Here is a 55174-nt window from a genome sequence, read left to right as displayed (position 1 = left end):
GACGATGACGGCGGACGGGCGGCGGCTGCGTTACGAGCTGACAACCTGATCGCTGTGACGACGTTCCCCACGAGGAGCCGGTTTGCCCCGCGCACGTGATCTCCGCCCCCGCCATCAGCAGATCGCGGCAGATCTGCGCGACCTCATCATGCGCGGCGACCTGGCGCCCGGCGCCCAGCTGCCGTCGACCTCGCAACTCGTCGCGCGGTACAGCGCGGCGAACGCGACCATCCAGCACGCGCTGAAGTCGTTGAAGGACGAGGGGTTCCTGGACAGTCGCGTCGGCAAAGGCGTGTACGTGCGCGACCGGCAGCCTCTCGTGGTCGACGCTGCCGCGTACATCGCGCCGGAACCTGACCGGTACCGGTACCAACTGCTCGACGTCACCACCGCCGCACCGCCCGCGGATGTCGCCGCCGGACTGCGGCTCGTCCCCGGCGCGACCGCCGTCGTCCGCACCAGAGTCCTCTTCCACGACGACCAGCCCGTGGAGCTCTCGGCGTCGTACTACCCCGCCGACATCGCCGTCGGCAGCAGACTGGCCAAAACGGCCAAGATCCGTGGTGGTGCTCCCGAAGCGCTCGCCGAACTCGGCTATCCGCAACGTACTTTCGTCGACCGCATCTCGGCCCGCCCGCCGACCGTGGAAGAGGCCGAGGCTCTCGATCTTCCCGACGGCACACCCGTGATGCGGCAACTTCGCGTCGTCTACAGCGACAACGAGCGTCCCGTGGAGGCCTCGGTCCTCATCAAGGGCGCCCATCTCTACGAGCTCCTCTATCGGCAATCTGTGGCAGGCGAGTGAACTTCGCTGACTAATGCGTCCGATCGCGCGATCATCAGCGCATGGAGTACGACCGCTACTGCGACCTGACCATGCGGGGCGGCACGACCAGTGGTGTCGTCTACCCGCTCGCGGTCGCCTCGCTCGCCCGCCACTACGAGTTCAAGCAGATCGGCGGCGCGTCCGCCGGGGCGATCGCCGCGGGCTTCACGGCGGCGGCCGAACGCGGGCGCGACAGGGGCGGGTTCGACAAGCTCGCCGGGCTGATCGACTGGTTCACCTCGGGTTCCGGTGCGGAGCGGTGGCGGATGGCGCAGCTGTTCCAGCCCGCCGAGAAGACGCGCGCGCTGTACCGGATCGTGGTGGCGTCCATGCAGAAGCGCGAGACGACCGGGCGCAGTGCGATCACGTGCCTGTTCTTCGCGTTGCTGGGCGCGGTCGGGTTGCGGGCGAAGGCCGTGCTCGGGCTGATGGCGTTGCTGTGGCTCGGCGGGCCGGTGCTGTACTCGGCGTGGCTCGCGCCGTCGGTCTACCCCGGCTGGCTCGCCGTGGTGGTGGGCGTGGTCGCGCTGGCGTGCCTGGTGATCGTGGTGTGGCCGTTGCGGTCGAGCCTGCCCTGGCCCGCGGCGGTGTTCGCGCTCGTGCCGTTGGTGCTCGGGCTGGCGTTCTCCCGGCACCACGCGACGGCGGCGATCGTCGTGCTGGTGTGGCTGGTGCTGACGCTGGCGGCGGTGAGCGCGCTGATCGTCACGTACGGGTACGCGATGCAGCGGTTCCTCAAGGACAACGCGCGGTCCATCCACTTCGGACTCGTGCCCGGCACCGGCGACTACCGGCCGTCGTGGCTCGACCGGAGGGCGGGCGTGCCGGCCTCGACCGGGGTGCCGCCGCTGGCCGACTGGATCGCCGACCAGCTCGACGACCTCGCGGGCACCGACGAGGCGGTGACGTTCGGCGACCTCGGGGACATCAACCTCGTGCTGATGACGACCGACCTGTCCGAGGGCCGGCCGTACCGGTTGCCGTTCAAGGAGAAGTGGCAGTACTGCGAGGAGTGCCTCGGCTACGTGCTGCCGTCCAGGGTCGTCGAGCAGCTGAACGGGGCACCAGAGGCGGAGAAGTGCCCGCTGCACGAGGGCATGCCGTTGCGCGCGTTGCCCGATCGCGACCGGCTGCCGGTCGTGCTCGCGGTGCGGATGTCGCTGTCGTTCCCCGGCCTGATCGCCGCCGTGCCGCTGTGCCGCGACGGCCGCGTGCACTGGTTCTCCGACGGCGGCATCACCAGCAACTTCCCGATCCACTTCTTCGACGCGCTGCTGCCGCGCTGGCCCACGTTCGGCCTGAGCCTGCAGCCCTACCCCGCGGGCGACACCGACGAGGTGTGGCTGCCGGAACAGGACGCCTCGACCTCGGGCACGCACTACGCGGCCCTGAACTCGATGCCGCGCTTCCTGGTGTCCATCCTGAACACGTTCCTCGACTGGCGCGACACCATGCAGTCGGCGCTCCCCGGCTACCGGGGCCGCATCGCGCACGTCCGCCAGTCCGACGACGAGGGCGGCTCGAACCTGTTCATGCCGCCCGAGACGATCAAGCGACTGGCGTTGCGCGGCCAGAAGGCGGGCGACCTGCTGCGCGAACGGTTCGAGCAGCAGCAGAACACCGACCGCTACCGCTGGATCCGGCTGCGCATGGCGTTGCGCGAGTACCAGGAGCTGGGCGCGCAGGCCGCCGGCCGCGACGCCCTGTACGAGGACCTGCTCGCGCGGTTCCGGATCCCGGCCGAGCTGCACGACTGGTTCCGCACGCCGCCGGCCGACGGCGACCCGTTCCGCGCCGACATCGAGGTGGCGCTCGACCACGTCGGACGGCTGCAGGACGACGGGCCGTTCGACGGCGTGCCCCCGGTGGACCCGGATTTGCGGCTGACACCGCCCGAGTAGCCGCGCTAGCCTGGTCCCGTGACGCGATTTGGCCACCCCCGACCTGCGTGGGTGGCGCGCGCCTGAAATTCCCGTCGGTCGGGGGACTCCGCACCCCACACCGACCAGAACGGGAATCCTCGTGTACCGCACCGAAGAACTCCTGCACGCCCTGAACGTCCGCGACCTCACCGATCCCGCGCAGGGCCCGCACGCGCTCCAACTCCTCGTCGACGACCTGACGAACGTCCTGCACAACCCGCTGATCGTCCGCCACCACCCGGTGGTTCCCGTGGAGCACAACTACGAACTCCTCGGCTACCCGGCGGACGCCGTCACCAGGGATGCCCGCTACACCAGGTACGTCAGCGAGACGTGCATGCTGCGCAGCCACACCTCGGCGATGATCCCGCCCGCGCTCAGGCACGCCACCCCGGACGTCACGCTGGTCTGCCCCGGCGTCGTCTACCGCCGCGACACCGTCGACCGCCTGCACACCGGCACCCCGCACCAGCTCGACGTCTGGCGAGTCAGCACCGAAGAGGAACCGCTCGACGAGCTCATCCACCGGGTCGTCACGACTCTGTTGCCCGGCAAGCGTTATCGCACGGTCGACGCCGAACACCCGTACACCACGCACGGCAAGCAGATCGACGTGGAGCACGACGGCGAACGGGTGGAGATCGGTGAGTGCGGGCGGGCCGCGCGGCACGTCCTCAAGCACCACCCGCACGGCCTCGCCATGGGCCTCGGCCTGGACCGGATCCTCATGCTGCGCAAGGAGATCCCGGACATCCGCCTGCTGCGCAACGAGGACCCGCGGATCGCGGTCCAGATGCTGGACCTGGCCCCGTACCGGCCGATCTCGAAGCACCCGGCCGCGATCAGGGACGTCTCGATCATGGCCGACGAGCACGACGACGTCGAAACCCTCGGCGACCGCATCCGCGCGCTCGTGCCCGAGGACGTCGTCGAGGAGATCGAGATCCTCGGCGAGACGAGGACCGAGCAACTGCCCGGCCACGTCCGCGAGCGGCTGAACGCGTTGCCGGGTCAGAAGAACGTGCTCATCCGCGTGACGATGAGGGCGCCGGAGCGCACCCTCACCGACCGCGAGACCAACGAGATCAGGGACAGGCTGCTTCAGGGCTTGCGGGCGACGGCGCCGTAGATGCCCACGTGGGCGTCGTCGAAGGAGTCCGGGCGCCAGTCGTTGACCGCGACGACGCCCGGCTCCAGCACCTCCATGCCGTCGAAGAACTTGGTGACCTCGGCGTGCGTGCGCATCTTGAGCTGGTTGTCGGAGCTGCTGTAGATCTTGGCGATCTGCTCGGCCTCCGCGCGTTCCTCGTCGTTCAACGTGTCCCAGGTGGCGTGCGTGATCGCGAGGTGCGAACCGGAGGGCAGTGCGTTCATGTACTCGGCGACGGCCTCGTACGGGCTGTCGGTGTCCTGGATGAAGTGCAGCGCGGCGATGATCAGCACGCCGACCGGGCGGCTGAAGTCGAGGATCTCGCGGGCGCCGGCGAGCACCGTCTTGGTGGCGCGCAGGTCGGCCAGCAGCGCGGACGCGTTGGGGTTGTCGGCCAGCAGCGCGTTGCTGTGGGAGACCGCGACCGGTTCGAAGTCGACGTAGACCACGCGGGCGTTCGGGTCGTCGTGCTGGGCGATCTCGTGGACGTTGCCCACGGTCGGGATGCCCGAACCGAGGTCGAGGAACTGGCCCACGCCCTGCGTCAGCAGGTGGCGGACGACCCGGCGCAGGAACGAGCGGTTCGCCTGCGCGCTCTGGGCGACGCCGGGGAAGATCTGCTCCACCTGCTTGGCCGCGGCGCGGTCGGCTTCGAAGTTGTGCGAGCCGCCCAGGTAGTAGTCGTACATCCGCGCGACGCTCGGGCGCGTGACGTCGACGGTCGACGGGACCCACTTCAGCTCTTCCTTCACGCCCGCATCCTCCGTTGTCGCCGCACGGGTGTCCACCGCCACACATCCGAACCGGATCGGTTCCGGACACGTGCTAGGAACCATGCACTCCAGCACCGCTGAACGCCACGCGAGGTTCCGCCATCTCAGGGAACGCTCGCCGGTGCACTTCGACGCCGATATCGGTGGCTGGTGCATCACCCGTTACGACGACGTACTCACAGTGCTCGACCTGGAGTCCGGTGCCCCGGAACCGCTACCCAGACGGACCATCGCGCACGCCGTGAAGCTCGCCCGGCCGGTGATCACGCTGAGCGCGCTCGAGGTGCTCGACGCCGACGACGCCACGTTCGCGCGGTCCGTCGGGGCCGCGGCGGCCGAGGCGTTCACGCTCGCGCACGGCGTGGAGGAGTTCGCCGCGACGGCCCTCGCGACCACCCAGGCGTTCCTCTCCAACGCCTTGCACGCCCTCCAAGACCACCCCGATCAGGCGACGCTGCTGCGGAACTCCCCCGAACTCGCGAAGGACGCCGTCGAGGAGCTGCTGCGGTTCGACACCCCGATCCCGGTCGCTCCCGCCCGCCGGACGTCCCGCGCGGTCGTGCTGAGCGGGCGTACGGTCGAAGCGGGAGAGACGCTGCTGCCGTTCGTCGCGGCGGCCAACCGGTGCTCGGTGAAATTTCCCGGCGGCGACCGTCTCGACCTGCGGCGCAGGCCCGTGGGCGTGCTGTCGTCGTGCCCCACGAGCACCGCGCTCGCCCGCGTCACCGGCGAGATCGCGCTGGTCAGGCGCCTGAAAGCCACTGCTCGCTGAGAGCGAACACCCCAGGGGGAACACCGGCAGACTCCAGTTGGTTGAGCGGTACAGACTCAACTTTGGAGGATGACGAGATGGGCGAAACGCTGGCCCTGCCGGTACTGCCGCTGGACGACGTCGTGGTGCTGCCCGGCATGGTGGTGCCGATCCGCATCTCCGGTGCGGAAGCGAGCTCCGAGGCCCGCGCGGCGGTGGACGCCGCCACGACCGCAGCAAATCATCAAGTGCTCCTCGTCCCACGGCTGGACGGGAAGTACGCGGCAGTGGGCACCCTGGCCGAGATCGAGCAGGTGGGCCGCCTGCCCGGTGGCGAACGCGCCGCCGTCGTGCGCGGCACCAAGCGCGTGCGCATCGGCACGGGCACCACGGGGCCGGGCGCGGCGCTGTGGGTGAACGCGACCGTCGCGGACGACTCCGTGATCACCGACCGGACCCGCGAGCTTGCTCGTGAGTACCGCGCGATCGTCACGAACATCCTGCAGACGCGGGGTGCGTGGCAGATGGTCGACTCGGTGCAGCAGATCACCGACCCGTCCGCGCTCGCGGACCTCGCGGGCTACGCCCCGTACCTCGACGACCAGCAGAAGATCTGGCTGCTGGAGACGTCCGACGTCACCACCCGGCTGGAGAAGCTGGTCGAGTGGGGCCAGGCGCACCTGACCGAGCTCGACGTCAACGAGACGATCGCGAAGGACGTCAAGGAAGGCGTCGAGAAGCAGCAGCGGGAGTTCCTGCTGCGCCAGCAGATGGCCGCGATCCGCAAGGAGCTGGCCGAGCTCGACGGCAAGCCCGCGACCGAGCAGGAGGACTACCGCGCCCGAGTCGAGGCGGCGGACCTGCCGGAGAAGGTCGCGAAGGCCGCTCTCGCCGAGGTCGACAAGCTGGAGCGCACCTCCGAGCAGTCGCCCGAGGTGGGCTGGATCCGGACGTGGCTCGACACCGTCCTCGAGATGCCGTGGAACTCCCGGACCGAGGACTCCTACGACATCAAGGCGGCGCGCGAGGTCCTCGACGCCGACCACGCTGGCCTGGACGACGTGAAGCAGCGCATCACGGAGTACCTGGCCGTGCGCAAGCGTCGTGCCGACCGCGGCATGGGCGTGGTGGGCGGACGTCGTTCCGGCGCCGTGCTCGCGCTGACGGGCCCTCCCGGCGTCGGCAAGACGTCGCTCGGCGAGTCCGTGGCCCGCGCGATGGGCCGCAAGTTCGTCCGTGTCGCCCTGGGCGGCGTGCGCGACGAGGCCGAGATCCGCGGTCACCGCCGCACGTACGTCGGCGCGTTGCCGGGCCGGATCGTCCGCGCGATCAGCGAGGCCGGTTCGATGAACCCGGTCGTGCTGCTCGACGAGATCGACAAGGTCGGCTCCGACTACCGCGGCGACCCGACGGCGGCGTTGCTCGAGGTGCTGGACCCGGCGCAGAACCACACGTTCCGCGACCACTACCTGGAGGTCGAGCTCGACCTCTCGGACGTCGTGTTCCTCGCGACCGCGAACGTCCTGGAGTCGATCCCGGCGCCGTTGCTCGACCGCATGGAGCTCGTCCAACTCGACGGCTACACCGAGGACGAGAAGGTCACGATCGCGTCCGACCACCTGCTGCCGCGCCAGCTCGACCGCGCCGGCCTCACCCCTGAGGACGTCACGTTCGACCAGCCCGCGCTGCACCAGCTCGCGAGCGAGTACACCCGGGAAGCCGGTGTGCGCCAACTGGAACGGGCCCTGTCGCGCGTCTTGCGCAAGGTGACCGCGAAGGTGGCGCTGGGCGAGTCGGAACTGCCCGTCGTGGTCGACCAGCCGTCGCTGAAGGGCTACCTCGGCAGCCCGAAGAACACCCCGGAGTCGGCGGAACGCACGTCGGTCCCCGGTGTGGCAACGGGCCTGGCCGTCACGGGCGTCGGTGGCGACGTGCTGTTCATCGAGGCTTCGCTGGCCCCGAAGGACACCGGCTCGACCGGCGTCACGCTCACCGGCCAGCTCGGCGACGTGATGAAGGAGTCCGCGCAGATCGCGTTGTCCTACCTGCGGTCGCACGACGAGAAGGCCGCGGCGCTGGCCGATCGGGGCGTGCACATCCACGTCCCGGCAGGCGCGGTGCCGAAGGACGGACCGTCGGCGGGCGTCACGATGACGACGGCGCTGGCGTCGCTGCTCTCGGGCCGCCCGGTGCGTTCCGACGTGGCGATGACGGGCGAGATCGCGCTGACCGGCCGGGTCCTGCCTATCGGTGGCGTGAAGCAGAAGCTGCTGGCCGCTCACCGTGCGGGCATCACGACCGTGTTGCTGCCCCAGCGCAACGAGCCGGACCTGGACGACGTGCCGGAGTCGGTGCGTGAGCAGCTGACGGTGCACTTCGTCTCGGACGTGGCCCAGGTGCTGGAGCACGCACTCTCGAAGGAGACCGTCGCGACCGTTGCGGCGTAACGGTTTCCTGATCCAGACCCCTCGTGGGGGCAGTAGCGGCGACTGCTGCCCCCACGAGGCTTTTCGTTTACAGGCCCACGTCGATGACGAGCCGGTTCGGGTTCGTCAGCGTGAAGACCCGGTGCCACGAGTAGGGATTGCTGTAGCCGACCGCGACCCCGAGCGTGGCCTCGAAGTCGCACGTGAGCGCGACTCCCCGGACGTGGCTCAAGCCGGGCGTCGCGAAGTTCTGCGACCCCGTGTACGTCAGGTTCCCGTTGTCGTCGTGCGCGGCCGCACCGATCAACGTGACCGACAGGATCTCGTTCACCCCAGGGGCCGCGATGGCGATCGGGTTCCCCGACGCGCAGTGCGACACGCTGGTGACCTCGCTGACCCGGTGCTCGGTCGGCAGTCCGGACAGGTCGAGCACCACGCGGCTGAAGCCGTTGTGCTGCCCGGTCCGGATGTTCGACAGCGTGGGCGTGCCCTGCGCCGACGCCACCGGCGCCACCGTGAACACGGCCAGCACCGCCACGAGCAGAGCGACAAGACGTCTGTTCATCTTCGGCCCCCTCTCAGGGCTCTTGCGACACCTGGAAGACGTGTGACCTGAACCACAGTTGCTTCGCTAGTACGAGTAGATGTCGATGACGACCCGGTCCGGGTTGGTCAGCGTGAACACCTTGTGCCACGAGTTCGCGTCGTCGTACCCGACCGCGATGCCGAGCGTCGCCTCGAAGTCACACGTGATCGCGACGCCCTTGACGTTGGTGAGCCCCTGCGGCACGAAGTTGCGCGGTCCCGGGTACGTCGGGTTGAAGTTCTCGTCGTACGAGGCCGCGCCGAAGAACATCGTCTCCAGGATCTCGTTGCCGCCCACCGGAACGGGGTTGCCGGACCCGCAGTTCGAGACCTCGCCGGTCTCCCGCGACAGCGAGTTGCCCGGCAGGCCGTTCAGGTCGAGCACGATCCGCTCGAAGTTCTCGTGCTTGCCGGTCCGGATGTTCGTCAGCTCCGCGTGCCCGCTCGCCGACGCCACCGGCACCGCCGTGAACACCGCGGCCACCGCGAGCAGCACCGCACCCAGTCGCTTCTTCACGCGTCTCCCCTGTCAGCTGTTGTCGAAGTCGATGACCACGCGGCTCGGGTTGTCCAGGAACGAGACCGAGTACGCCCGTCCCGTGGCCTCGTAGCCGATCCCGAAGCTCAGGTGCGCCTCGAAGTCGCACGTGTTCGAGACGCTGCGGACCTTCTTGAGCCCAGGCGTGTCGAACCTGCGCGGCCCGGTGTAGTCGTGCGCGTTGGCCGGCTGCATCGTGACCTCGACGAACTCGTCGCCCTTGGCGTCGACGTCCTTGCCGGACGCGCAGTGGACCAGCTGCGAGGTCCGCCCGTGCGTGACGCTCGGCCGCGGCCCGTCGAACTCGAACACGACCCGGTCGAACGTGGCGTGCTGTCCGGTCCGGACGGCCGTCAGCTCGTTCCCCTCGGCCGCCACCGCCGGTCCGGCACCCGCCGCCATCCCCGCGACGACGAGCACTGCTGCTGCAACTCGCTTCATCTCTCCCCCTCTTGCCCAGAAGGCGCCCGCCCACAGCACGCGGAACCCCCGCCCTCCGGTTGCCTCACCCCAGGAAGTCCTCCAGCGGCACCGGCGTCAGCCCGTCCTGCTTCGCCCGGTTGAGGAACGCCGTGAAGTCCTCGACGAACGTCGTCCGGAAGTGCATCAGCACGATGTCGCCCTTGGTGAGCTTGTCCCCCTGCTGGAACTGCACCCGCCCGTCGTTGACGGCGGCGGTCCAGTTGACCAGTGCCTTGAACCCGCAACTGGCCGCGGCGTGCCGGGTCGTCGCGTCGTAGTTCCCGAACGGCGGCCGGAACAACGTCGGCCGCTTCCCGTAGTCCCCCGCCAGGAAGTCCGCGTTGCCGCAGATCTCGTTCTTCTGGAACTCGAACCCCTTGCCCTGCAGGTTCGGGTGGTTGCTCGTGTGGCTGTGCACCGTCACCGGCAACTGCTTGAAGTAGTCCTTGTGCCCCTCGGCGTACTTCGTGTTGAGGAACACCGAAGGCCACACCCCGGCCTCCATCATCAGCTCACGGGCCTTCGGGTGCTGCACGGCACCGTCGTCGATCGTGATGAACACGTACGGCTTGTCCGTCTCGATTCGCGTCACGACGGGCACCATCCCGTCGACGATCGCGGGCGCCTTCGCCTGCACCGTCCCGTACGTGTAGGGCGGCTCGAACATGCGCTTTGGCCGCTCCCGCGTCGTGGTCGTGACCGGCGGGTTCGACGTGGTCAACACCGGCGAACCACTCTGCGCGCCAGGCGCGTCCGCACACGACACCACCCCGGCAACCAGCAAAAAGGCAGCAAAAAGCCGCAACCTGGACATCACAATTCCCCCTCCCCCCGGAGGACGTCGCGCGGCCCCCGGTGGTTGCACGGGGATAGGGTCGAACTGATCACAAGAGGAGGACTCCATGAGCCTTGAGCGCCCAGTCGCACCCGATCCCTACCTGCTGCTCCCCGAGGTGGGCACCTTCACCGTCACCTCGACGGACGTGCGTGACGGCGAACAGCTCCCCGACGCCCAGGTCTTCGAAGGCGGCAACACCTCACCCCAGCTCTCCTGGTCCGGCTTCCCGGCGGAAACCCGCAGCTTCACCGTCACCTGCTACGACCCCGACGCCCCCACCCCCTCGGGCTTCTGGCACTGGGTGGCCGTCAACCTCCCGGTCACCACCACCCAATTGGACACCGGAGCAGGCGCCTCCGATGACACACTTCCGGGTGACGCCTTCCACGTCCGCTCCGACTACAGCACCCGAGCGTTCGGCGGCGCGGCCCCGCCCAAGGGCGACCAGCCACACCGCTACTTCTTCGTGGTGCACGCGGTGGACGTGGAGAAGCTGGACGTGGACGAGAACGCCTCGGCCGCGGTGGTGAGCTTCAACCTGGCCTTCCACACGCTGGCGCGGGCGATCATCACCCCGACCTACCAGCACTGAGGCACGCGAGCCGTACTCACGCCTCCCGAACGAGCGGTCCCGGCGGTGGGGTCCTGGTCACGAGTCGCGCCACAGCTCTTGCTCTCGGCTCGGCTTGTGGTGGGACCCCACCGCCGACGAAAGCCGACCGCCAACCGACCCCAGCCCCCGTAAGCCCCACGTAATCCCCGCCACGGAACACAGCCACCCCCGAAATGGTTGGATCCACACGTGAGGCACTTCGACCTGGTCATCATCGGCACCGGCTCCGGCAACAGCATCCCGACGGAAGCCATGGCAGGCTGGCAGATCGCCATCCTGGAAAAGGGCACCTTCGGCGGCACGTGCCTGAACGTGGGCTGCATCCCCACCAAGATGTTCGTCCACACCGCGGACCAGGCCGCAGCCCCGGCCAACGCCGAGAAGCTGGGCGTGGACGCCCACACGGACGCGGTCCACTGGCCGGAGATCAGGGACCGGATCTTCAACCGGATCGACCCGATCGCCGAAGGCGGCCGCAACTGGCGCGCCAACGAGAACGCGAACGTCACGGTCTTCGAGGGCACCGCCCACTTCGTCGACGCCCACACCATCGACACGGGCACCGGTGAGACGATCACCGCGGACCGGGTCGTCATCGCCGCCGGCAGCCGCCCCACCGTCCCGGACATCGCGGACCTGGACACCACGGGCTTCCACACCAGCGACACGATCATGCGCCTGGACGAGCTCCCGGAGAGCCTGATCATCGTCGGCAGCGGGTTCATCGCCTCGGAGTTCGCGCACGTCTTCAGCAGCTTCGGCGTCGAGGTCACGATGATCGCGCGCTCGAACCTGTTGCTGCGCCACGAGGACCTCGACATCGCCGAGCGCTTCACCGAGATCGCGAAGAACAAGTGGAACGTCCTGCTCAACCGCAAGACGACGCGCGCCGAGAAGACCGAGACCGGGGTCAAGCTCCACCTCGAAGGCCCGAACGGCGAGGAAACCGTTGAGGCGCACCAGCTCCTGATCGCGGTCGGCAGGCAGCCGAACACCGACCTGCTCCACGTCGACAACGCCGGTCTCGACACCCACGCGGACGGCCGCATCAAGGTGGACGAGTTCCAGCGCACGAGCCGGCCGCACATCTTCGCGCTGGGCGACATCAGCTCCGAGTACCAGCTCAAGCACGTCGCCAACCACGAGGCCAAGGTCGTGCGGCACAACCTGGAGCACCCGGACGACCTGGTCAAGTCCGACCACCGGTTCGTGCCGGCCGCCGTGTTCTCGAACCCGCAGATCGCGAGCGTCGGGCTCACCGAGGAGCAGGCCAAGGAGAAGGGCATCCGGTACGTCACCGCGAGCCAGGCCTACGCGTCCATCGCGTACGGCTGGGCCATGGAGGACACCACCGGGTTCGCGAAGCTACTCGCCGACCCTGCCACCGGTCAGCTCCTGGGGGCGCACATCATCGGGCCGCAGGCGTCGACGGTGATCCAGCCGTTGATCCAGGCGATGAGCTTCGGCCTGGACGCGAAGACCATGGCGCGCGGGCAGTACTGGATCCACCCGGCGATGCCGGAACTGGTCGAGAACGCGCTGCTGGCCCTGCCGCTGGACTGAAGGCCTGGAACGACAGGGACTTCCGCCGCTGCACAAAGTCCGAAGAACCGACCACGATGCAGCGATGACAGACAGAGTCCTCGTCGCCTACACCTCGCAGATCGCCGCCACGGACGAGATCGCCCAGATCATCGGCACCGAACTCGCGGGCTGCGGCTTGAGAGTCACCGTGCTCTCCATCGCCGCCGCCCAGACGCTCGACGGGTTCGGTGCCGTGGTCATGGGCGACGCGGCCGCCCGCGACGCGCAGCGGTTCGTCAAGCGGCACAAGGTTCCGCTCAAGAGCACGCCCCTGTGGCTGTTCCACCGCGGCACGCCGCCGGTGCCGCACGACGTCACGCGCATGATCCGCAGACTGGGTGCGAGCGGGCCGATCAGCTTCGGCGGTGCGGCCCCCGACTGGGACCGCGCCAAGGCCTGGGCCCGCTACCTCGCCGACCAGCTGACCGTCCTGCACCGCGGTTTCGCGTCGAACTAGGCCTGCTGGATCCGGACCGTGTTGCCGGCCGGGTCGCGGAACACGCAGTCCCGCACACCCCACGGCTGGTCGGTCGGCTCCTGCACGACGTCCGCGCCCCCGGCCTGGAGTTCGTCGAACGCCTTGTCGACGTCCGGACAAGCCAGGTTGATGAACGCGTACGAGCCGTTCGAGATCATCTCGGAGATCACGGTGCGCTGAGCGTCCGTCAACCCGTCCGCCATCGCCGGTGGTTCCAGCACGACGGACGACACGGCACCGGCGGGCGCGACCGTGATCCACCGCATGGCGCCCTTGCCGACGTCCGCGCGGACCTCCCAGCCGAGCAGGTCGCGGTAGAACGCCAGCGAGGCGTCGGGATCGGTGTGCGGCAGGAACGTGGCGTGAATCGTGATGTCCATGCCGACAACGCTAGGACCAGCGAGAACGCCCTGCTTCTCGATTCCTGACTAGATGTACCGCGGACGCCCGGCGACGACACCCAGCACGGTCAGCGCCGCCAGCAGCACCAGCTGCACCGTCAACGACACCGTCCACGTCCCGGTGGCCTCCCGCAGCACCCCGAACGCGAACGGTCCGGAGGCCGCGATCAGGTACCCGAGGCTCTGCGCCATCGCCGACAGCCGAGCGGTGTCCGAAGTGGACTTGGTGCGCAGCGACATGATCAACAGTGCGAGCGGGAACATGCCCATCCCGAACCCGATCAGCACCACCCACAGCCCGGGAGCGGCGGCAGGCGCCACGAGCATCCCCAGCATGCCCGCGAACGACAGCACGCCCAGCACCAGCACCATCGGCCCCTGGCTGGAGAACCGGGCGGCGATCGGCGGCACGAGCAGGCTGACCGGCACGCTCAGCAGCATCGAGACGGCGAGCAGCATCCCGGCGGTGTTCCGGTCCACGCCGGAGTCGACGAGCATCGCCGGCAACCAGCCCATGACGGTGTAGGCGAACAGCGACTGCAGGCCGAAGAACACGGTGATCACCCACGCGAGCGGGCTGCGCAGCAACGAGCGCTTCTCCGCAGGCGCGGCCGACCGCACCACCGAGGCAGCAGATCCGTGCCGGGCTCCGGCGAACCAGACGACGACAGCCCCGAGCGACAGCAACGCCCAGGCGCCGACCGCGAGCCGCCACGACCCCGTCCACTCCTCCAGCCGAGGCGTCAACGCGGCCGCCAGCGCGGCGCCGGCGGACAAGGTGCCCGTGTAGACACCGGTGATCAGCCCTACGCGGGAAGGGAACGACGCCTTCACCACGACCGGGATCAGCACGTTGGACACCGCGATGCCCGCACACGCGATGAAGGTGCCGCCCAGCACGACCCACGGACCGTCGATCACGCGCAGCACCAAGCCGAGCGTGAGCACCCCCAGTGAAAGTCCGATCGCGCGGGCCATGCCGAGGCGGCGACCCAGCCAAGGTGCGGCGAACGCCGCGAAGCCGAAACAAAGCACCGGAACGGCCGTCAGCGCACTGGTCCATGCGGCCGAAACCCCAAGGGCGGCGCGGACATCACCGAGCACCGAGGCCAGACTGGTCACCGCCGGACGGAGATTCGCGGCAGCGAGGGCGACCCCGATCGCGAGCAACGCGGACCCGACCAGCGGAACGTGACGATTCAGGACGACCGTCACCCTGCGACCCGGATCGGTGGCAGTCTGTGCGGCAAGAGTCGTCTGCTTCATCGTCACGCGCTTCACTATCGCAGACGTAGGATGTTCGGATGAAAGGACGACGCTGTGCCGTTGGCCACTACCCGACGGGCGGGCCTGGTCGACCAGGTGATCGAGCAGATGCGGGGCGCGATCACGACTGGTGAATGGCCCGTCGGGCAGCGCATCCCGCCCGAGCCCGAGCTGGTCACCGCGCTCGGGGTGGGCAGGAACACGGTCCGCGAGGCCGTGCGCGCGCTCTCCCACGCCGGACTGCTGGAGGTGCGGCAGGGCGACGGCACGTTCGTCCGCGCGACCAGCGAACTCTCCGGCGCGGTCCGCCGCATGTGCGGAACGGAGCTCAAGGAGGTCCTCCAGGTGCGCCGCACTCTCGAGATGGAGGGCGCCCGGCTGGCCGCCAAGCACCGCACCGAGGCCGAGCTCGCCCGCCTCACCGAAGTGCTGGCCAAGCGCGACGCGGCCATGGAGAACGAGCAGTGGGCCGAGGTGATCGAGCACGACACGGCGTTCCACGTGCTGCTCGTCCAGTGCTCGCACAACGCGCTCCTAGCGGAGCTCTACCAGGGCTTGACCGAGGCCGTCAAAGCTTCGGTGGCGGCCTCTGTCGACACCAGCCAGCCTGGTCAGGACCAGGTGTCGCACACCGGGCTGTTGCACGCGGTCCGCGACGGTGACCAGGAGAAGGCGGCGATAGAGGCAGGCGGTTTCTTCGAGGAGCTGATCGAGAAGTTCTGCTGAACAACGCGGACGAAGGCTGTCCGCACGAGCTCATAGCGTGGGGGCCATGGAGATCACGCCGTTCCGCATCGAGATCCCGCAGGCCGAGGTCGAGGACCTGCGCGCCCGCCTCGCGAACGCGCGGTGGCCCGAGGAGGACCTGCCGGGCGTCGGCTGGTCCTACGGCATCCCGCGCAGCTACCTGCGCCCGTTGGCCGAGTACTGGCGAGACGGGTTCGACTGGCGGGCGCAGGAAGAACGGCTGAACTCCTACCCGCAGTTCACGACGGAGATCAGCGGGCAGCGCATCCACTTCCTGCACGTCCGCTCGCAGAACCCGGACGCCACGCCGTTGCTGCTGATCCACGGCTGGCCGGGCTCGTTCGTCGAGTTCCTCAACGTCATCGAGCCGCTCTCCGAGGACTTCCACCTCGTGATCCCGTCGATCCCCGGCTTCGGCTTCTCCGGCCCGACGAAGAAGCCCGGCTGGAACGTCCTGCGCGTCTCGTGGGCGTTCGCGAAGCTCATGGAGGGCCTCGGCTACGACCGCTACGGCACGCAGGGCGGCGACTGGGGTTCGGGCATCGCGCAGGAGATCGGCCGGGTGTTCCCGGAACAGGTCATCGGTGTGCACGTGAACATGCTCCAGACGTTCCGGCCGCAGGGCGTGAACGACCTGAGCGACGAGGAGCTGCGCGCGCTGGAGTCGCTCGACCACTACCAGAAGGAACTCTCCGGCTACATGCACCTGCAACGCAGCCGGCCGCGCACGCTCTCCTACGCGCTCACCGACAGCCCCGTCGGGCAGCTCGCGTGGATCGCGGAGAAGTTCCACGACTGGACCGACAACGAGGGCGCACCCGAGGACGCGGTGGACCGCGACCAGATGCTGACCAACGTGTCGATCTACTGGTTCACCGGCACGGCGGGCTCGTCGGCGGCGCTGTACAAGGAGCAGTCGGCGAACTGGGGCAACCAGCAGCCGTCGACGGTGCCGACCGGCGTCGCGGTCTTCCCGCACGACCTGAGCCTGCCGGTGCGGTCGCTCGCGGAGAAGATGATCCCGACGATCGTGCACTGGACCGAGTTCGACCGCGGCGGTCACTTCGCCGCGATGGAGGAGCCGGACCTGCTGGTCCAAGACATCAGGAAGTTCTTCAAATCGCTGTGAGCACAACACTCTCGAACCGCACCCTCAACCGCACGCTGCTCGCGCGGCAGTTGCTGCTGGAGCGGACGTCCATGCCGATCGTGGACGCCGTCGAGCACCTCGGCGGCCTCCAGGCCCAGGCCCCCATCCCGCCGTACCTCGCCCTCTGGACGCGGCTCAAGCCGTACAAGGTCGACGCGCTGAGCAAGCTCATCATCGACCGCTCGCTGGTGCGGATGACGTTGTGGCGCGGCACCCTGCACCTCATCTCCGCCAACGACGTGTACTTGATGCGCACGGCGTTGCAGCCGGAGCTGAACAAGTGGGCGAAGATCGTGATGCCGCCCGCGACCCGCGTCGAGATCGACCTGGAGAAACTCGCGCGCATCACCCGCGAGTACATCGACGCCGAACCGCGCACGGTCGCGGAGATCGGCGCACACCTCGAGGAGCACTTCCCCGAGGCCAAGGCGCGCGAGATGTCCACGCAGGCGCAGATGCTGGTGCCGATGATCCAGGTGCCGCCGCGCGGGATCTGGGGCGTGGGCGGCGTGCCGCAGAACGTCGCGATGGCGTCGTGGCTCGGCCGCGAACTGCCCTCGGAAGCGGCCGTTCCCGAGCTGATCAAGCGGTACCTGCGGGCGTTCGGGCCGGCGACGCTCGCGGACATGCAGGCGTGGTCGCGGCTCATCGGGCTCAAGGCGCACGCGGCCGGCCTGGACCTCGTCGAATACCGGAACGAGGCCGGGAAGGTGCTGCTGGACGTGCCGGACGGCCTGATCGTGTCCGAGGACGTGCCGGCGCCCGCACGGCTGCTGCCCGCGTTCGACAACGTGCTGCTCGGGCACGCGGACCGGCAGCGGATCATGAGCGAGGACGCCCGGTCGCGGTGGGGCGCGGTGCGCAACGGCGTGTTCCCGCCGACGTTCCTCGTGGACGGGTTCCTGCGCGGCACCTGGAACGTCGTGGAGAACAAGGACGCGGCGACGCTCACGATCGAGCCCTACGTGAAGACCACGAAGAAGGACATGGCCGGGGTGATCCGCGAGGCCAAGGCGGTGCTGAAGGTGATGGCACCGAGGAAGCCGCACGTCATCGTGGCTCCTTAGCCTCGCCGATCAGCGCTTCCTGATCACGTCCAGCGTCGCGGTGATGGCGGGCCTGCGCGAGGCCTGGGTCCGCCACACCGCGTACAGCCGGCGGGTCGGCGTGGGCCGCAGCGGCACGATCCGGACGTTGCCCGGCACCTCTCCCCTGCCGAGCCGCGGGATCAGCGCGACACCGATTCCCTTGGCCAGCAAGGCCATCTGCGTGTGGTACTCGCTGATCCGGTACGCCACCACGGGTTCGATGCCCGCGCCGTGGAACGTCCGCTCCAGCCAGTCGAAGCAGATCGACCCCTCGACCTGGCAGATCCACCGCTCGCCGGCGAGGTCGATCGGTTCGAGGAACTCCTTGCGCGACAACGGGTTCGACTCGGGCACCAGCACCTCGGCCACGTCCTCGCCGATGAACTCGCGGGACAGCGACTCCGGCACGGGCAACGGCGTGTTGGCCCAGTCGTGCACGATCGCCAGGTCGAGCTCGCCGCGCGCGACGGCCTCGGTGGCGTAGGGCGGGTCGATCTCCGTGAGCCGCACGTCCAGCGCCGGGTGCTGCTCGCCGAGGCTCACCAGGACCTCGGGCAGCAGGCCGCGCGAGGCCGTGGCGAACGCGCCGATGCAGAGCCGGCCGATCGCGGCGCCGCGCTGTTCCTCCAGCGCGACCTCGGCCTCCTCGACGAGCTTCAGCACCTGGTCCGCGGTCTCGGCGAGCAGCCGGGCGGCGTCGGTGAGGCGGACACCCCTGCCGTTGCGTTCCAGCAGCGTGGTGCGGGTCTCGCGTTCGAGCTTGGCGATCTGCTGCGAGACCGCGGACGGCGTGTAGCCGAGCACCTCGGCGGCGGCGCCGACCGTGCCGTGGGTCGCGATGGCGTGCAGTGCCTTCAGCCTGCCGAGATCGAGCATGTAGTGATGCTAAACCCATCACCTTAGAAAGCGGAACTGGTGCTAAACAGTTAGCACGCGCAAGCTTGACCGCATGAGTCCACGTCACGTCCTGCTCGCTGTGCTGGTGGCCGCCATCTGGGGCTTCAACTTCGTGGTGCTCAAGGTCGGCCTCGACGAGTTCCCGCCGATCCTGTTCTCCGCGCTGCGGTTCCTCGCGGCCGCCGTGCCCGCGATCTTCTTCGTCGGCCGGCCTTCGGTGCCGTGGCGCTGGATCATCGCGGTCGGGCTGGTGCTCGGCGTGGCCAAGTTCAGCTTTCTCTTCGTCGGCCTCAAGGTCGGCATGCCCGCCGGTCTGGGTTCGCTGGTGCTGCAGAGCCAGGTGATCTTCACGACCGCGATCGCGGCGGTCGTGCTGCACGAGCGGCCGAAGTCCGTGCAGGTCGGCGGCATCGCGCTGGCGATCGCGGGCATCGGGCTGATCGCGTGGGACTACGGGATCTCGTCACCGCTGCTCGGCTTCGCGCTGGTGATCATCGCGGCGGCCTGCTGGGGCGTGTCGAACGTGCTGATGCGCTACGCCAGGCCGACCGACACGCTGCGGTTCATGGTGTGGGTGAGCGCCGTGGCGGTGGTGCCGCTGTTCGCGCTGTCGGCGTTGACCGAGGACATGAGCGCGCTCGGCCGCCTCGACCTCTCCGGCGCGGCCGCCGTCGGGTACGTCGCGTGGATCTCGACGCTGCTCGGGTTCGGCATCTGGGGCTTCCTGCTGCGTCAGTACGAGTCGTCGGTCGTGGCGCCGTTCTCGTTGCTGGTGCCGGTGTTCGGGATGTTCTCGGCCTGGGCGATCCTCGGCGAGCAGATGAGCGCGGTGCAGCTCGGGGCCGGTGCGCTGGTGCTGGCCGGGCTCGCTATTCCGCAGCTGCTGGGGCGCCGGGCGGCACGAACGGCAGTCCTGCCGGAGCCCCTCGTTCCAGCAGGTCGATGACGGCCCTGGTGTCCAGGTGATCGGCGACCAGGTCGCCCAGCAGGTCCAGCTGGGCCTCGCGGGCGGCCTGGAAGCTCACGTCCGGCGCGGGCTCGAAGTCCCGGCCCGCCACGGCCGCGGCCCAGCTGACGAACCTGCGGCGGAACGCGTCGTTCTCCAGCAGACCGTGCCAGTGCGTGCCGACGACCCGGTCGGTCTGCGCGCCCTCGTCGCCGATCACCGGGCGTTCGGTGCTGCGGACGACCTGGCCGTGGTGGATCTCGTAACCGGTGACGGGCTCACCCCAGGCCTCACCGGACGGGGTGGCGAGGGTTTTCCGGTCCTGGAAGCGGATGTCGACGTCGAGCAGGCCGAGACCTTCGACGGTGCCGTGCTTCGACTCCACGTCGTCTTCGATCCGCTTGGCCAGCATCTGGAAACCACCGCAGATGCCGAGGACCGGGCCGTCGAAGCGCTGGATCGCTTGCGCCAGGCCGGTTTCGCGCAGCCACGCGAGGTCGTCGACGGTCGCCTTCGAGCCGGGGAGCACGACCACGTCGGCGTCGGCGAGGCGGGACGGCTCCGTCACGAACCGCACGGACACACCGGGTTCGCAGGCGAGGGCCTCGACGTCGGTGGCGTTCGAGATGCGCGGCAACCGGACCACCGCGACCCGCAGCCAGTCCTTCACCGGCGGCTGCGGCCTGCCGACGACGCCGTCCGCGTTGTAGGACAACGAGTCCTCGGCGTCGAGCCACAGCTCCTCGCGCCACGGCAGCACACCGAGCACCGGCCGTCCGGTCAGGGCTCGGATCTGCCGGAGGCCCGGTTCGAGCAGCCTTGCGTCGCCGCGGAACTTGTTGACGACGAAGCCGGAGATCAACGCCTGGTCGGCCGCGTCGAGCACCGCGACCGTGCCGAAGAGGTGCGCGAACACCCCGCCCCGGTCGATGTCGCCGACGACCAGCGTCGGCAGGTCCGCCCGCGTCGCGAGGCCCATGTTCGCGATGTCGTTGGGCCGCAGGTTGATCTCGGCCGGGGAGCCCGCGCCCTCGCAGATCACGACCTCGTGGTCTCGCCGCAGCCCGTCCAAAGTGGACAGGACCGTCTCGAGCAGCGCCTGCTTGCGTTCCCGGTAGCTCATCGCCGACACGGTGCCGACCGCCTGACCGAGCACCACGACCTGGGACGTGCGGTCGCTGCCGGGCTTGAGCAGCACCGGGTTGAACCGGACGCTCGGCTCCTTGAACGCCGCCCGCGCCTGCAACGCCTGCGCACGCCCGATCTCGCCGCCGTCGAGTGTGACGAACGAGTTGTTCGACATGTTCTGCGCCTTGAACGGCACGACGTCGACGCCCTGGCGTGCCAGGAAGCGGCACAGACCGGCGACCAGGACGCTCTTGCCCGCGTCCGAGGTCGTCCCACAGATCAACATCGCGCCCCGCATGGACGCCAATGCTGCCATCATCACCTCCATGGTCTCCGTCGTGCTCATGCACAGCCCGTTCCTCGGCCCTTCGAGCATGCGCCCGCTCGCCGACGAACTGGCCTCCGACGGGATGGCCGTCCTGCTGGCCGACCTGCAGATGACGATCAACGAGGCACCGGTGCACCAGCGGCTGATCGGCGCGTTCGCCGACGCCCTGGAGGACTCCGGGGTCGACGGGCCGCTCGTGCTCGTCGGGCACAGCGGCGCGGGCCCGTTGCTGCCGGCCTTCGCGGACGCGCTGGAACTCGACGTGGCCGGCCTGGTGTTCCTGGACTCCGACCTGCCCACTCCCGGTCGCGCCTGGCGCGAGACCGTCGACCCCGCGCTGGCCCGTCAGGTCAAGGCGTCGGTGCGCGACGGCCGGCTGCCGCGCTGGGACCGCTGGTTCGACTCGGACCCGTTGCGGCTCGTGCCCGCCGGACTGCGCGAGGAGATGCGCGACGAGGCACCCGAGGTGCCGTGGGAGTTCATGAAGGAGCAGCGCCCGAGCGTCGAGTGGTCCGGGGCGTGCGGGTACGTCCTGCTGTCGCCGGTCTACGAGGACGCGGCTTCGAAGGCGGAAGAGTTGGGCTGGCCGGTCGAGCGCGTCGAGTCGCACCACCTGGCGGCCGCGACGTCGCCCTCGACGGTCGCGGCCGCACTGCGATCGGTGATCAGCAGACTGTGAGGATCTCCGAGCCCGTCTCGGTCACGACGATGGTGTGCTCGAACTGCGCGGTCCAGCTCTTGTCCCTGGTGGTGACGGTCCAGCCGTCGTCCCACATCTCGCCCTCGTAGTCCCCGAGCGTGATCATCGGCTCGATCGTGAACGTCATGCCGGGCTCCAGCACGGTCTTCACCGACGGCTCGTCGTAGTGCAGCACCACGAGCCCGCTGTGGAACGTGCGGCCGATGCCGTGACCCGTGAAGTCGCGCACCACGCCGTACCCGAACCGCTTGGCGTACGCCTCGATGACGCGGCCGACGACGTTGAGCTCACGGCCGGGCTTCACGGCCTTGATGGCGCGCATGGTCGCCTCGTGGGTGCGCTCGACGAGGAGCTTGGCGTCCTCGGAGACGGTGCCCGCGAAGAACGTCGCGTTCGTGTCGCCGTGCACGCCGCCGATGAACGCCGTCACGTCGATGTTCACGATGTCGCCGTCCTCGACGACCGTGCTGTCCGGGATGCCGTGGCAGATGACCTCGTTCAGCGAGGTGCAGCACGACTTCGGGAAGCCCCGGTAGCCGAGCGTCGACGGGTACGCGCCGTTGTCGCACAGGAACTCGTGCGCCACGGCGTCGATCTCGTCCGTCGTCACGCCGGGGGCGACGACCTTGCCGGCCTCCTGCAACGCCTGGGCGGCGAGGCGGCCGGCGACGCGCATGGCCTCGATGACCTCGGGTGGCTGCACCCACGGGTCGGTGCTCTTCTGCGGCGCGGGCTTGTCCACGTACTCGGGACGCACGATGCGCGAGGGCACCTGACGACGCGGGGATTGCACACCGGGTTGCAGTGGAGCACGAACAGCCATGCGCTCCAGATTAGCCTTGCAGGCGTTCCCCGCCCTGAACCTGGTCCTCCGCCCGCGGCTCCGGCAGCCTCGGCGCGGGCAGCAGCACGCCCGCCCGGATCAGGCGCTCGCGCATCGTCAGCTCTGTGGTCTTGCTCATCACGGCACCGCCTTGAGGAACCTCGCCGCCACCTCCACGGCTGGAGTCGAAGTTTCTCCGCTGAGCACCAAGGTCGCGAACGCGAGATCGCCCCGGTAGCCCATGAACCACCCGTGTGAGTGCACGCCGTCGCCGAACTGTGCGGTACCAGTCTTGCCGCGCACGTCTCCGTACGGCTTGAGTTGCGGTGCAGTGCCCGACTCGACGACCTCGCGCATCATGGCGCGCACCGGTTCCAGCGACGCCGCGGGCGGCGCGGTGGGCTGTTTGTCCGCTTTGGTCTCCTTGCCGCGCACCAGTTGCGGCGTCGGCATGGAGCCCTTGGCGATGGACGCCGACACCAGTGCCATGCCGAACGGCGACGCCAGCACCTTGCCCTGGCCGAACGCGTCCTCCGCCCGTTCCACCACGTCGGTCGCGGGCGGCACGGAGCCGGTGATCGTGGTGAGGCCCGGGACGTCGAAGTCGACGCCGAGGCCGAGCGACAGGGCGGTGTTCGTCAGCAGGTCCGCGGGCATGTCGACGGCGAGCTGGGCGAAGGTCGTGTTGCAGGAGAACGCGAACGCCGAGTGCAGCGGGATGGTGCCCTTGTCGAACTCGCTGGAGTTCGGCACGATCCGGCGGCCGTCGATGGTGGTCTTGCCGGGGCACGGCAGCGGGGTGTCGGCGGTGACCTTGCCGGACCCGATCGCGGCGAGCGCCGAGACGGCCTTCATCGTGGAACCCGGCGGGAAGCGGCCCGTCAGCGCGAGAGCGCCCTGGGCGTCGGCCGGGTCGTTCTGCGCCACGGCCAGGATGTCGCCGGTCGACGGCTGGATCGCCACCAGGATCGTGGGGGCGGTCATGGGTTCGACGGCGTCCTCGGCGGCGGCCTGGACGATGCGGGACAGGGCGACGTTGACGGCCTTCGCGGGTTCGGCGGCCTTCGAGTGCAGTTCCTCGACCTCGGTGCCCTGCGCGTCGACGGTGCTGACGCGGAAGCCCGCGTTGCCCGCGATGTCGTTCTCCATCAGCTTGCGGACCGCGGGCAGCACCTGGGAGCCGAACGTCCGGCTCGGCGCGAGCAACGACGTCTGCGCGCTGAACCGGACGCCGGGCAGTTCGTAGATCTTCGGCTTCACCGACTGGTAGTCGGCGTCGCGCAACGCGGCCACCTGGTAGGCCTGGCCCTCCGGCGTCTTGCCCACGCCGTCGGTGATGGTCTGCTGGGTGATGGCCTGGTCGAGCGGGTTCAGCGCGTCCGCGAGGGCCTTGGTGACCGCCGGGAGGTCACCGGCCTCCTTCGCGACCAGCAGCACCGACACGACGCGTTCGGGGGCCAGCAACGGCGTGCCGTCGCGGTCCAGCACCGGCGCGGGGTCGGGCGTGAGTTCGGTGAGCTTGACGTTCTGCTGCGGCGCGAGCTTCGGGTGCGCCACCGACGACGCCCAGTGCACCTTCCACGTGTCGCCCTCCTGGCGCACGTCGAACTTGGTCGGGTAGGTCCAGTGGCGGTTCTTGCCGAGGTCCCAGTCGAGCGTGACCGAGGCCTCCGACGCGAGTTCGCCGTTCTTGCGGATCTGGTCGACCTTGCTGCTCAGCCCCTCCGGCTTGAGCGCGCCCCTGAACTTCTCCAGGGTGTCCTTGGCCTCGTTCGGGTTGTCGGTCATCCCGGCGGCACCGGCCACGTCACCGGACGCGAGCTTCGCCAGGAAGTCGTTGGTGATCTCCGGAGCCCCGGGTTCCGACTTGAACAGCCCACAGCCGCTCACCGTCACCAGCAGAACCGTGATCGTCGCGAGAAGGCGCACTCGCGCGAGTATGCCCGTTCAGAAGAGGACAGTGGCGTATTGCCCGACTTGTTCGAAACCGATTCGGCGGTAGGCGGCCTGCGCCACGTGGTTGTAGCCGTTGACGTAGAGGCTCGCGGTCCTGTTCAGCACCCTGGTGAGCCGATCGGCCACCGCCGCCGTGCCCGCCGTGCCGATGCCCTCGCCCCGCCGGTCCGGCCGCACCCAGACACCCTGGATCTGCCCGACCTTGGACGACATGGCGCCGATCTCGGCCTTGAACACGACCTCGCCGTGCTCGAACCGCGCGAACGCCCGGCCCGCGGCGATGAGCTCGGTGACCCTCGCCCGGTAACCCGCGCCGCCGTCCTCGGCGCACGGGTCGATGCCGACCTCCTCGATGAACATCGAGATGGCGGCGGGCAGGTAGCGCCCGATCTCGCTGGGCCGCACCTGGCGCACCAGCGGGTCCGGGGTGATCTTCGGCGTGCCCGAGATGGCCATCAACGGCTGGTCGCCGCGCACCTCGCGGGCCGGCCCCCAGTCCGGTTGGAGCTCGTCCCACAACGTCAGGACCTGCTCGGCCGGGCCGACGAGGCTCGAGCACATGCGGCCTCTCCTGCGCGCCCGGTCGGCGAACATGCGCATGGCCGCGGCACTGCCCTTGAGGGGGATCAGGTTCGGCCCGGAGAAGCAGAGACCCTCGATCCGGCCCCGGATCGGCTTGGAGTCGGAGCCCCACATCTCGCCGCCGAGGCGCCACGGGTCGAGGCCGGCGACCTCGACCCTGGCCGCGACCATGCACGCCGCCACGGGGTCGGCGTCGAACACCCCGCGCACGTCGATCAGGTCGCGTTCGTCGAGAACGCGCGCTCCGGCCAGCCTCAGCACGTCACCTAGCGTGCCAGATGAAACGTCCTCGTGACATCAGCCAACAGTGCCTACTGTCAGTGACGACACACCCAGGCCGAACGCACGCGGGGACCTTTCGTTCGGTCCAAGCGAACGAAAGGTCCCCGCGTGCGGCAGAACTAGCCGACGGTGACGGCCGGGGACTCGCCCTCGACCGGTTCCATCTCCTCGGCGAGGCGCATGGCCTCCTCGATCAGCGTCTCCACGATCGCGTGCTCCGGCACGGTCTTGATGACCTTGCCCTTCACGAAGATCTGGCCCTTGCCGTTGCCGGACGCGACACCCAGGTCGGCCTCGCGGGCCTCGCCGGGGCCGTTCACGACGCAGCCCATGACGGCGACGCGCAGCGGCACCTCCATGCCCTCCAGACCGGCCGTGACCTGCTCGGCGAGCGTGTACACGTCGACCTGGGCGCGGCCGCACGACGGGCAGGAGACGATCTCCAGCTTGCGCGGGCGCAGGTTGAGCGACTGGAGGATCTGGTGGCCGACCTTGATCTCCTCGACCGGCGGCGCGGACAGCGACACCCGGATGGTGTCGCCGATGCCCTGACGCAGCAGGGCGCCGAACGCCACGGCCGACTTGATGGTGCCCTGGAAGGCGGGGCCGGCCTCGGTGACGCCCAGGTGCAGCGGGTAGTCGCACTGCTCGGCCAGCAGTTCGTACGCGCGCACCATGACGACCGGGTCGTTGTGCTTGACGGAGATCTTGATGTCGTGGAAGTCGTGCTCGGCGAAGAGCGACGCCTCCCACATCGCCGACTCGGCCAGCGCCTCGGGCGTGGCCTTGCCGTACTTGGCGAGCAGGCGCGGGTCGAGCGAACCGGCGTTGACCCCGATCCGGATCGGGGTGCCGTGGTCCTTCGCGGCGGCCGCGATCTCCTTCACCTGGTCGTCGAACTTGCGGATGTTGCCGGGGTTGACCCGGACAGCGGCACAACCAGCCTCGATGGCGGCGAAGACGTACTTCGGCTGGAAGTGGATGTCGGCGATGACCGGGATCTGGGACTTGCGCGCGATCGCGGGCAGCGCGTCGGCGTCGTCCTGCGAGGGGCAGGCGACGCGGACGATGTCGCAGCCGGCCGCGGTGAGTTCCGCAATCTGCTGCAACGTCGTGTTGACGTCCGACGTGAGCGTCGTCGTCATCGACTGGACGGAGACGGGGAACTCGCTGCCCACACCGACGTTGCCCACCATCAGCTGGCGGGTCTTGCGACGTTCCGACAGCACCGGCGGCGGCAGTGCCGGCATTCCGAGCATCACGCCGTCACTCATGGGTTGTGCACCTTTCCGTAATTCACTTATTGCAACCTGATCGGGTTGACGATGTCGGCGGTCACGGTCAGCAGCGTGATGGCGCCGCCGATGAAGATGACCACGTAGGTGAGCGGCAACAGGCGCATGTAGTTGACCGGGGCGCCGGCGGGCTTCCCGCGCAGCTTCCTCACCCAGTCTCGCACCCGTTCGTAGAGGTTGACGGCGATGTGACCACCGTCAAGCGGGAGCAGCGGCAGGAGGTTGAACACACCGACGAAGAAGTTCAGACCCGCGAGCATAAGGATGAAGAACGCCCACAGACCGCGTTCGGCCGCGTCACCACCCAGACGTGACGCGCCCACCACCGAGATGGGCGTGTCGAGGTCGCGTTCGCCGCCGCCGATGGCCTTGACCACGGCCGGGATGCGCTCCGGGAAGCGCATGAGGCCCTTCCAGGTGTTCACGAACATGTCGCCGGTGAACGCGATGGACGCCGGAACGGCCGCGAGCGGGCTGTACTCGAAGTTCTGCTGCCAGGTGACGCCGATGGCGCCGACCTCCTTGACCTCACGGCCGCCCTTGCCGTCGAGCACCTCGCGGGTGACCTGCGGCACGTTCACCGTGAGCGCGAGCTCCTTGCCGTCGCGCAGCACCTTGAACTCGGTCGGGCCCTTCAGGTCGCGGGTGACCTTGAGCATCTCCGACCACGTCGAGATCGGCTTGCCGGCGATGGCCGTGACCTCGTCACCGGCCTGCAGACCGGCGTCCTTGGCCGGGGCGGGGGCGCCCGGCTGGCACGGCGCGGTGAGGCCCACGGTGTGGTCCTGGACGCACGGCGTGATCTCGGCGAGGACCGGCAGGTCCTTGTTGTTCGGCAGGCCGAGCGACATCGCGAGGATCAGCAGGATGATGAAGCCGAGGATGAAGTGCGTGATCGACCCGGCGGACAGCACGACGACGCGCTTCCACACCTTCTGGTTGTAGAAGGCGCGCTTGCGGTCGTCCGGGTGCACCTCGTCCAGCGCCGTCATGCCGGTGATCTCGCAGAACCCGCCGGCCGGGATCGCCTTCAGGCCGTACTCGGTCTCGCCCTTGCGGAACGAGAAGAGCTTCGGGCCGAAGCCGATGAAGTAGCGGGTGACCTTCATGCCGAAGGCCTTCGCGGTCAGCAGGTGCCCGAACTCGTGCAACGCGATGGACACCGCGATGCCGAACGCGAACAACAGCACCCCGAGGATGTTGATGAATGTGTTCACGAGACGTTCAGTTCCTTCCAACCAGCTCGCGGGCACGTGCGCGTGCCCAGTCCTCGGCGGCCATGACCTCCGCGACGTCCGCGGGGTCGTGATGCCATTCGTTCGCCTCGCCGAGAACCTGGCCGATGGTGTCCACGATCGACAGGAACGACGTGTTGCCGGCGACGAAGGAGGCGAGCGCCTCCTCGTTCACGGCGTTGTAGATCGCGGGCGCGCAACCGCCCGCGGTGCCGGCCTGCCGCGCGAGCTCGACCGCTGGGAACGTGACGTCGTCCAGGGGTTCGAAGGTCCACGCGGAGGCGGTGTCAAAGGTACAGGCGGGCGCGGCACCCGCGACGCGCTCGGGCCACCCCAGCCCCAGTGAGATGGGCAGGCGCATGTCCGGGGGCGACGCCTGCGCGAGCGTCGAACCGTCCGTGAAGGTGACCATCGAGTGAATGATGGACTGAGGGTGCACCACGACCTCGACCCGGTCGTACGGGACCCCGAACAGCAGGTGCGCCTCGATCAGCTCCAGGCCCTTGTTGACGAGGTTCGCCGAGTTGATCGTGACGACTTGTCCCATCGACCACGTCGGGTGCGCCATCGCCTGCTGCACGGTGACCGTTTCGAGCTCTTTGCGCGTTTTGCCCCGGAAAGGACCGCCCGACGCCGTCAGGATCAGCTTGTGCACTTCGTTCTCGGTGCCGCCGCGCAGGCACTGCGCGAGCGCCGAGTGCTCGGAGTCGACCGGCACGATCTGGCCGGGCTTCGCCGCCCCCAGCACGAGCGGCCCGCCCGCGATGAGCGACTCCTTGTTCGCGAGCGCGAGCGTCGCCCCGGTCTCCAGGGCCTTGAGCGACGGTTCCAGCCCCCTGGACCCGTCCATGCCGTTCAGCACGACGTCGGCGGGCGCGGCCTCGATCAGGTCGACCATGCTGGTCAGCGTCCTGACACCGGGCACCTCGGCCCCGTTGGCCACCGCCACGACCGGCACGTCGAACTCGGCGGCCTGCTGCTTCAGCAGGTCCAGCTGACGCCCGCCCGCGCCGAGCCCCACGACCTGGAAGCGGTCGCGGTTGCGCCGGATGACGTCGAGCGCTTGGGTCCCGACCGAGCCGGTCGACCCCAGGATCAGGACAGTGCGTGGAGTACTCATCGCCCCTCATTGTTCCGGAGAGTGCCTGAGAGCCCGGCACAGCCCGTTACTTTGATAACGGACCGGTTTTGGAGGTGTGAAGTCACCAGATCGAGGGCATTCCAGCGTCGTCAAGTTCGTTGGAAGGAGACTCTCGGTGGGCATCCTCGGATGGATCGTGCTCGGCCTGTTGGCCGGAGCCATCGCCAAGGCGATCATGCCGGGCAAGGACCCGGGCGGAATCATCATCACGATGCTGATCGGCATCGTTGGCGCGATCCTGGGCGGATTCATCGGATCTGCCGTCTTCGGGACCGATCTGGGCTCGTTCTTCGAAATCCGCACGTGGCTGCTGGCCATTGTCGGATCGTTGATCCTGCTGGGCATCTACCGCCTGGTCGCGGGTCGACGAACCCACGCTTAGCCGTTCAGACGTTTGGGGCCGTTCGGGTGACACCCGAACGGCCCTTCGTGCTTTTGGTCGCTGCTCCGCAGACTCCGGCGAGTTCGCCGGGAAGCTGGTCGTCCGGCGCGAACTCGCAGACCCGGTTCTCGGCTCAACCGGCTTCGCCCACGTTTCCCGCCCTCAGTTCGCGATGCCCGCGTCTCGTGCCATCAAGGCCGCTTGGACGCGGTTCGTCAGACCGAGCTTCGCCAGCAGGCGCGACACGTAGGTCTTCACCGTCGCCTCCGACATGTGCAGCTTCGCGCCGATGTCCGCGTTGGACATCCCCTGCCCCAGCAGCGCCAGCACCTCGACCTCGCGGTCGGTCAGCCCCTCGACGGCCTTCTGCGCCTCCTGCCGCTTCGGCTGCCCGGAGGTCGCCACCATGCCGACCACCCGCGACGTGACCATCGGCGACAGGTAGGCCTCGCCGTTGTTCACCGCCCGCACGGCCCGCAGCAGTTCCTCGGGCGCGGAGTCCTTCAGCAGGAAGCCCGCGGCACCGTCCGACAGCGCGCGCACGATGTTGTCGTCCTCGCCGAACGTCGTGAGCATCACGACCCGGACCGAGGGCGCGACGACGCGGAGTTCCTTCGCGCACGCCAGACCGTCCATGCGGGGCATGCGGATGTCGAGCACCGCCACGTCCACCCTGCGCTCGCGCACGATCTGCAGCGCCTCGCGGCCGTCGCCGGCCTCCGCCACGAGCTCGATGTCGTCGGCGGTGCCGAGGATGGCCTTGATGCCGGCCCGCATCAACGGCTCGTCATCGGCGATGAGCACCCGGATCATTGACCTGTCCTCTGCACGTGGATCTTCTTCTCGACCAGCTTGCCGTCTCGGAAGCAGAAACGCACCACCCGCGTGCCCTTCGCGAGGTACGACTGCTCGTCGGTGATGTGGTAGACGCACCGGGCCCCCGAAGGCTCCGGCGAGGCCTGCGACCTGCGTTCGCCGTCGGCCACCAGCGGTTCGTCGCCGGAGGGCAGCAGCGCCAGCACGTCGGACTCGGACTGGCCGACCTGGATGCGGTCGAGGTTCTCCTGCGAGACGACCTGCGTCACCGGTTGCGCGCCGAGGTAGGTGAAGCCGCCGATGATCACGGCCAGCACCAGGGACGCGCCCGCGATCGAACCGACGCCCGCCCACTTGCGGAAGACGCCCGGCGACACGGTCTCGTCCTGCTCGTCCTCGGGCTCGTCGGGCAGCGGCGTCTCCTCGTACGGCAGCACGGCGGCGATCCGGAAACCACCGGACGGCAACGCGCCGACGTGCAGGATCCCGCCTGCGACGCGCACGCGTTCGGTGAGGCCGATGAGCCCGACACCGGGCGTGCCGACGGCGGAACCGTTGCGCGACGGGTTGTTGCGCACCTCCACCACCAGCGCGTCCGGTTCGTACTTCACCGTCACCTGCACCGCGGCACCCGGCGCGTGCTTCGCGGCGTTGGTCAAACCCTCCTGTGCGACGCGATAGGCGGCGTGAGAGACACGGGACGGCAACGGGTGTGCTTGTCCGCCGCGCACCAGACTGACCAGAACACCTGCCTTGCGCGCGTCGCTCACCAACGAGTCGATGGATTCCGCTGTGCGTGTGGCGGGGTCGTCGTCGGGGCCGTCCTCGGACCGCAGCACGCCGATGATCGCCCGCAACTCCCCCATGCCGGTCAACGCGGCCGAGCGCAGCACCCCGATGGCCTCGCGCTGCTTCTCTCCGAGCGACGGGTCGAGCGCCAGCGCCCCGGCGTGCACCGAGATCAACGAGAGCCGGTGGCCGAGGCTGTCGTGCATGTCCTGGGCGATGCGGCTGCGCTCCCGCAACCGCACCTGCCGTGACAGCAGCTTGTGCTCGCCGCGCATGCGTTCCTCGCGGTCCTGCATGGCCTGCACCAACGCCTCGCGCTGCGCGAGATAACGCCCCACCAGGAACGGCAGCGCCACGCCCACACCGAAGATCGTGACGAGGATGAGCATCCCGTAGGCGGGGTCGATGTCGAGCGGCCGCGCTTCCCAGTCCCACACCACCGTCACGACGACGAACGTGAGCACGGTCGACACGATCGCCTTGGCCCACGACTCGATCCGGCGGCCGGCCGTGTAGCTCAGCACGACCATGATCGCGGGCCCGAGCAACGGGATCGCCGCTCCACCGATCATGGCCGTCGCCGGGAACAGGTGCCGCAGGGGCAGCAGCACGACGTAGATGGCGAAGACCCCGGCGAGCGCCCAGGCCGACGTCTTCGGCTCGGCCCACGGCCCCGGCCACACGTCCAGCAGGATCGCGGCGACCATCACGAGCAGGTCGCCGGCGAGCCGCACCGGCGTCAGGCCGCGGAGCCGGGCCAGGGTGTCGGCGCGGAACGCCTCCGCCCTCGCCCGCACAGCAGTAATCACGCTGCCAAGCTACGAGACGTCCCAGGTCTCGCGCGGCACGCTGGAGTATCGAATCGGCGCGACGAAAGTTGACTACCCGGCCAGCTTCGCGACTGATCCCGCCCTGCGAGCACGCCAGGACGCGAACACCACACCGATGATCAGGAGCAGCGCCGTCGCCGTCACCATCAGCGTCGACAGCGCCACGATCTCCGGCGAGATCCCGCGCTTCGACGCCTGCGCGTAGACGAACACCGGCAACGTCGTGGAGCCGACGCCGGTCAGGTAGGACGAGATCACCACGTCGTCGAACGACAGCAGGAACGCGAACGCCGCGCCCGCCGCCACCGCGGGCGCCACCAGCGGCAGCGTCACGGTCCGGAACGCGACGAACGGCGACGCCCCGAGGTCGGCGGCGGCCTCCTCCATCCGGGCGTCCATCCCGGACACCCGCGACCGCACCACCACGACCACGAAGCTCAGCGAGAACGCCACGTGCGCGAACAGCAGCGCCCCGAACCCCAGCGGGATCCCGGCGAGCTTCACGAAGAACCCCAGCATCGCCACGCCCATGACGACCTCGGGCACCACCAGCGGCAGCGACAACAGCACCGTCCACAGCCCACGGCCGGGGAACGCCCGCCTCAGCCCGAAGGCCGCCAACGTGCCGATGACCGTCGAGATCAGCGCCGACGCCAACGCCAGTTGCAGCGTCAGTTGCAGCGAGGCGAACACGCGCGTGTCGTCCGCCAGCTCCGAATACCACTGCAACGAGAACCCGCTGATGCGCGACAACGACCGTGACGAGTTGAACGACGCGATGGCGAGCCACGCGATCGGTGCGTACAGGAACAGAAAGACGAAGACGACGACAGCGCCGAGCACCCACGGACGACGGTTCACAGCACGTCCTCCCCACGGCGTCCGCGCAGCACCAGCACGGCCACCACCAGCACCAGCAGCAGCACCGCCATCGCCGAACCCAGGGGCCAGTTGTTGCCGCCGCGGAACTGGTCGTCGATCACCGACCCGAACGTCGACTGCTCCACGCCACCGAGCAGCTTCGGCGTCACGAAGTCGCCCGCCGCCGGCACCAGGACCAGCAACGACCCGGCCAGCACGCCGCTCATCACGCCCGGCAGCACCACCCGGAAGAACGTCGACACGCGCCCGTGCCCGAGGTCGTAGGACGCCTCCATCAGCCGCACGTCGAACCGTTCGCACGCCACGTACAGCGGCAGCACCATGAACGGCAGGAACCCGTACGTCAGGCCGAGCACCACGGCGCCGTCGGTCAGCAGGAAGCCGCCGTCGCGGTCGAGGCCGACCCAGCCGAGCACGGTGTTCGCGAGGCCCTCGCCGTCCAGCAACGCCTTCCAGGCGTAGATCCGCGCGAGGTAGCTCGACCAGAACGGGATCAGCACCGCCGCGAGCAGCGCCGTCCGCCACCTCCCGCCGTGCCGCGCGATGAACCACGCCAGCGGGAAGCCGAGCAGCAGGCACGCCAGCGTGGTCGCCGCCGCGTACAGCAGCGTCCGCCCGAAGATCGGCAGGAACGCCGGGTCGAGCGCGGTGCGGTAGGCGTCGATCGTCCACGGCAGCACGGCGCGCGCGACGCCGGTGTCCCGCGTGGCGATGCTGAACTCGACGACCACGACCAGTGGCGCGATGAGGAAGAACCCCAGCCAGACCCCGGTGGGGACGAGCAGGGCGTTGGCTTTCAGCCAGCGTCGGAGCACGGATCGACATCCTGCCACCCGAACCAACGTCGAACATCCGTGTACCGTTGTGAACATGAGTGTTCACCTGCTCCAGACGGCGACGTCTGTGCTGCTCAAGGACCCGACCGCGTCCCTGGGCGACGTCGCACGGGCCGCGGGTGTTGGCAGGACCACACTCCACAAGCGCTTCCCGACCCGCGCGGCGCTGGTCCGCGCGGTCGCGAACGACGCTCTAGACCTGATCGACTCGGTGTCCTGCCAGGTGGACTTCGACCGCGACGACGCGATCGAGGACCTCATCACGCGCCTGGTCGCGCTCGGCCCGCGGGTGGAGTTCCTGCTCCGCTTCCCCGGCCTCGAACGCGACGCGGAGCTGCGGACCCGCATCGAGGCGATGGACGAGCCCGTGCTCGACCTGATCACCCGGCTGCAGGGGACGAAACTGCGCCGCGACCTGCCCGCGTGGTGGATCCTGCACACCCTCTACGCCGGGCTCTTCAACGCCTGGGAGGCGATCAGCTACGGCCGTCTGGCGCCGCTGGACGCTCCCCGGTTCGTGCTCACCACGGTGTTCGAGGGGGTAGCAAGTGCTGGAGCAACTGACCGGACATGAAGACCCGCACCCGATCTACGAACGGTTACGCGCGCACGGCCCGCTGACGCGCGACGGCGGCATGTGGCTCACGACGAGCCACCCGCTGGCCAACAAGATCCTGCGCGACCGCCGGTTCGGCGTCCGCTTCGCCGACGGCAGCTACCCGGCCAACGGGAGCCTGCTGCCCGAGTCGTTCCTGGAGCAGGACCCACCGGACCACACGCGGCTGCGCCGGCTCGCCGCGCCCGCGTTCAGCCCGAAGAAGATCGACGAGTACCGCACACGGGTGGAGAAGGTCGCGGACTCGTTGCTGGACTCCGACGAGTTCGACCTCATCACGGACTTCGCCGCGCCGTTGCCGATCTCGGTGATCAGCGACCTGCTGGGCATCCCGGACGCGGACACCGCCGAGTTCGCCGACTACGGCGCGCTCGTCGCCGCCTCGTTCGACAGCGGCGTCACGACCGAGATGGCCAACGCCAACGACCAGGTGCTCGCGCTGTTCGACCGGCTCATCGCGCAACGCCGCAGGACGCCCGGTGACGACGTGATCAGCTCGTTGGTCGCCGCCGAGGCGGACCAGAAACTCACCCCGGAGGAGATGCTCGGCACGCTGGTGTTGTTGCTGGTCGCGGGCTTCGAGACGACGGTGAACCTGATCGGCAACGGCACGCGCGCGCTGCTCGAGCACCCGGCGCAGTGGAAGCTCTTCAAGGCCAACCCGGAACTCGCGCCGGCCGTGGTCGAGGAGACGCTGCGGTGGGCGCCGCCGGTGCAGCTGACCAGCCGGATCGCGCACGAGGACGTCGACCTGATCGGCAAGGACGAGATGGTCACGGTGCTGATCGGCGCCGCGAACCGCGACCCCGAGGTGTACCCGGAGGCGCACAGGTTCGACGTCATGCGCGTGCACAAGCCGGAGCACCTGGCGTTCTCCAGCGGCATCCACTACTGCCTGGGCGCCACGCTCGCGCGCATGGAGGGCGAGGTGGCGTTCCGCGCGCTGGCCAGGAAGATGCCCGAGCTGCGGCAGACGGGCCCGCTGAGGTTCCGCGACTCCGTGGTGATCCGCGGCATCAGGAACTTCCCGGTCAGCCGGTCTTGACCTTCGTCCAGGCGTCCGCGTACAGCGCTTCGGCGTCGCCGCCGAGGTCCTTGGTGAACGGGAGCTTCGCGAGCTGCTCGTCCGGCGGGTAGACCACCGGGTTGTTCAGCAGTTCCTTGTCCATCAACGGCTTCGCGGCGGCGTTGGGGCTGCCGTACCGGACGGCGTTGGAGAGTGCCGCACCCGCTTCCGCACCCAGGATGTGGTCGATGAACCGGTGCGCGTTGCCGGCGTGCGGCGCGTCCTTCGGGATGACGAGGAGGTCCACGTAGGACAGTCCGCCCTCGGACGGGATCGCGTAACCGATGTCGTCGTTGGTGTCACTGGCCTGGAACGCGTCACCGGAGTACGACTGCGCGAGCCGCACCTGGCCGGAGGTCAGCGGTTCGATCACGTCCGAGGTGATCTGGCCGAGCTTCTTCTTCAGCGACAGCAGGAAGTTCGCCGCGTCGTCGATCTGCCCGGCGTCCGTGGTGTTCGGGTCGTGACCGAGCTTGAGCAGGCCGATCGCCATGCCGTCGCGGGCCTCGTCCAGGATCGAGCTGCGGCCCTGGGCGTTCGGCAGGTCGAACGCGTCGAAGCTCGTGACCTCGCCGCCGATCTGCGACTTCGAGTACGCGAGACCCGTGGTGCCCCAGGCCCACGGCACGGAGAACCGGTTGCCGGGGTCGTACTCGGCCTCGACGAACCGCTGTTCGAGGTTGCGCAGGTTCGGGATCGCGTCGTGGTCGAGCGGCTGGAGCAGGCCGGAGCGCAGGAACCGCCGCAGGAAGTTGTCCGACGGCACCACCAGGTCGTAGCCCGCCTGGCCGGACGCGATCTTGGCTTCCATCTCGTCGTTGGTGGAGAAGTTGTCGTAGGTGACCTCGATGCCGCTGATCGAGGTGAAGCCCGGCAACGTCTCCGGCGCGATGTAGTCGGTCCAGTTGTAGAAGTTGAGCTTCGGCTCGTCGGTGAGGTTGACGGCCTTGCCCGCGCTCGGGCCGCCGGTGTTCGTCGGCGCCGGGCCGACCGCGCAGGCGGCCAGCGCGAAGAACGCCATCGAGCCGAGCATGGTGCGCCGGGTCACCCGAGGGCTGTCGACGTCCCACAGCCGGGCGATCCGCAGCTCACCCATCGCCGGACTCCAGCAGCACGGTGAACTCGGGGTCCCACGCCATCCGCACGGTCTGGCCGGGCGCGCCCGCGTCGTCGATGCGCTGAGCGTTCTGCACGAACGCCGTCAGCACACCGCCCGGCGTCTCGACCACGAACTGCGTCGACACGCCGGTGTAGACGACGTCCTGGACGACCCCTTGGAGCACGCACCAGCCCGTCGGCGGCTCGGCGGTCTCGTTGAACAGGTGCACCTTCTCGGGGCGCACGGTCGCGGCGACCTTGCGGCCGTGCGCGACGCTGCCGGAGAACTTCGCCCGCAGGTTCGTCGCGCCCGGAGCCGTCAGCGACACCAGCCCACCGTCCACACCGGACACCTCGGCGTCGAGGATGTTGGACGTGCCGATGAACCCGGCGACGAACCGCGTCGCCGGCCGTTCGTAGACGTCCTCGGGGTAGCCGACCTGCTCGATCTTGCCCGCGTTCATCACGGCGATGCGGTGCGAGAGGACCAGCGCCTCTTCCTGGTCGTGCGTGACGTACAGGAACGTCGTGCCGACCTCGCGCTGGATGCGCATCAGCTCGATCTGCAACTCCTTGCGGAGCTTGGCGTCGAGCGCGCCCAGCGGTTCGTCGAGCAACAGCAGCTGCGGACCGGCAGCGAGCGCACGGGCGATGGCCACGCGCTGCTGCTGACCACCCGAGAGCTGCGTGGGCCTGCGTTTGGCGAACTGCGACAGCCTGACCAGTTCGAGGTGCTCGCCGACGCGCTTCTTCAGCTCGTCGCCGCGCACCTTCTTGCGCTTGAGGCCGTACGCGACGTTGTCCCACACCGACATGTGCGGGAACAGCGCGTACGACTGGAACACGGTGTTGACGTCCCGTCGATAGGGCGGGACGCCCACCATGTCGTTGCCGTCGAGCTCGATGCGGCCCTCGTCCGGGTCCACGAACCCGGCGATCATGCGCAGGACCGTGGTCTTGCCGCAGCCGGACGGGCCGAGCACCGAGAAGAACTCGCCCTCGTGGACGTTCAGCGAGATGCCGTCGACCGCCACCTGGTCGGAGAAGCGCTTGCGCACACCGTGGAGACCGATCTCGACGGGGGCGAACGTGTCCGGGGTGGAGGCCTCGGCGGGAGAGAAGCCGGTCAAGGGTCGAGGCGCCTTCGCAGAGATCGAACGGGTGGGCCGGGCAGAGCCTAATGCCGTCCGACCTCGCCCGTCAGTCGTGCGCGCGCGACCTCACACATCCGCGCTGACCCACATGTGCGACGATGACCTCGTAATCCGGATGAGCAGTGGAGGAAACCGTGGCCACGTCCTCGGAACTGGACAAGCGTCCTGCCGTCGACCCGCACGAGGAGCCGTCGCACGAGTGGGGCTGGCACGGCCAGCTGCCCAAGGGCACGCGCATCGCCGGTTGGCTCTCCGCGATCTTCTGCTTCCTGATGCTGATCGGCAACCACCACGGCCAGACCGAGAACATCTGGCTGGTCGCGTCGGGCGTCTCGATCATCGCCCTGCTGGTGTGGGACGCCGCGCGCCGCAAGAAGCCCTGGCGCCGTTAGTCGATCTCCAGCACGATCTTGCCCTGGGTGCGGCCCGTCTCGCCCAGGGCATGTGCTTTTCCGGCCTCGGCCAGCGGGAACGTCGCGTCGACGTGCACCCTGAGCTCACCCGACTCGACCAGCGCCGTGATGGCCTCCAGGCCCGCGCGGTCGGGTTCGACCAGGATCGGGCTGGTCCTGATGTCGTCGCGGATCGGCCTGTCCACTCCGGACGGCACGCCGACGAACAACCCGCCGGGCCGCACCGGCGCCGGTGACGCACCGCCGACCAGGTCCACGAACAGGTCGACGTCGGTGCCCTCGTAGTCGCCCTTGGTGTAGTCGACCACCTCGTCGGCGCCGAGGTCCTTCAGGAAGGCGTGCTTGGGCTCACGCGCCGTGCCGATGACGTGCGCGCCGTGGGCCTTCGCGATCTGCACGGCCAGGTGGCCGACGCCGCCCGCCGCGGCCGTGATCAGGACCTTCTGGCCCTTCTGCACGTCAGCGGTGTCGATGAGGATCTGGTGGGCGGTCAGCGCGGCCAGCGGCAGCGCGGCCGCCTCGACGTGGGTCAGGCTCTGCGGCTTCTTCGCGAAGTGCCGCGACGGCGCCGTGACGTACTCGGCGTAGGCGCCCGCGGCACGGGGGAACCACGGCATGCCGTAGACCTCGTCACCGGGCTTCAGGGTCGTGACGCCGAAGCCGACCTCCTCGACCACGCCGGAGACGTCCCAGCCGTTGATGAACGGGAACGTCTGCACACCCGCCATGCCGCTGCCCGCGCGGGTCTTCCAGTCGACCGGGTTGACGCCCGCCGCGTGCACCCTGACCAGCACCTCCGTCGGCAGTGGGGCAGGCTTCGGGACGTCGGTGAGGGTGATGGGGCCGCCGAACTCGTTCTGGATGATCGCTCGCATGCTCCCAAGCATGAGAGACCAGGTCTCTGAGAGCAATTAGGCACTATCTTGTGCACTAGGTACCTGATAGAAACCATCTGTGATCAGGGACGTTTATCTCAAGATGTGCCCGTGCCGCGACCTGCTGGACATGGTCGCGTCCAAGTGGACGGCGCTGGTGATCGGCGACCTCGAGGACGGGCCGCGCCGGTTCGGTGAGCTGAAGCGCCGGCTGGAGGGCATCAGCCAGAAGATGCTCACGCAGACGTTGCGCACTCTCGAACGCGACGGGCTCGTCACGCGCACGGTGTACCCCTCGGTGCCGTTGCGCGTCGAGTACGAGCTGACCGAACTCGGGCGCAGCGTCACCGAACCGCTGGCCGCGCTGCGGTTGTGGGCGCAGCGCAACTACGAGTCCGTGGCCGAGGCGCGCGAGACGTTCGACGCCTCGGAACCCGTCGGCCTGGAGCCCGCTACGGCCCGCTGAGCACCCAGCCGAGCTGCCCGTCGCGGTGCTCGCCCTCGCAGTTCGCGTCGAGGGCGTCGAAGTGCCGGCTGCCGTTGTCCCTGGTGCAGCGGTAGAGCGGCACGACCTGGCCCTCGGCGGGCGGCGTGGTGAAGATGAAGCCGAGCAGGCCGACGTTCTGGTGCCGGTCGCAGTCGGCGTTGACGGCGGTCATGTAGTCGCCCTGGTCACCGACCTTGCACGCGTACAGCTCGCGGGTGCCCTGCTCGTAGGTCTCGGCGAGCCAGCCCGCCGGGCCGTCCAGCTTCGAGAACTGGCCGGGCTTCGGCGCGAGCGGCGAGGCGGTGAAGTACCACCTGCCATCGTTCCAGCGCTGGAGTGCGACGGTCTTGCGCTGGAGTTTCACCGGCGGCGGAGGTGGCTGGGCCGCGGTGGACCTCGGCGTGCTCGCCTGGCTCGACGGTGGTGCGCTCGACGCGCTCGATGACGACGGAGCGGCACTGCTGGACGCGGTCTGGCTCGACTCGGTCGTCGTGGTCGTCACGGCGCTCTGCTGGGCCGCGGTCGTGACCGGCTGGTCGTCGGGTCTCGTGAGCAGGAACGCCACCAGCGCGATCACGGCGGCGACGGCCGCCCCGGAGCCCGCGATCAGGCCGGTGCGCCGCTTCTTCGGCGCGTCCTCGAAGTTCTCCCTGGTCGGGGTGACGAACGTGGTGACGGGCTCGATGACGACCGTGCGTTCGGACGGCGACCCCAGCCGCGCGCGGACCTGGGCTGCGGTGAGGCGGTGCACCGGGTTCTGGTGCAGCAGCCCCGTGATCACGTGCGCGAGCGGCCCGCGAGCCCGCTGGATCACCGGCTCCTCGTACATGATCGCGTGCATCGTGGCGGCCGTGGTGTCCCTTTGGAACGGTGAGCGGCCCTCGATCGCGTGGAACATGGTGGCGCCCAACGCCCACAGGTCGCTCGCCGGCGACGGGCGTTGTCCGGCGAACAGTTCCGGTGCCATGTAACCGGGCGAGCCCATGATGCCGCCGGTAGCGGTCAAGCCGGGGTCGTCCATCGCGCGGGCGATGCCGAAGTCGGTCAGCTTCACCGTGCCGTCCGGCGTCACCATGATGTTGCTGGGCTTGACGTCCCGGTGCACGATCCCCGCCGCGTGCGCCGCTTCGAGCGCGCTCAGCGTCTGCAGGCCGATGCTCGCGACCTCGTCCTCGGTGAACGTCCGGCGCGCCACGAGGTCGGTCAGAGTGGGCGCCTCGACCAGTTCCATGACGATGTACGTGACGCCGCCGTCCGTGACGACGTCGTGGATCGCGACGACGTTCGGGCTGTTCAGACGGCCTGCCGTGCGCGCCTCGCTGAGCACCCGCTCGACCTCGGTCGTGCGCAGCTCCTTGAGCGCGACCCGGCGTCCGATGACCTGGTCCTCGGCGAGCCAGACCACGCCCATGCCGCCCCGGCCGAGTTCGCGGACCAGGCGGTACCGACCCGCGATCACCGGACGGTCCAGCCGAACTGGAACTCGGGCTGCTGCCCCTCGCAGTTCGCGTGGATCGAGTCGAAGTGCGTGCCCTTGAACAGGCACCGGTACACCGGCAGCGCGGGGACGTCCGCCGGCTGGTGGATGAAGACGTAGCCGAGCTTGCCGAGGACGGTCTGGCCCTCGCAGTTCGGCTGCGTCGAGGTCATGTGGTCCTCGGAGTTGATGAGGCGGCAGGCGTAGAGCATCCGGGTACCCGGTTCCTCGTTCACCAGGAGCTTGCCGAGGCCGCCGGTGTCCTCGACGCTGAAGCCCGCGGGCGGGCCGAGCTGCGGGGTGCCGCTGTAGTGGAAGGCGGTGCCGTTCTTGATGTACCGCGTGAACGCGACGGTCTGGCGCGGCGGTTTCGATTGCGTCGTCGTCTGTTGCGGCGGGGGTGCCTGAACGGGCTGCGACGCCTGGCTGGACGGCGGTGCGGAGCTGCTGCTGGGTGCCGCGCTGCTGCTGCTCGCCGGTGCGCTGGAGGCCGTGCTGCTCGTGGTCCCGGTCGGCTGGGCCGAACTCGCGCTCTGCTGAGCGGACGCGATTCCTTGCTGTGCATCGGGTTTGAGGACGAAGACCGCGACGAGCGCGATCACGACGAGCGCGGCCGCCGCACCCGCGAAGACACCGATCTTCTTGCGCGACCGGGGTTGGTCGTCCCAGTCCGCGTGCGTCGGCGTGCTCGGGGTGACGTAGCTGGTGACCGGTTCGATGACGACGGTCTGCTCGGACGGCGTGTGCGGCTTGACCACCGTCGTCGCGCCGCTGAGCCGGAGCTTGAGCTGCGCGGCCGTGAGCCGGCGCGTGTCGTCCTGGGTCAGCAACGCCATGATCGTGTCGGCGAGCGGTCCGCTGGTCCGGTGCAGGACCGGCTCCTCGTACATGATCGCGTGCATGGTGGCCGCGGTCGTGTCGCGCTGGAACGGCGAACGGCCCTCGACGGCGTGGAACATGGTGGCGCCCAACGCCCACAGGTCGCTCGCCGGCGAAGGCTGCTTGCCCGCGAACAACTCCGGCGCCATGTACCCCGGCGAGCCCATGATGCCGCCGGTCGCCGTCAGCCCGGAGTCGTCCATCGCGCGAGCGATGCCGAAGTCCGCGAGCTTCACGCGTCCGTCGGGCAGCACCATGATGTTGCTGGGCTTGACGTCGCGGTGCACGATCCCCGCCGCGTGCGCCGCCTCCAGGGCGTTGAGGACCTGCAGCCCGATGTCCGCCACCTCGTCCTCGGTGAGCTGCCTGCGGGTCATGACCTGCGAGAGCGTGGGCGCCTCGACCAGCTCCATGACCAGGTACGTCGCGCCGTGCTCGACGATGACGTCGTAGATGCCGACGACGTTCGGGCTGTTCAGACGCCCTGCCGTGCGTGCTTCGCGGAGCACCCGTTCGGTCTCGGTCGTGCGCAGCTCCTTGAGCGCGACCTGCCGTCCGATGACCTTGTCCTCGGCGAGCCAGACGACCCCCATGCCGCCCCGGCCCAGCTCCCGGATCGTCGCGTATCTGCCCGCGACCAGCCTCGTTTCTTCCCCCACGTCGCGGCATGGTAGCCGCACGGTCGTGTCGGCCGGTTCCCTGTCCGGCTCTGTCCGCTGACAGCGCGTGCCGGGTTCACCACCGTTCGAGAAGGTCTGGACCGCGGCGGGCGGCTCGTCCGCCGACGGCACGCGGTTGCAGATCTGGACGTGCACGGGCGGCGCGAACCAGAACTGGACGCTCTAGGGATGTGTCGGCCCCCGCTTGTGTCTGGGTGGGGGCCTTTCCCACCTTTCGGGCGCTGTTGCAGGTATGCGCATACGACAGTTTGCTCACCTATACATCCAGGTGAGAGGACTTGAACCATGTCGGTGACCGACGAACTGCTCGCCAACAACGCCACCTACGCCTCCCAGTTCTCCGGGCCGCTGCCGCTGCCGCCCGCCAAGCAGGTGGCCGTCGTGGCGTGCATGGACGCCCGCATCGACGTGTACCGCGTGCTGGGCCTGCAGGAAGGCGAGGCGCACGTCATCCGCAACGCCGGCGGCGTCGTGACCGAGGACGAGATCCGGTCGCTCGCCATCAGCCAGCGCCTGCTCGGCACGCGCGAGATCATCCTCATCCACCACACCGACTGCGGCATGCTGACGTTCACCGACGACGAGTTCAAGCGGTCGATCCAGGACGAGGTCGGCGTGAAGCCCGCGTGGTCCGCCGAGGCGTTCGGCGACCTGGAGGAGGACGTGCGGCAGTCGATCTCGCGCATCACCGGCAACCCTTTCGTGCCGGTGAAGGATTCGGTGCGCGGCTTCGTGTTCGACGTGGCGACCGGCGCCCTGACCGAGGTGAAGCCCTAGAGGCTGGCCCAGCAGTAGAGCCGCTGGCCGCTCTCTTTCGCCTGCACGGCAAGGGTTTTGAGGTCTTTCAGGATCTCGGCGAGCACCATCGGGTCGAACCCCTCCAGTTCCTCGATCCCGGCCCACCGCACCGCGACCCCGTCCAGGTCACCGGCGTCCGCGAGCCCGTCCCGCAGGCCGTCGGTGACCGTGAGGACCAGCACGTCGCCGCCGTGCTCCATGGCGACGTCGTCACCCCACCCGGGGTCGTCGCAGATATCGTCGTACGGGCGCCCGGTGAGCAGTTCCTCCAGCTGTCCCATCACGACCGCGGGGTCGAGCGACTTCGTCTCCACCGTCGGGAACCGCCGCACGGGTCCACCCAGGACCACGGTCGCGGCCTCGTCGTCCGACGGCGCGGTGAAGTAGTCGTACAGGACGCCCATTTTCGTTGCCCCCTCAGGCGTGCACGCGATGTTCTTCGCAGTACACCACGTGCAGCCACTTCCAGTGCCACAGGCTCTCGGTGATCTCCGCGCAGCAATGCATCCCGGGGTCCTCGTGCATCTGCCGCGGGCCGTCCTCGACCAAGTCCTGCAAGCGCAGTCCCTCGAAGTTGAACGCCCGCGCGCTGCCGACGACGAACGCGGTCTCGCCGACGATCTCGCCGCGCAACAGGTCCCTGTTCTCCCGGTCGTAGCGCCAGTCGTAGTCGTCCACCGGCCGGAAGCCCCTGCAGTCGAACGTGTGCGGCCGCCCGCCCCGCAGCCTCGCGCGCACGTCCTTCCACTTCGACAGCCGGAACCCCAGGCTGTGGTGCATCAGCACCAGGTCCAGAAACGGCCCGTCACTCCACGAACACCGCGGATCGCTCTGCCTCAGCGGCAGGTGCACAAGCGTGCGCGGCGACCGCATCGCGATCTCCCACGCCATCGCGACGGTCCGCGCCCCCTCTTTGTCCACACAGGACTCGACGCCCGCATACCCCTCGTACAGCGGTGCGTGCTTCGGCGGCCGGACAGGCTGCACCACGCGGTACTCGTCCTTGCCCAGCCGCACGTTGCTGACGAGCGTGCGCCAGCGTTCCCCCTCGAGTTTCATCGCAGGCAACGCTAGAGCGCTGCTCCACCCAGGGCTACAGATTTACGCACTTCCCCCAACCTGATGAAACTCTGCGTAACCGTCCGATCACGCTGCTATGTTCCGAACGATTGCACACCACGTCTTCAGGGGGATGATGACGTTGAAACGCAAGCTCTCTGGCCTCGTCGTGATCGGGGTTCTCCTCGCACTGGTGTCGCCGGTCCCGGCGCAGGCAGCCGAACGCCCGGGCGGCAAGGAGAGTTACGCCGTCAGCATCGGTCAGGTGGCGCCGGAAGGCACACCGCCGACGGGCAAGGAGTTCGCCAGGCTCGCGATGTACTACTTCGCCCTCGACGGCACCGTGCGCGAGGCGTTCTGGTTCTGGAGCTGGAACATCGGCTACCCGGCCGCCACCATCGCCCCGACCTCGGCGGGCTGCGACAACTGCAAGATCCACACCGCCGGCGGCTTCCAGAACGGCGCCGAGGTCAAGGAGTTGCGCGGCACCTACACCGTCACCGGCGACAAGCTGGCCATCACCTGGAGCAACGGCTCCACCGAGAACTGGACGGTGAGCCGCCCGGAGACCGGCATCAGCGTGATCGCGCTGACCGGCTCGAGCTACGGCGCGAACGTCGGCAAGGGCTACGGCAGCAACGTCAGGACCACCGTCTCCGTGCCGCTCGACGACATCCCGAAGAAGCGCTACCCCGGCGAGTTCCGCTACAACGCCTGGGACGCCAAGAACGAGAAGCTGACCTCGGACTGGGGCACTTCGGGCATCAACCTGCAGGAGTTCAAGAAGTGCAACGGCAACTGCCTCAGCGCCGCGATCGCGGTGGCGGACGGTTCGACCGCCTGCTCGGCCTGCAAACCGGGTGAGCAGAAGGCCGTCCGCTACTACCTGGCGTCCGACGGGGGCCGCAAGAACTACTACGAGCACTTCTGCACGTGCCTGCTGCAGGGCGGCAACACCTGCTACGCCGGCGGCTCGCACCTCAAGCCGCAACTGCAGGTGATCGACGACGCGCAGCAGTTCCGCGGCTGGGTGGGCATCGAGGCGCAGAACCGCATCGCGAACCGCGGCACGCTCGGCGTCCACTGGTACACCGACGTCTGACCGTCAACGCGTCGGGTCAGGTCACCGCGAAAGGCACATGACCTGGCTCGACGCGGTCGACCACCAGGTCAGCGAACACCAGCGTGATGTGGTGCCCGTTGGCCTCGACCACCACCTCGTGCATCGGCATCCCGAGCCGCTCGGACCACGTGGCGGCGGCTGCGGAGTCCGCGACGAGCTTCGCGCCGGGGTAGAGCACCTGCCAGCGCACGCCCCAGACGTACCCGTCCAGGTCGTCCCGGTCCTCCCAGCCGTCGACGAACGCGTCGTCGAGCGACCCGCGCCACGTCTGCGGTGCCACCGTGGTCGTGACGGCGGCGTGAACGCAGTGCTTGAACCGGTACCGCAGGTGTTCTGGCGGGATGCCCGTGACGGGATCGGACGTGACGTGGACGAAGACGTCGTAGTCGCGCAGGTAGTCGGTGAAGCCGTGGAAGACGAGCGCGTGGTCGAAGACCTCGTCGAGGGCGGCGCCGATCTGCGCGGCGTCCATCAGCCTTCGGCAGCGAGCTGACCGCAGGCCGCGGCGATCTCCTGCCCACGGGTGTCGCGCACGGTGCACTCGACGCCCTGCTCCCGCACCCGCCGCACGAACTCCCGCTCGACGGGCTTCGGCGACGCGTCCCACTTGCTGCCCGGCGTCGGGTTCAGCGGGATCAGGTTCACGTGCACAAGCTGGCCGAGGTGCTTGCGCAGCTTCTTGCCGAGCAGGTCCGCGCGCCACCCCTGGTCGTTGATGTCGCGGATCAACGCGTACTCGATGGAGACGCGGCGACCGGTCTTGTCCGCGTACCCGCGGGCCGCCTCCAGCACCTCGGAGACGTTCCACTTCGTGTTGACCGGCACCAGCGTGTCGCGCAGCTCGTCGTCCGGCGTGTGCAGCGACACCGCGAGCCGCACCTGGAGGTTCTCCTCGGTCAGCTTCTTGATCGCCGGCACCAGGCCGACGGTCGACACGGTGACGTGCCGCTGCGAGATGCCCAGACCGTCCGGTGCCGGGTCGCAGATGCGGTGCACGGCCTCGAGGATCCGCTTGTAGTTCGCGAGCGGCTCGCCCATGCCCATGAAGACGATGTTCGACAGCCGGCCGGGGCCGCCGGGCAGGTCGCCGTCGCGCATCGCGGCGGCACCCATCCGGACCTGGTCCACGATCTCCGCGGTCGACAGGTTGCGCTGCAGGCCACCCTGGCCGGTCGCGCAGAACGGGCACGCCATGCCGCAGCCCGCCTGTGAGGAGATGCACAGCGTCGCGCGGTCCGGGTAGCGCATGAGGACGGACTCGATGAGCGTGCCGTCGTGCGCGCGCAGCAGCGTCTTCGCTGTGGTGCCCTCGTCGGTGGTGACCTTGCGCACGACCGTGAACAACGGCGGCATCAGGTCGGCCACCAGCTTGTCGCGCGTGGACGCCGGGATGTCGGTCATCTCGGCCGGGTCGACGGTCAGACGGCTGAAGTAGTGGTTCGACAGCTGCTTCGCCCGGAACGGCTTCTCACCAAGGGCCGCAACGGCTTCCGCGCGTTGGGCGGGCGAGAGGTCGACCAGGTGGCGCGGCGGCAGGCCGCGCTTGGGCGCGTCGAAGACAAGGGGAAGCGAAGTCATAGCACACCCAGTGTCCCACGAAGTTCGCCGGACCAAGACCGTTGCATCGCGATAGCTTCCGATATATCGTTAACGACATGATGATGAAACCACACCACAGAGAGCACCACCACAGGCATCGCCGCGGTCCCTTCGGGGGCGGCGGCAGGGGCGGCCGCCAGAGGCGCGGCAACGTCCGGGCGGCGGTTCTGTCCTTGCTGGCAGAACGGCCGATGCACGGCTACGAGATCATCCAGGAGATCGCGCGACGCACCGGCGGCGTGTGGAGCCCGAGCCCCGGCTCGGTCTACCCGACGCTGCAGATGCTCGCCGACGAAGGCCTCGTCGCCGCGAACGAGGAGAGCGGCAAGAAGCTGTTCACCGTCACCGAACACGGCAGGGCGGAGCACACGGCCCCGCCCTGGCACGACATCGACATCCAGCTCGACCCGGTCGACGGCGAACTGCGCACCGCGGTCCGGCTGCTCGGCGCCGCGATGGAGCAGATCTCCCACGCGGGCACGCCGGAGCAGAAGACCCGCGCGGCCGAGCTCTACACCGAGTTGCGGCGCAAGCTGTACGCCATCCTCGCCGAGGAGTGACCTACCACCGGTCGTGCACGTGCGGCCGGATCAGCTCGTCGTAGACCTCGGTGACGGCCTTGCCGTCCACCGGCTCCAACGACGCCGCGTGCGAGTTCGCCCGCGCCTGCTCCACGTTGCGAGCACCGGGAATCACCACCGTGACGCCGGACTGGTCCACGATCCACCTGAGCGCGAACTGCGCCATCGTGGCCCCCTCCGGCACCAGCGGCCGCAGGCGTTCCACCGCCTCCAGGCCGACCTCGAACGGCACGCCGGAGAAGGTCTCGCCGACGTCGAACGCCTCACCGTTGCGGTTGTAGTTGCGGTGGTCGTCCGCACCGAAAGTCGTTGCCTTGTCGTACTTCCCGGTCAGCAGACCGGACGCGAGCGGCACCCGCGCGATGATCGCCACACCGGCCTCGGCGGCCGCGGGCAGCACCTGCTCGAGGGGCTTGTGCCGGAACGCGTTCAGGATGATCTGCACGCTGGCCACGTGCGGACGCCTGATCGCCTCCAGCGCCTCCTCGACCTTCTCCACCGACACGCCGTAAGCAGCGATCCGTTGCTGCTCCACCATTTCGTCCAAGGTGTCGTACACCTCGTCGCGGCTGTACACCGCGGTCGGCGGGCAGTGCAGCTGCACGAGGTCCAGGGTGTCGACCCCCAGGTTGCGGCGGCTACGGTCGTTCCACGCGAGGAAGTTCTCCTTGCTGTACCCCTCGCTGACCTGCGCCGGCAGCCGCCGCCCCATCTTCGTGGCGACGAAGATCCCGTCGTCCTTGCGCTCCTTGAGGAAACGCCCGACGAGCGTCTCGCTGCGACCGTCGCCGTAGACGTCGGCGGTGTCGAAGAAGTCGACCCCCGTGTCCGCCGCGGCGTGCAGCAACGCGAGCGCGTCGCTCTCGTCCACCTCGCCCCAGTCGGCGCCGAGCTGCCAGCAGCCCAGCCCCACGACACCGACCTGGCGGCCCAACCTACCTGCGTTTCGCGTCTCCACGAACCGAGCCTAGTCGCGGATCACACGATCAGCCCGGCTGGCTTGCGCCGCACGTGCACCCGGTAGCCGACGGGGAAGCTCAGCCCGGCCACGGAGGCGATCGCGCGTTCGGCGACCTTCTCGGAGAACTCGATGCGCAACACCGCCTCCAGGTCCTCACGCCGCTCGAACCGCCACTCGGCCGTGACGCGCCGGAGGGAGAACCCGTTGTCCGCGAAGAACTTCTCGACCACCACGGGGTCGTAGCGCGGTTCGTCGGCGCGCAACCACGGCCCGTACGGATCGGCGAGCCCGTCCAGGTCCACGATCACCAACGCCCCGCCCGGCCGCAGCACCCGGTCCGCCTCACGCAGTCCCGGTTCACATCCGGGCCCGAAGAAATAGGCGGTGCGGGCGTGCACGAGATCTGCGGAAGAGTCGTCGAGCGGCAACCCCTGCGCGGGTCCGGAGACCGCGCGTGCATTCGTCAGCGAAGCAATTCTGCGCTTGGCCCGCGCGACCAACGGCGGGTGCGGTTCCACGCCCGTGACAGATTTCGCGGTCTCCGCGAACAACGGCAGATGAAATCCATCACCGCAGCCCACGTCCACGACATCACGCCCGCCAAACGGACATTCTTCGCGTATCGCCGCCCAGATCGCCCCGTGCGCGTCCTGCGCGCGGTTCTCGACCTCGTACACGTCAGGCCAATGCCAGATGTTCGGACTGGGCACGACATCTGCCGGACGCACCGCGTTCAGCGCCGCCCGCACGAATCCCCTCACAAAAGCCACTGTAGGGCTTCCATTTGTCATTGACCGTACGAATTCGTCCAATCACGGCGTAGCGTTGTGGCATCTCTCCCCCTGCAGGAGGCGTCAGTGTCGATCGCGCCCAACACACCCCAACTCGCGCCGTTGCTGTCCGGAAGTCCGTGCTGGGTCGAGAGAACCGTCGACGACCTCAAGGGCGCGATCGAGTTCTACACAGGCCTGTTCGGCTGGCACTACGCCGACGACGCGGGCTACACCGTCGCGATGGTCGACGGCATCCCCGTCGCCGGACTGCCCCAGGGTGATTCGGAAGCGTGGCGGTTGTACCTGGTCACACCTCATGCGCGGGCCACTGCGGAGAAGGCCTTCCACCTCGGCGGCACGGTGCTGCGCAACCCCGAGGACGCCGCCGACCACACGCAGAGCACGGTGATCGCCGACCCGACCGGCGCCGTCGTCGGGTTCCGGCACGTACCGCCGGACTGGCGGTTCGGCATGGGCGGGCATGGTTCCTACGCGTGGGCCGAGCTCAACACCCGCGACGGCGCGGCGGCCGACGAGTTCTTCGGCGAGCTGTGCCACTACGACATCACGCAGATCGGCGACGGTCACCGGCTGGACTACGCGTCGTGGTCCGTCGAGGGCACCGAGGTGATCGGGCGGCAGAAGATGGGGCGCGAGTTCCCATACGGAGAGCGCTCCCACTGGATGGTGTACTTCAACGCCGCGCCGGAGATCGGCACGGACTCGGTGGCGTACCGGGTGCTGGAGCTCGGCGGCCGCGTGACCGTCGAGCCCTACGACACCCCGTTCGGACGCATCACCGTGGTCGAGGACCACGCGGGAATGGCGTTCTCCGTGATCGACCAGTCCCGCGTGATCGAGGCCGAGCCGCGCACCGAGGTGGACGACCCGTTCGACGACTAGCGCGGGCCGGCTACTGCACGAAGAGGTGCAGCAGCAGCCAGGAGACGACGGCGGACGGGAGGAGCGAGTCCATCCGGTCCATCAGGCCGCCGTGGCCGGGCAGCAGCGTGCCCATGTCCTTGATGCCGAGGTCACGCTTGATCAGCGACTCGACCAGGTCGCCCGCGGTGGCCGTGACGACCAGCGCGGCACCGAACAGCACGCCGTGCCACCACTGGCCGTCCAGCAGCGTCGTCAGGGTGATCGCGCCACCGACCATGCCGGCGACCAGCGAACCCCCGAAGCCCTCCCAGGACTTCTTCGGGCTGATCGACGGCGCCATCGGGTGCTTGCCGAGGAAGACGCCCGCCGCGTAGCCGCCGACGTCCGAGAGCACGACACCGATGATGAACGCGAACACGCGGCCCACGCCGTCGTCGGGAACGACGAGCATGGCCGCGAAAGCCGCGAACAACGGCACGTACGCGACGGTGAACACCGAGGCGCTCAGGTCGCGCAGGTAGCCGTCGGAACCGCCCCGGAACCGCCAGATCATGCACACCAGCACCGTGACCACGAACGCGGTCATCATGCCGGTGCGCTCCAGCGGCCAGGACAGCCAGAGGATCGCCTGCCCGCCGATCAGGGCGGGCCAGAGGGCGACGGTGATGCCCGCCTTCTTGAAGGCGTTGGCGATCTCCCACGTCGACACCGCCACCGCGGCGGCGACGATGCCGATGAACGTCTCCTTGACGGTCAGCAGCGACGCGATGATCACCGCGCCGAGCCCGACGCCGACGAGGATCGCCGCCCGCAGGTCACGTCCCGCGCGCGACGGCTTCGACGCGGGCACGTCCGCGGGACCGCCTGCCACCTGTGCTCCCATCAAGACCTCCGCCCGGCCAGGGCCATCACGCCTGCCGCGACTCGGCCGGGCGAACCATCAGAAGGGGATCAGACTTCGAGAAGCTCGGCTTCCTTGTGCTTCACGAGCTCGTCGACCTGGGCGACGTACTTGTGGGTGAGAGCGTCGAGCTCCTTCTCACCACGAGCACCGTCGTCCTCGCCGACCTCGCCGTCCTTGACGAGCTTGTCGATCTCTTCCTTCGCCTTGCGGCGGACGCCGCGGACGGAGACGCGCGCGTCCTCGCCCTTCTGCTTGGCGACCTTCACCATGTCCCGGCGGCGCTCCTCGGAGAGCTGCGGGATGACGATGCGGATGATCGAGCCGTCGTTGCTCGGGTTGACGCCCAGGTCGGAGTCCCGGATCGCCTTCTCGATGGCGTTCAGCTGGCCCGCGTCGTACGGCTTCACGACCGCCATGCGCGCCTCGGGGACCGTGATGCTGGCCATCTGGTTCAGCGGCGTCATCGAGCCGTAGTAGTCGATGTGGATGCGGTTGAACATCGAGGGAGTCGCACGACCGGTCCGGACGGAGGAGAGGTTCTCCTTCGCCACCGAAACCGCCTTTTCCATCTTCTCCTCGGCGTCGAGGAGGGTCTCGTCGATCACGACTGCTCCTTGCTCTGCGTGTTCGTGCCCAATTCCCGGTCCTGGAGAGATCCCACCAGGTCTAGAAGGCCGGACGGCCACCGGGGGTGCTGACCAGAGTGCCGATCTTCTCACCACGCACCGCGCGAGCGATGTTGCCCTCGGTGAGGAGGTTGAAGACGAGGATCGGCATGTTGTTGTCCATGCAGAGGCTGAAGGCCGTGGCGTCGGCGACGTTGAGGCCGCGCTCCAGCACCTCGCGGTGGGTGATGTTGTCGAACATCAGCGCGTCCGGGTCGATCTTGGGGTCGGCCGTGTAGACGCCGTCGACGGCCTTCGCCATCAGGACGATCTCGCAGCCGATCTCCAGCGCGCGCTGGGCGGCGGTGGTGTCGGTGGAGAAGTACGGCAGGCCCGCACCGCCGCCGAAGATCACGACGCGGCCCTTGTCGAGGTGGCGCATCGCGCGGCGGGGGATGTAGGACTCGGCGACCTGCGTCATCTGGATCGACGTCTGCACGCGCGTGTCGATGCCGTGCTCGCGTTCCAGGAAGTCCTGCAGCGCCAGGCAGTTCATGACCGTGCCGAGCATGCCCATGTAGTCGGCGCGCGACCGGTCCATACCGCGTTGCTGGAGCTCGGCCCCGCGGAAGAAGTTGCCGCCACCGATCACGACGGCGACCTGCACGCCGGAGCGGACGACGGCCGCGATCTGCTTGGCGACCGTCTGGACGACGTCGGGATCAACTCCGACGCCACCGCCGCCGAACATCTCGCCACCGAGCTTGAGCATCACCCGGTTGTAGCCGTGGCTACCTTCTTCGCTCACAGGTCCTCTCCTCGCGCCCTGGGAAACTGGTGTGGACACGCCAAGGGCGGGGTCGCTGGTACGTGCAACCCCGCCCTCATGCGAATCAGCTCTGGCCGACCTCGAACCGAGCGAAACGGGTCACCGTCACGCCGGCCTCGTCCAGAAGAGCCTTGACCGTCTTCTTGCTGTCCGTCACGGAAGCCTGCTCGAGGAGCACGACGTCCTTGAAGAAGCCGTTGACGCGACCCTCGACGATCTTGGGGAGCGCGCCCTCGGGCTTGCCCTCCTCGCGAGCGGTCTCCTCGGCGATGCGGCGCTCGTTGGCGACCAGCTCCTCCGGGACGTCCTCACGCGTGACGAACTTCGGACGCATGGCGGCGATCTGCATCGCGGCGCCCTTCGCGACCTCGGCGTTGTCACCGGTGTACTCGACGAGCACGCCCACGGCGGGCGGCAGGTCGGCAGCGCGCTTGTGCAGGTAGACCGAGACGGTGCCGTCGTAGTCGACGGCCTTCGCCAGCTCGAGCTTCTCGCCGATCTTGGCGGAGAACTCCTGGACCAGCGCGTCCACGGTCTTGCCGTCGACCTCGACCGCCTTGAGGGCGTCGACGTCGGCGACCTTGTTCGCCTTGGCGATCGCGACGATGTCGTCGGCCAGGGCGATGAAGTCGGCGTTCTTGGCCACGAAGTCGGTCTCGCAGCGCAGCTCGACCATCGCGCCGTCCTTGACGGCGACGAGGCCGTTGGACGTGGTGCGCTCGGCGCGCTTGCCGACGTCCTTCGCGCCCTTGATGCGCAGGATCTCGACGGCCTTGTCGAAGTCGCCGTCAGCCTCGTCGAGCGCCTTCTTGCAGTCCATCATGCCGGCGGCGGTCAGCTCGCGGAGCTTCTTGACGTCCGCGGTGGTGTAGTTCGCCATCGTTTTCCTTCTGCGATGTACGCGCTTAGGTCACGAGGTGCCCGCTGGTTCGCGGGCACCTCGTGGGGGAGATCAGGACTGGACGGGCTGCTCGGCCGGGGCCTCGGCCGCGGGGGCCGCGTTGTTGGTGAGGAGCTCCTGCTCCCACTCCGCCAGCGGCTCGTCGACAGCGACCTCGGGCTTGTCCTGGCCCTCGGCGGCGTCGCGGCGAGCACCGGAGCGCTGCATGAGACCGGCGGCGGCGGCCTCGGCCACGACCTTGGTCAGCAGGGCGGCGGAACGGATCGCGTCGTCGTTGCCCGGGATCGGGAACTCGACCTCGTCCGGGTCGCAGTTGGTGTCGAGGATCGCGACGATCGGGATGTTCAGCTTGCGAGCCTCACCGACCGCGATGTGCTCCTTCTTGGTGTCCACGATCCACACGGCGCTGGGCACCTTGGACATGTCGCGGATACCGCCGAGCGTGCGCTCCAGCTTGTCCTTCTCGCGGTTCATCATCAGGATTTCCTTCTTGGTGAAACCCTGGAAACCGCCGGTCTGCTCCATCGACTCGAGCTCCTTGAGGCGCTGAAGCCTCTTGTGGACCGTCGAGAAGTTGGTGAGCATGCCGCCCAGCCAGCGCTGGTTCACGTAAGGCATGCCGACGCGGAGCGCCTCGTTGGCGATGGCCTCCTGCGCCTGCTTCTTCGTGCCGATGAACAGGATCGACCCGCCGTGCGCGACCGTCTCCTTGACGAACTCGTAAGCCCGGTCGATGTAGGTCAGCGTCTGCTGCAGGTCGATGATGTAGATGCCGTTGCGCTCGGTGAGGATGTAGCGCTTCATCTTCGGGTTCCAGCGCCGGGTCTGGTGCCCGAAGTGCACGCCGCTGTCGAGCAGCTGCTTCATGGTTACGACGGCCATGGCCGGTTCGCACCTCATCTGTAGGACGCGCGAGGTCTCGCCTTTGCGCGTCAGTCCGGTTGTCGCTTCCGGCCTGTTCGGCCTTCCGCCCTGGTGCCACCGCCTCGGCCCGCACCCGCGGCGCATCTCTGCACCGTCAGGACCGTCGGACGTCGTGACTCGACCACGCTGAACCAGCGGGTCGGATCTGCGTTGGCACGCGAAGTCGTCCCGCGCACAGACGGGACGCGCCCGAAAGTCTACTCCGACCCCCCGTCAAATCTCGAATCGCCCCCCGCACCCCCACCCGACTTGTCCACAACCGGCGAGTAATCCACAGATCCCAGATCCCCGCTGGTCCCCGAGGTCCCCACCCCCCAACGTTGACCCCATGCCCCTCCTCCCCACCACACTCCTGACGACGGCCCTCCTCCCCGGCACCCTCGCCCTGGCCCTCGCCGCACCCCCGACCTCCCGCCACACCTGGCCCCTCCCGCCCCCGCACCAGGTGGTGCGCACCTTCGAGGCCCCCACGACCCCCTTCGGCCCAGGCCACCGGGGCGCCGACCTGGCAGCCCCGGCAGGCACCCCGGTCCTCGCGACAGCCGACGCCACCGTCGTCTACGCGGGCGCCGTAGCAGCCAGAACCCTCGTGTCCCTGCAACACCCAGCGGGCCTGCGCACCACCTACGAACCGGTAGCGCCCACCGTCACCGCAGGCCACAAGGTCCGCCAGGGCGACGTCATCGGCCACCTCCAGGCGGGCCACTGCCCCACCACCCCGTGCCTGCACTGGGGAGCCCGCAAGGCCGACACCTACCTGGACCCGCTCCGCCTGGTGAGCACAGGCAGAGTCCGCCTCCTCCCCCTGCCCCCGTCGCCCCCCAAGACCCCAGCCACCCCACCGAGAGGCGGCTGATCAGTCCCGCGCCGCGGTGACCCCGGACACCACCGCAGGCGCTGCAGCGGGCGCTCCCGCCGACCTCCCCCGGCGGTGGAGCACCGGCGCGACCCCGTTGCGCGCCGAAGCAGCCCGCCAGGGCGGGCCGGGAGGCGGCCACTCCCCAACACGGCCAGCCTCCCGGCCCACCCACCCACCCACCC

60 protein-coding genes and 1 pseudogene (1 of these 61 cut by a window edge) are annotated in these 55174 nt (G+C 69.0%); 25 read left to right on the top strand and 36 right to left on the bottom strand.

Translation table 11 applies throughout. From position 1 onward, the window contains the following. From QSK25_RS14560 to srmL, 4 genes are all read left to right on the top strand, one after another. Positions 1-49, top strand: partial view of a GntR family transcriptional regulator gene (locus tag QSK25_RS14560; protein WP_285638764.1) — the final stretch only. It extends 485 nt beyond the left edge of the window; only the last 49 of its 534 coding nucleotides appear in the window; the start codon falls outside the window, past its left edge; the stop codon is at positions 47-49. 33 nt (positions 50-82) lie between these two features. Beyond that, positions 83-805 (top strand): GntR family transcriptional regulator, encoded by a 723-nt coding sequence (locus tag QSK25_RS14555; protein WP_285638763.1) that lies wholly within the window; start codon positions 83-85, stop codon positions 803-805. Between the two features lie 41 nt (positions 806-846). Further along, positions 847-2727: a patatin-like phospholipase domain-containing protein gene (locus QSK25_RS14550; protein WP_285638762.1), complete on the top strand. Its 1881-nt coding sequence runs from the start codon at positions 847-849 to the stop codon at positions 2725-2727. 121 nt (positions 2728-2848) lie between these two features. Then, on the top strand, positions 2849-3877 hold the full coding sequence (gene srmL / locus QSK25_RS14545) for a PheS-related mystery ligase SrmL (protein ID WP_285638761.1): 1029 nt from the start codon (positions 2849-2851) through the stop codon (positions 3875-3877). On the opposite strand, the gene QSK25_RS14540 is transcribed toward srmL, so the two are convergent. After that, complete coding sequence (locus QSK25_RS14540) at positions 3850-4650, bottom strand: SAM-dependent methyltransferase (RefSeq protein ID WP_285638760.1); 801 nt, start codon at positions 4648-4650, stop codon at positions 3850-3852. The genes srmL and QSK25_RS14540 overlap by 28 nt on opposite strands. Positions 4651-4732: 82 nt before the next feature. On the opposite strand from QSK25_RS14540, the gene QSK25_RS14535 reads away from it, so the two are divergent. Together QSK25_RS14535 and lon are read left to right on the top strand one after the other, a co-directional pair. Next, positions 4733-5443: a cytochrome P450 family protein gene (locus QSK25_RS14535; protein ID WP_285638759.1), complete on the top strand. Its 711-nt coding sequence runs from the start codon at positions 4733-4735 to the stop codon at positions 5441-5443. 77 nt (positions 5444-5520) lie between these two features. Beyond that, positions 5521-7869, top strand: a complete 2349-nt coding sequence (lon, locus tag QSK25_RS14530) for an endopeptidase La (protein ID WP_285638758.1) — start codon at positions 5521-5523, stop codon at positions 7867-7869. A 67-nt stretch (positions 7870-7936) separates the two neighbouring features. On the opposite strand, the gene QSK25_RS14525 is transcribed toward lon, so the two are convergent. From QSK25_RS14525 to QSK25_RS14510, 4 genes are all read right to left on the bottom strand, one after another. Further along, complete coding sequence (locus tag QSK25_RS14525) at positions 7937-8413, bottom strand: AMIN-like domain-containing (lipo)protein (RefSeq protein ID WP_285638757.1); 477 nt, start codon at positions 8411-8413, stop codon at positions 7937-7939. Positions 8414-8479: 66 nt separating this feature from the next. Further along, positions 8480-8950 carry an AMIN-like domain-containing (lipo)protein gene (locus QSK25_RS14520; protein WP_285638756.1) on the bottom strand — a complete coding sequence of 157 codons (471 nt, stop codon included), beginning with the start codon at positions 8948-8950 and terminating at the stop codon, positions 8480-8482. A gap of 12 nt (positions 8951-8962) precedes the next feature. Then, entirely contained in the window at positions 8963-9412 is a 450-nt protein-coding gene (locus QSK25_RS14515; RefSeq protein ID WP_285638755.1) for an AMIN-like domain-containing (lipo)protein, read from the bottom strand. Positions 9413-9476: 64 nt separating this feature from the next. Then, on the bottom strand, positions 9477-10157 hold the full coding sequence (locus tag QSK25_RS14510) for a polysaccharide deacetylase family protein (RefSeq protein ID WP_352235854.1): 681 nt from the start codon (positions 10155-10157) through the stop codon (positions 9477-9479). A 178-nt stretch (positions 10158-10335) separates the two neighbouring features. Here QSK25_RS14510 and QSK25_RS14505 point away from each other — a divergent pair, with 178 nt between their 5' ends. The 3 genes from QSK25_RS14505 to QSK25_RS14495 all read left to right on the top strand — a co-directional run bounded on the left by QSK25_RS14505 (position 10336) and on the right by QSK25_RS14495 (position 12925). Beyond that, positions 10336-10863, top strand: coding sequence for a YbhB/YbcL family Raf kinase inhibitor-like protein (locus QSK25_RS14505; protein WP_285638754.1), 528 nt, complete (start codon positions 10336-10338; stop codon positions 10861-10863). A gap of 210 nt (positions 10864-11073) precedes the next feature. Beyond that, positions 11074-12447, top strand: coding sequence for a mycothione reductase (locus QSK25_RS14500; RefSeq protein WP_285638753.1), 1374 nt, complete (start codon positions 11074-11076; stop codon positions 12445-12447). A 64-nt stretch (positions 12448-12511) separates the two neighbouring features. After that, positions 12512-12925, top strand: coding sequence for an NADPH-dependent FMN reductase family protein (locus tag QSK25_RS14495; RefSeq protein ID WP_285638752.1), 414 nt, complete (start codon positions 12512-12514; stop codon positions 12923-12925). Here QSK25_RS14495 and QSK25_RS14490 read toward each other — a convergent pair. Next, positions 12922-13326, bottom strand: a complete 405-nt coding sequence (locus QSK25_RS14490) for a VOC family protein (RefSeq protein WP_285638751.1) — start codon at positions 13324-13326, stop codon at positions 12922-12924. The two genes, QSK25_RS14495 and QSK25_RS14490, sit on opposite strands and share 4 nt — an antisense overlap. 48 nt (positions 13327-13374) lie before the next feature. Beyond that, positions 13375-14562, bottom strand: a complete 1188-nt coding sequence (locus QSK25_RS14485) for a CynX/NimT family MFS transporter (protein ID WP_285638750.1) — start codon at positions 14560-14562, stop codon at positions 13375-13377. A gap of 105 nt (positions 14563-14667) precedes the next feature. Between QSK25_RS14485 and QSK25_RS14480 the strand changes: the two genes are divergently transcribed. The 3 genes from QSK25_RS14480 to QSK25_RS14470 are packed head-to-tail and all read left to right on the top strand — an operon-like array spanning position 14668 to position 17577. Next, positions 14668-15339, top strand: a complete 672-nt coding sequence (locus tag QSK25_RS14480; RefSeq protein ID WP_285638749.1) for a FadR/GntR family transcriptional regulator — start codon at positions 14668-14670, stop codon at positions 15337-15339. Positions 15340-15385: 46 nt separating this feature from the next. After that, complete coding sequence (locus QSK25_RS14475) at positions 15386-16489, top strand: epoxide hydrolase family protein (RefSeq protein ID WP_285638748.1); 1104 nt, start codon at positions 15386-15388, stop codon at positions 16487-16489. Further along, positions 16486-17577, top strand: coding sequence for a winged helix DNA-binding domain-containing protein (locus QSK25_RS14470; protein ID WP_285638747.1), 1092 nt, complete (start codon positions 16486-16488; stop codon positions 17575-17577). Before QSK25_RS14475 ends, QSK25_RS14470 begins: the two co-directional genes overlap by 4 nt. Positions 17578-17586: 9 nt before the next feature. Here the strand turns inward: QSK25_RS14470 and QSK25_RS14465 are convergent, their stop codons facing one another. Next, positions 17587-18474, bottom strand: a complete 888-nt coding sequence (locus tag QSK25_RS14465; RefSeq protein WP_285638746.1) for a LysR family transcriptional regulator — start codon at positions 18472-18474, stop codon at positions 17587-17589. Positions 18475-18547: 73 nt separating this feature from the next. On the opposite strand from QSK25_RS14465, the gene QSK25_RS14460 reads away from it, so the two are divergent. Beyond that, positions 18548-19441 carry an EamA family transporter gene (locus tag QSK25_RS14460; RefSeq protein WP_285638745.1) on the top strand — a complete coding sequence of 298 codons (894 nt, stop codon included), beginning with the start codon at positions 18548-18550 and terminating at the stop codon, positions 19439-19441. Here QSK25_RS14460 and QSK25_RS14455 read toward each other — a convergent pair. Further along, positions 19365-20867, bottom strand: coding sequence for a cobyric acid synthase (locus QSK25_RS14455; protein ID WP_285639371.1), 1503 nt, complete (start codon positions 20865-20867; stop codon positions 19365-19367). The genes QSK25_RS14460 and QSK25_RS14455 overlap by 77 nt on opposite strands. Before the next feature lie 28 nt (positions 20868-20895). Between QSK25_RS14455 and QSK25_RS14450 the strand changes: the two genes are divergently transcribed. Continuing rightward, a complete protein-coding gene (locus tag QSK25_RS14450; RefSeq protein WP_285638744.1) occupies positions 20896-21576 on the top strand; it encodes an alpha/beta fold hydrolase in 681 nt (226 codons plus the stop codon). Here QSK25_RS14450 and map read toward each other — a convergent pair. From map to dxr, 7 genes are all read right to left on the bottom strand, one after another. Next, positions 21563-22420 (bottom strand): type I methionyl aminopeptidase, encoded by an 858-nt coding sequence (gene map / locus QSK25_RS14445; protein ID WP_285638743.1) that lies wholly within the window; start codon positions 22418-22420, stop codon positions 21563-21565. The two genes, QSK25_RS14450 and map, sit on opposite strands and share 14 nt — an antisense overlap. Positions 22421-22430: 10 nt before the next feature. Continuing rightward, entirely contained in the window at positions 22431-22559 is a 129-nt protein-coding gene (locus QSK25_RS14440) for a hypothetical protein (protein WP_285638742.1), read from the bottom strand. After that, positions 22559-24349 carry a penicillin-binding transpeptidase domain-containing protein gene (locus tag QSK25_RS14435; RefSeq protein ID WP_285638741.1) on the bottom strand — a complete coding sequence of 597 codons (1791 nt, stop codon included), beginning with the start codon at positions 24347-24349 and terminating at the stop codon, positions 22559-22561. Before QSK25_RS14435 ends, QSK25_RS14440 begins: the two co-directional genes overlap by 1 nt. Positions 24350-24367: 18 nt before the next feature. Then, the gene (locus tag QSK25_RS14430; RefSeq protein ID WP_285638740.1) at positions 24368-25219 is read right to left on the bottom strand and encodes a GNAT family N-acetyltransferase; all 852 of its coding nucleotides are present in this window, start codon (positions 25217-25219) and stop codon (positions 24368-24370) included. 140 nt (positions 25220-25359) lie between these two features. Then, positions 25360-26490 carry a flavodoxin-dependent (E)-4-hydroxy-3-methylbut-2-enyl-diphosphate synthase gene (gene ispG, locus QSK25_RS14425; RefSeq protein WP_285639370.1) on the bottom strand — a complete coding sequence of 377 codons (1131 nt, stop codon included), beginning with the start codon at positions 26488-26490 and terminating at the stop codon, positions 25360-25362. Positions 26491-26540: 50 nt separating this feature from the next. After that, positions 26541-27752: a M50 family metallopeptidase gene (locus tag QSK25_RS14420; RefSeq protein ID WP_285638739.1), complete on the bottom strand. Its 1212-nt coding sequence runs from the start codon at positions 27750-27752 to the stop codon at positions 26541-26543. 7 nt (positions 27753-27759) lie between these two features. Beyond that, positions 27760-28890 carry a 1-deoxy-D-xylulose-5-phosphate reductoisomerase gene (dxr, locus tag QSK25_RS14415; RefSeq protein WP_285638738.1) on the bottom strand — a complete coding sequence of 377 codons (1131 nt, stop codon included), beginning with the start codon at positions 28888-28890 and terminating at the stop codon, positions 27760-27762. A 136-nt stretch (positions 28891-29026) separates the two neighbouring features. Here dxr and QSK25_RS14410 point away from each other — a divergent pair, with 136 nt between their 5' ends. Beyond that, positions 29027-29293: a GlsB/YeaQ/YmgE family stress response membrane protein gene (locus tag QSK25_RS14410; RefSeq protein ID WP_285638737.1), complete on the top strand. Its 267-nt coding sequence runs from the start codon at positions 29027-29029 to the stop codon at positions 29291-29293. Between the two features lie 162 nt (positions 29294-29455). Here QSK25_RS14410 and QSK25_RS14405 read toward each other — a convergent pair whose 3' ends face one another. The 4 genes from QSK25_RS14405 to QSK25_RS14390 all read right to left on the bottom strand — a co-directional run bounded on the left by QSK25_RS14405 (position 29456) and on the right by QSK25_RS14390 (position 33425). Continuing rightward, positions 29456-30106 carry a response regulator gene (locus tag QSK25_RS14405; protein ID WP_285638736.1) on the bottom strand — a complete coding sequence of 217 codons (651 nt, stop codon included), beginning with the start codon at positions 30104-30106 and terminating at the stop codon, positions 29456-29458. Beyond that, the gene (locus QSK25_RS14400; RefSeq protein WP_285638735.1) at positions 30103-31707 is read right to left on the bottom strand and encodes a sensor histidine kinase; all 1605 of its coding nucleotides are present in this window, start codon (positions 31705-31707) and stop codon (positions 30103-30105) included. Before QSK25_RS14400 ends, QSK25_RS14405 begins: the two co-directional genes overlap by 4 nt. 72 nt (positions 31708-31779) lie before the next feature. Beyond that, complete coding sequence (locus QSK25_RS14395) at positions 31780-32589, bottom strand: ABC transporter permease (protein WP_285638734.1); 810 nt, start codon at positions 32587-32589, stop codon at positions 31780-31782. After that, complete coding sequence (locus QSK25_RS14390) at positions 32586-33425, bottom strand: ABC transporter permease (protein WP_285638733.1); 840 nt, start codon at positions 33423-33425, stop codon at positions 32586-32588. Before QSK25_RS14390 ends, QSK25_RS14395 begins: the two co-directional genes overlap by 4 nt. Positions 33426-33480: 55 nt before the next feature. Here QSK25_RS14390 and QSK25_RS14385 point away from each other — a divergent pair, with 55 nt between their 5' ends. Continuing rightward, positions 33481-34020 carry a TetR/AcrR family transcriptional regulator gene (locus tag QSK25_RS14385; protein WP_285638732.1) on the top strand — a complete coding sequence of 180 codons (540 nt, stop codon included), beginning with the start codon at positions 33481-33483 and terminating at the stop codon, positions 34018-34020. Continuing rightward, positions 33995-35107: a cytochrome P450 gene (locus QSK25_RS14380; protein ID WP_285638731.1), complete on the top strand. Its 1113-nt coding sequence runs from the start codon at positions 33995-33997 to the stop codon at positions 35105-35107. The genes QSK25_RS14385 and QSK25_RS14380 overlap by 26 nt, the downstream gene beginning before the upstream one ends. Here QSK25_RS14380 and QSK25_RS14375 read toward each other — a convergent pair. Then, complete coding sequence (locus QSK25_RS14375; protein ID WP_285638730.1) at positions 35094-36224, bottom strand: polyamine ABC transporter substrate-binding protein; 1131 nt, start codon at positions 36222-36224, stop codon at positions 35094-35096. The two genes, QSK25_RS14380 and QSK25_RS14375, sit on opposite strands and share 14 nt — an antisense overlap. Further along, positions 36217-37356 (bottom strand): ABC transporter ATP-binding protein, encoded by a 1140-nt coding sequence (locus QSK25_RS14370; RefSeq protein WP_285638729.1) that lies wholly within the window; start codon positions 37354-37356, stop codon positions 36217-36219. Before QSK25_RS14370 ends, QSK25_RS14375 begins: the two co-directional genes overlap by 8 nt. Positions 37357-37514: 158 nt before the next feature. On the opposite strand from QSK25_RS14370, the gene QSK25_RS14365 reads away from it, so the two are divergent. Next, positions 37515-37772: a DUF2631 domain-containing protein gene (locus QSK25_RS14365; RefSeq protein WP_285638728.1), complete on the top strand. Its 258-nt coding sequence runs from the start codon at positions 37515-37517 to the stop codon at positions 37770-37772. Here QSK25_RS14365 and QSK25_RS14360 read toward each other — a convergent pair. Beyond that, a complete protein-coding gene (locus QSK25_RS14360) occupies positions 37769-38668 on the bottom strand; it encodes an NADP-dependent oxidoreductase (protein ID WP_285638727.1) in 900 nt (299 codons plus the stop codon). The two genes, QSK25_RS14365 and QSK25_RS14360, sit on opposite strands and share 4 nt — an antisense overlap. A 103-nt stretch (positions 38669-38771) precedes the next feature. On the opposite strand from QSK25_RS14360, the gene QSK25_RS14355 reads away from it, so the two are divergent. Beyond that, entirely contained in the window at positions 38772-39134 is a 363-nt protein-coding gene (locus QSK25_RS14355) for a winged helix-turn-helix transcriptional regulator (protein ID WP_285639369.1), read from the top strand. On the opposite strand, the gene QSK25_RS14350 is transcribed toward QSK25_RS14355, so the two are convergent. After that, positions 39121-40614, bottom strand: coding sequence for a serine/threonine-protein kinase (locus tag QSK25_RS14350; protein ID WP_285638726.1), 1494 nt, complete (start codon positions 40612-40614; stop codon positions 39121-39123). The two genes, QSK25_RS14355 and QSK25_RS14350, sit on opposite strands and share 14 nt — an antisense overlap. Then, on the bottom strand, positions 40611-42170 hold the full coding sequence (locus QSK25_RS14345; RefSeq protein ID WP_285638725.1) for a serine/threonine-protein kinase: 1560 nt from the start codon (positions 42168-42170) through the stop codon (positions 40611-40613). Before QSK25_RS14345 ends, QSK25_RS14350 begins: the two co-directional genes overlap by 4 nt. Positions 42171-42273: 103 nt before the next feature. Between QSK25_RS14345 and QSK25_RS14340 the strand changes: the two are divergent. Together QSK25_RS14340 and QSK25_RS14335 are read left to right on the top strand one after the other, a co-directional pair. Continuing rightward, a pseudogene (locus QSK25_RS14340) lies at positions 42274-42357 on the top strand (hypothetical protein); the annotation flags it as partial. Positions 42358-42476: 119 nt separating this feature from the next. Then, entirely contained in the window at positions 42477-42968 is a 492-nt protein-coding gene (locus QSK25_RS14335) for a beta-class carbonic anhydrase (RefSeq protein WP_285638723.1), read from the top strand. Here QSK25_RS14335 and QSK25_RS14330 read toward each other — a convergent pair. Then, the gene (locus QSK25_RS14330) at positions 42965-43393 is read right to left on the bottom strand and encodes a hypothetical protein (protein WP_285638722.1); all 429 of its coding nucleotides are present in this window, start codon (positions 43391-43393) and stop codon (positions 42965-42967) included. The two genes, QSK25_RS14335 and QSK25_RS14330, sit on opposite strands and share 4 nt — an antisense overlap. 13 nt (positions 43394-43406) lie before the next feature. Next, complete coding sequence (locus tag QSK25_RS14325; RefSeq protein WP_285638721.1) at positions 43407-44048, bottom strand: hypothetical protein; 642 nt, start codon at positions 44046-44048, stop codon at positions 43407-43409. A 142-nt stretch (positions 44049-44190) separates the two neighbouring features. Here QSK25_RS14325 and QSK25_RS14320 point away from each other — a divergent pair, with 142 nt between their 5' ends. Next, complete coding sequence (locus QSK25_RS14320) at positions 44191-45150, top strand: hypothetical protein (RefSeq protein WP_285638720.1); 960 nt, start codon at positions 44191-44193, stop codon at positions 45148-45150. Between the two features lie 16 nt (positions 45151-45166). Here QSK25_RS14320 and QSK25_RS14315 read toward each other — a convergent pair whose 3' ends face one another. Together QSK25_RS14315 and rlmN are read right to left on the bottom strand one after the other, a co-directional pair. After that, entirely contained in the window at positions 45167-45643 is a 477-nt protein-coding gene (locus QSK25_RS14315) for a YxiG-like protein (protein ID WP_285638719.1), read from the bottom strand. Continuing rightward, entirely contained in the window at positions 45643-46749 is a 1107-nt protein-coding gene (gene rlmN, locus QSK25_RS14310; protein ID WP_285638718.1) for a dual-specificity RNA methyltransferase RlmN, read from the bottom strand. The genes QSK25_RS14315 and rlmN overlap by 1 nt, the downstream gene beginning before the upstream one ends. 194 nt (positions 46750-46943) lie before the next feature. Here rlmN and QSK25_RS14305 point away from each other — a divergent pair, with 194 nt between their 5' ends. Next, positions 46944-47330 (top strand): PadR family transcriptional regulator, encoded by a 387-nt coding sequence (locus QSK25_RS14305; RefSeq protein ID WP_285638717.1) that lies wholly within the window; start codon positions 46944-46946, stop codon positions 47328-47330. A gap of 1 nt (position 47331) precedes the next feature. On the opposite strand, the gene QSK25_RS14300 is transcribed toward QSK25_RS14305, so the two are convergent. Both QSK25_RS14300 and QSK25_RS14295 read right to left on the bottom strand, forming a co-directional pair. Beyond that, positions 47332-48309 carry an aldo/keto reductase gene (locus tag QSK25_RS14300; RefSeq protein ID WP_285638716.1) on the bottom strand — a complete coding sequence of 326 codons (978 nt, stop codon included), beginning with the start codon at positions 48307-48309 and terminating at the stop codon, positions 47332-47334. Between the two features lie 20 nt (positions 48310-48329). After that, positions 48330-49073 carry a class I SAM-dependent methyltransferase gene (locus tag QSK25_RS14295; RefSeq protein WP_285638715.1) on the bottom strand — a complete coding sequence of 248 codons (744 nt, stop codon included), beginning with the start codon at positions 49071-49073 and terminating at the stop codon, positions 48330-48332. Between the two features lie 96 nt (positions 49074-49169). Here QSK25_RS14295 and QSK25_RS14290 point away from each other — a divergent pair, with 96 nt between their 5' ends. Beyond that, positions 49170-49988: a VOC family protein gene (locus QSK25_RS14290; protein ID WP_285638714.1), complete on the top strand. Its 819-nt coding sequence runs from the start codon at positions 49170-49172 to the stop codon at positions 49986-49988. A gap of 10 nt (positions 49989-49998) precedes the next feature. On the opposite strand, the gene QSK25_RS14285 is transcribed toward QSK25_RS14290, so the two are convergent. The 5 genes from QSK25_RS14285 to rpsB all read right to left on the bottom strand — a co-directional run bounded on the left by QSK25_RS14285 (position 49999) and on the right by rpsB (position 54091). Further along, positions 49999-50853, bottom strand: coding sequence for a phosphatidate cytidylyltransferase (locus tag QSK25_RS14285; RefSeq protein ID WP_285638713.1), 855 nt, complete (start codon positions 50851-50853; stop codon positions 49999-50001). Positions 50854-50921: 68 nt separating this feature from the next. Next, on the bottom strand, positions 50922-51479 hold the full coding sequence (gene frr, locus QSK25_RS14280) for a ribosome recycling factor (RefSeq protein ID WP_285638712.1): 558 nt from the start codon (positions 51477-51479) through the stop codon (positions 50922-50924). Between the two features lie 61 nt (positions 51480-51540). Continuing rightward, positions 51541-52251, bottom strand: coding sequence for a UMP kinase (gene pyrH, locus QSK25_RS14275; protein WP_207310670.1), 711 nt, complete (start codon positions 52249-52251; stop codon positions 51541-51543). A gap of 121 nt (positions 52252-52372) precedes the next feature. Further along, positions 52373-53188 carry a translation elongation factor Ts gene (gene tsf / locus QSK25_RS14270; protein WP_285638711.1) on the bottom strand — a complete coding sequence of 272 codons (816 nt, stop codon included), beginning with the start codon at positions 53186-53188 and terminating at the stop codon, positions 52373-52375. Between the two features lie 72 nt (positions 53189-53260). Next, on the bottom strand, positions 53261-54091 hold the full coding sequence (rpsB, locus tag QSK25_RS14265) for a 30S ribosomal protein S2 (protein ID WP_285638710.1): 831 nt from the start codon (positions 54089-54091) through the stop codon (positions 53261-53263). 370 nt (positions 54092-54461) lie between these two features. Here rpsB and QSK25_RS14260 point away from each other — a divergent pair, with 370 nt between their 5' ends. Then, on the top strand, positions 54462-54989 hold the full coding sequence (locus QSK25_RS14260) for a M23 family metallopeptidase (RefSeq protein ID WP_285638709.1): 528 nt from the start codon (positions 54462-54464) through the stop codon (positions 54987-54989). Positions 54990-55174: the final 185 nt, after the last annotated feature.

Origin of the sequence: Lentzea sp. NBRC 102530 (assembly GCF_030269365.1) — a bacterium.
GTDB lineage: Bacteria > Actinomycetota > Actinomycetes > Mycobacteriales > Pseudonocardiaceae > Lentzea.
This window is presented reverse-complemented; position numbering and strand designations above follow the sequence as displayed.

Coding starts and splice junctions, on each gene's coding strand:
- QSK25_RS14405 (WP_285638736.1), bottom strand. CDS start 30,106: ATGATCCGGGTGCTCATCGCCGATGACGAGCCGTTGATGCGGGCCGGC.
- tsf (WP_285638711.1), bottom strand. CDS start 53,188: ATGGCGAACTACACCACCGCGGACGTCAAGAAGCTCCGCGAGCTGACC.
- ispG (WP_285639370.1), bottom strand. CDS start 26,490: ATGCCGGCACTGCCGCCGCCGGTGCTGTCGGAACGTCGCAAGACCCGC.
- map (WP_285638743.1), bottom strand. CDS start 22,420: ATGGCTGTTCGTGCTCCACTGCAACCCGGTGTGCAATCCCCGCGTCGT.
- QSK25_RS14460 (WP_285638745.1), top strand. CDS start 18,548: ATGAGTCCACGTCACGTCCTGCTCGCTGTGCTGGTGGCCGCCATCTGG.
- dxr (WP_285638738.1), bottom strand. CDS start 28,890: ATGAGTACTCCACGCACTGTCCTGATCCTGGGGTCGACCGGCTCGGTC.
- QSK25_RS14535 (WP_285638759.1), top strand. CDS start 4,733: ATGCACTCCAGCACCGCTGAACGCCACGCGAGGTTCCGCCATCTCAGG.
- QSK25_RS14325 (WP_285638721.1), bottom strand. CDS start 44,048: ATGAAACTCGAGGGGGAACGCTGGCGCACGCTCGTCAGCAACGTGCGG.
- QSK25_RS14335 (WP_285638723.1), top strand. CDS start 42,477: ATGTCGGTGACCGACGAACTGCTCGCCAACAACGCCACCTACGCCTCC.
- QSK25_RS14490 (WP_285638751.1), bottom strand. CDS start 13,326: ATGGACATCACGATTCACGCCACGTTCCTGCCGCACACCGATCCCGAC.
- lon (WP_285638758.1), top strand. CDS start 5,521: ATGGGCGAAACGCTGGCCCTGCCGGTACTGCCGCTGGACGACGTCGTG.
- rpsB (WP_285638710.1), bottom strand. CDS start 54,091: ATGGCCGTCGTAACCATGAAGCAGCTGCTCGACAGCGGCGTGCACTTC.
- QSK25_RS14550 (WP_285638762.1), top strand. CDS start 847: ATGGAGTACGACCGCTACTGCGACCTGACCATGCGGGGCGGCACGACC.
- QSK25_RS14360 (WP_285638727.1), bottom strand. CDS start 38,668: ATGCGAGCGATCATCCAGAACGAGTTCGGCGGCCCCATCACCCTCACC.
- QSK25_RS14440 (WP_285638742.1), bottom strand. CDS start 22,559: ATGAGCAAGACCACAGAGCTGACGATGCGCGAGCGCCTGATCCGGGCG.
- QSK25_RS14475 (WP_285638748.1), top strand. CDS start 15,386: ATGGAGATCACGCCGTTCCGCATCGAGATCCCGCAGGCCGAGGTCGAG.
- QSK25_RS14455 (WP_285639371.1), bottom strand. CDS start 20,867: ATGCGGGGCGCGATGTTGATCTGTGGGACGACCTCGGACGCGGGCAAG.
- QSK25_RS14315 (WP_285638719.1), bottom strand. CDS start 45,643: ATGGACGCCGCGCAGATCGGCGCCGCCCTCGACGAGGTCTTCGACCAC.
- QSK25_RS14525 (WP_285638757.1), bottom strand. CDS start 8,413: ATGAACAGACGTCTTGTCGCTCTGCTCGTGGCGGTGCTGGCCGTGTTC.
- QSK25_RS14450 (WP_285638744.1), top strand. CDS start 20,896: ATGGTCTCCGTCGTGCTCATGCACAGCCCGTTCCTCGGCCCTTCGAGC.
- QSK25_RS14505 (WP_285638754.1), top strand. CDS start 10,336: ATGAGCCTTGAGCGCCCAGTCGCACCCGATCCCTACCTGCTGCTCCCC.
- QSK25_RS14515 (WP_285638755.1), bottom strand. CDS start 9,412: ATGAAGCGAGTTGCAGCAGCAGTGCTCGTCGTCGCGGGGATGGCGGCG.
- QSK25_RS14355 (WP_285639369.1), top strand. CDS start 38,772: ATGTGCCCGTGCCGCGACCTGCTGGACATGGTCGCGTCCAAGTGGACG.
- rlmN (WP_285638718.1), bottom strand. CDS start 46,749: ATGACTTCGCTTCCCCTTGTCTTCGACGCGCCCAAGCGCGGCCTGCCG.
- QSK25_RS14260 (WP_285638709.1), top strand. CDS start 54,462: ATGCCCCTCCTCCCCACCACACTCCTGACGACGGCCCTCCTCCCCGGC.
- QSK25_RS14495 (WP_285638752.1), top strand. CDS start 12,512: ATGACAGACAGAGTCCTCGTCGCCTACACCTCGCAGATCGCCGCCACG.
- QSK25_RS14285 (WP_285638713.1), bottom strand. CDS start 50,853: ATGGGAGCACAGGTGGCAGGCGGTCCCGCGGACGTGCCCGCGTCGAAG.
- QSK25_RS14385 (WP_285638732.1), top strand. CDS start 33,481: ATGAGTGTTCACCTGCTCCAGACGGCGACGTCTGTGCTGCTCAAGGAC.
- pyrH (WP_207310670.1), bottom strand. CDS start 52,251: ATGCTCAAGCTCGGTGGCGAGATGTTCGGCGGCGGTGGCGTCGGAGTT.
- QSK25_RS14465 (WP_285638746.1), bottom strand. CDS start 18,474: ATGCTCGATCTCGGCAGGCTGAAGGCACTGCACGCCATCGCGACCCAC.
- QSK25_RS14330 (WP_285638722.1), bottom strand. CDS start 43,393: ATGGGCGTCCTGTACGACTACTTCACCGCGCCGTCGGACGACGAGGCC.
- QSK25_RS14375 (WP_285638730.1), bottom strand. CDS start 36,224: ATGGGTGAGCTGCGGATCGCCCGGCTGTGGGACGTCGACAGCCCTCGG.